The sequence below is a fragment of the Neorhizobium tunisiense genome, from assembly GCF_039631515.1.
GTDB lineage: Bacteria > Pseudomonadota > Alphaproteobacteria > Rhizobiales > Rhizobiaceae > Neorhizobium.
The window spans coordinates 230,686-286,148 of the sequence record NZ_JBDIUU010000007.1; the positions used below are offsets into that span (position 1 = coordinate 230,686).

Annotated in this window: 58 protein-coding genes and 2 pseudogenes (2 of these 60 only partly in view); 35 read left to right on the top strand and 25 right to left on the bottom strand. The window is 59.7% G+C overall.

Annotated features, from left to right (window positions below; genetic code table 11):
- Together ABCW43_RS20860 and ABCW43_RS20865 are read right to left on the bottom strand one after the other, a co-directional pair.
- Positions 1-358 carry the 5' portion of a glutathione S-transferase family protein gene (locus ABCW43_RS20860; RefSeq protein ID WP_345927964.1) on the bottom strand. Its footprint begins 692 nt before the window's first position, so the window shows 358 of its 1,050 coding nt (coding positions 1-358); it begins with the start codon at positions 356-358; its stop codon lies beyond the left edge, outside the window.
- Between the two features lie 5 nt (positions 359-363).
- A complete protein-coding gene (locus ABCW43_RS20865) occupies positions 364-1,671 on the bottom strand; it encodes an MFS transporter (RefSeq protein WP_345927966.1) in 1,308 nt (435 codons plus the stop codon).
- 182 nt (positions 1,672-1,853) lie between these two features.
- Between ABCW43_RS20865 and ABCW43_RS20870 the strand changes: the two genes are divergently transcribed.
- A complete protein-coding gene (locus tag ABCW43_RS20870) occupies positions 1,854-2,432 on the top strand; it encodes a helix-turn-helix domain-containing protein (RefSeq protein WP_345927968.1) in 579 nt (192 codons plus the stop codon).
- Between the two features lie 40 nt (positions 2,433-2,472).
- Here the strand turns inward: ABCW43_RS20870 and ABCW43_RS20875 are convergent, their stop codons facing one another.
- The 5 genes from ABCW43_RS20875 to ABCW43_RS20895 form a co-directional block, all read right to left on the bottom strand.
- Positions 2,473-2,835, bottom strand: a complete 363-nt coding sequence (locus ABCW43_RS20875; protein ID WP_345927970.1) for a hypothetical protein — start codon at positions 2,833-2,835, stop codon at positions 2,473-2,475.
- The gene (locus tag ABCW43_RS20880; protein WP_345927972.1) at positions 2,832-3,158 is read right to left on the bottom strand and encodes a hypothetical protein; all 327 of its coding nucleotides are present in this window, start codon (positions 3,156-3,158) and stop codon (positions 2,832-2,834) included. The genes ABCW43_RS20875 and ABCW43_RS20880 overlap by 4 nt, the downstream gene beginning before the upstream one ends.
- Entirely contained in the window at positions 3,155-3,850 is a 696-nt protein-coding gene (locus ABCW43_RS20885; RefSeq protein ID WP_345927974.1) for an alpha/beta fold hydrolase, read from the bottom strand. The genes ABCW43_RS20880 and ABCW43_RS20885 overlap by 4 nt, the downstream gene beginning before the upstream one ends.
- A gap of 3 nt (positions 3,851-3,853) precedes the next feature.
- Entirely contained in the window at positions 3,854-4,849 is a 996-nt protein-coding gene (locus tag ABCW43_RS20890) for a carbon-nitrogen hydrolase family protein (protein WP_345927976.1), read from the bottom strand.
- Positions 4,850-4,921: 72 nt separating this feature from the next.
- The gene (locus ABCW43_RS20895) at positions 4,922-5,560 is read right to left on the bottom strand and encodes a TetR/AcrR family transcriptional regulator C-terminal domain-containing protein (RefSeq protein WP_345927978.1); all 639 of its coding nucleotides are present in this window, start codon (positions 5,558-5,560) and stop codon (positions 4,922-4,924) included.
- Between the two features lie 74 nt (positions 5,561-5,634).
- Between ABCW43_RS20895 and ABCW43_RS20900 the strand changes: the two genes are divergently transcribed.
- Together ABCW43_RS20900 and ABCW43_RS20905 are read left to right on the top strand one after the other, a co-directional pair.
- Entirely contained in the window at positions 5,635-7,074 is a 1,440-nt protein-coding gene (locus ABCW43_RS20900; RefSeq protein ID WP_345927980.1) for an FAD-dependent oxidoreductase, read from the top strand.
- A gap of 11 nt (positions 7,075-7,085) precedes the next feature.
- The gene (locus ABCW43_RS20905) at positions 7,086-7,490 is read left to right on the top strand and encodes a RidA family protein (RefSeq protein ID WP_345927981.1); all 405 of its coding nucleotides are present in this window, start codon (positions 7,086-7,088) and stop codon (positions 7,488-7,490) included.
- Between the two features lie 328 nt (positions 7,491-7,818).
- On the opposite strand, the gene ABCW43_RS20910 is transcribed toward ABCW43_RS20905, so the two are convergent.
- Genes ABCW43_RS20910 through ABCW43_RS20925 form a run of 4 tightly spaced genes read right to left on the bottom strand, consistent with a single transcriptional unit; the run spans position 7,819 to position 12,269 of the window.
- A complete protein-coding gene (locus ABCW43_RS20910; RefSeq protein ID WP_345927984.1) occupies positions 7,819-8,667 on the bottom strand; it encodes a fumarylacetoacetate hydrolase family protein in 849 nt (282 codons plus the stop codon).
- Between the two features lie 40 nt (positions 8,668-8,707).
- Positions 8,708-10,282: a bifunctional 3-(3-hydroxy-phenyl)propionate/3-hydroxycinnamic acid hydroxylase gene (locus tag ABCW43_RS20915; RefSeq protein WP_345927986.1), complete on the bottom strand. Its 1,575-nt coding sequence runs from the start codon at positions 10,280-10,282 to the stop codon at positions 8,708-8,710.
- Positions 10,283-10,315: 33 nt separating this feature from the next.
- Positions 10,316-11,209 (bottom strand): VOC family protein, encoded by an 894-nt coding sequence (locus tag ABCW43_RS20920; protein WP_345927988.1) that lies wholly within the window; start codon positions 11,207-11,209, stop codon positions 10,316-10,318.
- Positions 11,210-11,213: 4 nt separating this feature from the next.
- Complete coding sequence (locus ABCW43_RS20925; RefSeq protein ID WP_345927990.1) at positions 11,214-12,269, bottom strand: amidohydrolase family protein; 1,056 nt, start codon at positions 12,267-12,269, stop codon at positions 11,214-11,216.
- A 117-nt stretch (positions 12,270-12,386) separates the two neighbouring features.
- Here ABCW43_RS20925 and ABCW43_RS20930 point away from each other — a divergent pair, with 117 nt between their 5' ends.
- The 7 genes from ABCW43_RS20930 (at position 12,387) to ABCW43_RS20960 (ending at position 20,125) form a co-directional block, all read left to right on the top strand.
- Positions 12,387-13,091, top strand: coding sequence for a GntR family transcriptional regulator (locus ABCW43_RS20930; protein ID WP_345927992.1), 705 nt, complete (start codon positions 12,387-12,389; stop codon positions 13,089-13,091).
- 122 nt (positions 13,092-13,213) lie between these two features.
- Positions 13,214-14,101 (top strand): LysR family transcriptional regulator, encoded by an 888-nt coding sequence (locus ABCW43_RS20935; RefSeq protein ID WP_345927994.1) that lies wholly within the window; start codon positions 13,214-13,216, stop codon positions 14,099-14,101.
- 185 nt (positions 14,102-14,286) lie between these two features.
- Positions 14,287-15,525, top strand: coding sequence for an ABC transporter substrate-binding protein (locus tag ABCW43_RS20940; protein ID WP_345927997.1), 1,239 nt, complete (start codon positions 14,287-14,289; stop codon positions 15,523-15,525).
- A gap of 283 nt (positions 15,526-15,808) precedes the next feature.
- Positions 15,809-16,480, top strand: coding sequence for a carbohydrate ABC transporter permease (locus ABCW43_RS20945; RefSeq protein WP_345927999.1), 672 nt, complete (start codon positions 15,809-15,811; stop codon positions 16,478-16,480).
- Positions 16,477-17,370 carry a carbohydrate ABC transporter permease gene (locus ABCW43_RS20950; protein ID WP_345928001.1) on the top strand — a complete coding sequence of 298 codons (894 nt, stop codon included), beginning with the start codon at positions 16,477-16,479 and terminating at the stop codon, positions 17,368-17,370. Before ABCW43_RS20945 ends, ABCW43_RS20950 begins: the two co-directional genes overlap by 4 nt.
- A gap of 2 nt (positions 17,371-17,372) precedes the next feature.
- Entirely contained in the window at positions 17,373-18,440 is a 1,068-nt protein-coding gene (locus ABCW43_RS20955) for an ABC transporter ATP-binding protein (RefSeq protein WP_345928003.1), read from the top strand.
- Positions 18,440-20,125: a glycoside hydrolase family 3 protein gene (locus tag ABCW43_RS20960; RefSeq protein ID WP_345928005.1), complete on the top strand. Its 1,686-nt coding sequence runs from the start codon at positions 18,440-18,442 to the stop codon at positions 20,123-20,125. The genes ABCW43_RS20955 and ABCW43_RS20960 overlap by 1 nt, the downstream gene beginning before the upstream one ends.
- Positions 20,126-20,401: 276 nt before the next feature.
- Here ABCW43_RS20960 and ABCW43_RS20965 read toward each other — a convergent pair whose 3' ends face one another.
- Positions 20,402-21,280: a LysR family transcriptional regulator gene (locus tag ABCW43_RS20965; RefSeq protein ID WP_345928007.1), complete on the bottom strand. Its 879-nt coding sequence runs from the start codon at positions 21,278-21,280 to the stop codon at positions 20,402-20,404.
- A gap of 102 nt (positions 21,281-21,382) precedes the next feature.
- Here ABCW43_RS20965 and ABCW43_RS20970 point away from each other — a divergent pair, with 102 nt between their 5' ends.
- From ABCW43_RS20970 to ABCW43_RS20980, 3 genes are all read left to right on the top strand, one after another.
- On the top strand, positions 21,383-22,162 hold the full coding sequence (locus ABCW43_RS20970; RefSeq protein ID WP_345928009.1) for a VOC family protein: 780 nt from the start codon (positions 21,383-21,385) through the stop codon (positions 22,160-22,162).
- A 52-nt stretch (positions 22,163-22,214) separates the two neighbouring features.
- Positions 22,215-22,991, top strand: coding sequence for a nuclear transport factor 2 family protein (locus ABCW43_RS20975; protein WP_345928011.1), 777 nt, complete (start codon positions 22,215-22,217; stop codon positions 22,989-22,991).
- A gap of 67 nt (positions 22,992-23,058) precedes the next feature.
- Entirely contained in the window at positions 23,059-23,361 is a 303-nt protein-coding gene (locus ABCW43_RS20980; RefSeq protein WP_345928013.1) for an antibiotic biosynthesis monooxygenase family protein, read from the top strand.
- 2 nt (positions 23,362-23,363) lie between these two features.
- Here ABCW43_RS20980 and ABCW43_RS20985 read toward each other — a convergent pair.
- The 3 genes and pseudogenes from ABCW43_RS20985 to ABCW43_RS20995 all read right to left on the bottom strand — a co-directional run.
- A pseudogene (locus ABCW43_RS20985) lies at positions 23,364-23,732 on the bottom strand (dioxygenase family protein); the annotation flags it as partial.
- Between the two features lie 53 nt (positions 23,733-23,785).
- Positions 23,786-24,868 (bottom strand): aldo/keto reductase, encoded by a 1,083-nt coding sequence (locus ABCW43_RS20990; protein WP_345928015.1) that lies wholly within the window; start codon positions 24,866-24,868, stop codon positions 23,786-23,788.
- Between the two features lie 24 nt (positions 24,869-24,892).
- On the bottom strand, positions 24,893-25,885 hold the full coding sequence (locus tag ABCW43_RS20995; RefSeq protein WP_345928193.1) for an MBL fold metallo-hydrolase: 993 nt from the start codon (positions 25,883-25,885) through the stop codon (positions 24,893-24,895).
- Positions 25,886-26,052: 167 nt separating this feature from the next.
- Between ABCW43_RS20995 and ABCW43_RS21000 the strand changes: the two genes are divergently transcribed.
- On the top strand, positions 26,053-26,973 hold the full coding sequence (locus ABCW43_RS21000) for a LysR family transcriptional regulator (protein ID WP_345928017.1): 921 nt from the start codon (positions 26,053-26,055) through the stop codon (positions 26,971-26,973).
- A gap of 40 nt (positions 26,974-27,013) precedes the next feature.
- Here ABCW43_RS21000 and ABCW43_RS21005 read toward each other — a convergent pair whose 3' ends face one another.
- A complete protein-coding gene (locus ABCW43_RS21005) occupies positions 27,014-27,427 on the bottom strand; it encodes a winged helix-turn-helix transcriptional regulator (RefSeq protein WP_345928195.1) in 414 nt (137 codons plus the stop codon).
- A 124-nt stretch (positions 27,428-27,551) separates the two neighbouring features.
- Here ABCW43_RS21005 and ABCW43_RS21010 point away from each other — a divergent pair, with 124 nt between their 5' ends.
- A complete protein-coding gene (locus tag ABCW43_RS21010) occupies positions 27,552-28,463 on the top strand; it encodes an NmrA/HSCARG family protein (RefSeq protein WP_345928019.1) in 912 nt (303 codons plus the stop codon).
- 229 nt (positions 28,464-28,692) lie between these two features.
- On the opposite strand, the gene ABCW43_RS21015 is transcribed toward ABCW43_RS21010, so the two are convergent.
- Together ABCW43_RS21015 and ABCW43_RS21020 are read right to left on the bottom strand one after the other, a co-directional pair.
- A complete protein-coding gene (locus ABCW43_RS21015) occupies positions 28,693-29,001 on the bottom strand; it encodes a lipocalin-like domain-containing protein (RefSeq protein ID WP_345928021.1) in 309 nt (102 codons plus the stop codon).
- Between the two features lie 235 nt (positions 29,002-29,236).
- Positions 29,237-30,070: an SDR family oxidoreductase gene (locus ABCW43_RS21020; RefSeq protein ID WP_345928197.1), complete on the bottom strand. Its 834-nt coding sequence runs from the start codon at positions 30,068-30,070 to the stop codon at positions 29,237-29,239.
- A gap of 93 nt (positions 30,071-30,163) precedes the next feature.
- Here ABCW43_RS21020 and ABCW43_RS21025 point away from each other — a divergent pair, with 93 nt between their 5' ends.
- Positions 30,164-31,063: a LysR family transcriptional regulator gene (locus ABCW43_RS21025; RefSeq protein WP_345928023.1), complete on the top strand. Its 900-nt coding sequence runs from the start codon at positions 30,164-30,166 to the stop codon at positions 31,061-31,063.
- Positions 31,064-31,166: 103 nt separating this feature from the next.
- Here ABCW43_RS21025 and ABCW43_RS21030 read toward each other — a convergent pair whose 3' ends face one another.
- Positions 31,167-31,496 carry an Atu4866 domain-containing protein gene (locus tag ABCW43_RS21030; protein WP_345928025.1) on the bottom strand — a complete coding sequence of 110 codons (330 nt, stop codon included), beginning with the start codon at positions 31,494-31,496 and terminating at the stop codon, positions 31,167-31,169.
- Between the two features lie 134 nt (positions 31,497-31,630).
- On the opposite strand from ABCW43_RS21030, the pseudogene ABCW43_RS21035 reads away from it, so the two are divergent.
- A pseudogene (locus ABCW43_RS21035) lies at positions 31,631-32,348 on the top strand (SOS response-associated peptidase family protein).
- Between the two features lie 253 nt (positions 32,349-32,601).
- Here the strand turns inward: ABCW43_RS21035 and ABCW43_RS21040 are convergent.
- Complete coding sequence (locus ABCW43_RS21040; RefSeq protein WP_345928027.1) at positions 32,602-32,928, bottom strand: hypothetical protein; 327 nt, start codon at positions 32,926-32,928, stop codon at positions 32,602-32,604.
- A gap of 430 nt (positions 32,929-33,358) precedes the next feature.
- Between ABCW43_RS21040 and ABCW43_RS21045 the strand changes: the two genes are divergently transcribed.
- Positions 33,359-33,442 (top strand): hypothetical protein, encoded by an 84-nt coding sequence (locus tag ABCW43_RS21045; RefSeq protein ID WP_345928198.1) that lies wholly within the window; start codon positions 33,359-33,361, stop codon positions 33,440-33,442.
- The gene (locus ABCW43_RS21050; protein ID WP_345928029.1) at positions 33,442-33,864 is read left to right on the top strand and encodes a plasmid pRiA4b ORF-3 family protein; all 423 of its coding nucleotides are present in this window, start codon (positions 33,442-33,444) and stop codon (positions 33,862-33,864) included. The genes ABCW43_RS21045 and ABCW43_RS21050 overlap by 1 nt, the downstream gene beginning before the upstream one ends.
- A 72-nt stretch (positions 33,865-33,936) precedes the next feature.
- Here the strand turns inward: ABCW43_RS21050 and ABCW43_RS21055 are convergent, their stop codons facing one another.
- Entirely contained in the window at positions 33,937-34,839 is a 903-nt protein-coding gene (locus ABCW43_RS21055; RefSeq protein WP_345928031.1) for a LysR family transcriptional regulator, read from the bottom strand.
- A gap of 331 nt (positions 34,840-35,170) precedes the next feature.
- On the opposite strand from ABCW43_RS21055, the gene ABCW43_RS21060 reads away from it, so the two are divergent.
- Positions 35,171-36,196, top strand: a complete 1,026-nt coding sequence (locus ABCW43_RS21060) for an aldo/keto reductase (protein ID WP_345928200.1) — start codon at positions 35,171-35,173, stop codon at positions 36,194-36,196.
- Between the two features lie 129 nt (positions 36,197-36,325).
- Entirely contained in the window at positions 36,326-36,532 is a 207-nt protein-coding gene (locus tag ABCW43_RS21065; RefSeq protein ID WP_345928033.1) for an SDR family oxidoreductase, read from the top strand.
- Between the two features lie 207 nt (positions 36,533-36,739).
- Here ABCW43_RS21065 and ABCW43_RS21070 read toward each other — a convergent pair whose 3' ends face one another.
- On the bottom strand, positions 36,740-36,934 hold the full coding sequence (locus ABCW43_RS21070) for a hypothetical protein (protein WP_345928206.1): 195 nt from the start codon (positions 36,932-36,934) through the stop codon (positions 36,740-36,742).
- 136 nt (positions 36,935-37,070) lie between these two features.
- Positions 37,071-37,412 (bottom strand): AAA family ATPase, encoded by a 342-nt coding sequence (locus ABCW43_RS21075; protein ID WP_345928035.1) that lies wholly within the window; start codon positions 37,410-37,412, stop codon positions 37,071-37,073.
- Positions 37,413-37,649: 237 nt separating this feature from the next.
- On the opposite strand from ABCW43_RS21075, the gene ABCW43_RS21080 reads away from it, so the two are divergent.
- From ABCW43_RS21080 to ABCW43_RS21100, 5 genes are all read left to right on the top strand, one after another.
- Positions 37,650-38,966: a flavin monoamine oxidase family protein gene (locus ABCW43_RS21080; protein ID WP_345928037.1), complete on the top strand. Its 1,317-nt coding sequence runs from the start codon at positions 37,650-37,652 to the stop codon at positions 38,964-38,966.
- Positions 38,967-39,112: 146 nt separating this feature from the next.
- Positions 39,113-39,829, top strand: a complete 717-nt coding sequence (locus ABCW43_RS21085) for a GntR family transcriptional regulator (RefSeq protein ID WP_345928039.1) — start codon at positions 39,113-39,115, stop codon at positions 39,827-39,829.
- A 39-nt stretch (positions 39,830-39,868) separates the two neighbouring features.
- Positions 39,869-41,119, top strand: coding sequence for an NAD(P)/FAD-dependent oxidoreductase (locus ABCW43_RS21090; protein WP_345928041.1), 1,251 nt, complete (start codon positions 39,869-39,871; stop codon positions 41,117-41,119).
- A 101-nt stretch (positions 41,120-41,220) separates the two neighbouring features.
- Positions 41,221-42,363: a M24 family metallopeptidase gene (locus ABCW43_RS21095; RefSeq protein WP_345928043.1), complete on the top strand. Its 1,143-nt coding sequence runs from the start codon at positions 41,221-41,223 to the stop codon at positions 42,361-42,363.
- A 55-nt stretch (positions 42,364-42,418) separates the two neighbouring features.
- Complete coding sequence (locus tag ABCW43_RS21100; protein ID WP_345928045.1) at positions 42,419-43,330, top strand: dihydrodipicolinate synthase family protein; 912 nt, start codon at positions 42,419-42,421, stop codon at positions 43,328-43,330.
- 165 nt (positions 43,331-43,495) lie between these two features.
- Here ABCW43_RS21100 and ABCW43_RS21105 read toward each other — a convergent pair whose 3' ends face one another.
- Positions 43,496-44,854: an MFS transporter gene (locus ABCW43_RS21105; RefSeq protein ID WP_345928047.1), complete on the bottom strand. Its 1,359-nt coding sequence runs from the start codon at positions 44,852-44,854 to the stop codon at positions 43,496-43,498.
- A gap of 331 nt (positions 44,855-45,185) precedes the next feature.
- On the opposite strand from ABCW43_RS21105, the gene cyoA reads away from it, so the two are divergent.
- The 6 genes from cyoA to ABCW43_RS21135 all read left to right on the top strand — a co-directional run bounded on the left by cyoA (position 45,186) and on the right by ABCW43_RS21135 (position 50,825).
- Positions 45,186-46,373 (top strand): ubiquinol oxidase subunit II, encoded by a 1,188-nt coding sequence (gene cyoA / locus ABCW43_RS21110; protein ID WP_345928049.1) that lies wholly within the window; start codon positions 45,186-45,188, stop codon positions 46,371-46,373.
- A gap of 20 nt (positions 46,374-46,393) precedes the next feature.
- Entirely contained in the window at positions 46,394-48,397 is a 2,004-nt protein-coding gene (cyoB, locus tag ABCW43_RS21115; protein ID WP_345928051.1) for a cytochrome o ubiquinol oxidase subunit I, read from the top strand.
- A 4-nt stretch (positions 48,398-48,401) separates the two neighbouring features.
- Positions 48,402-49,034, top strand: coding sequence for a cytochrome o ubiquinol oxidase subunit III (cyoC, locus tag ABCW43_RS21120; RefSeq protein ID WP_345928053.1), 633 nt, complete (start codon positions 48,402-48,404; stop codon positions 49,032-49,034).
- On the top strand, positions 49,031-49,447 hold the full coding sequence (gene cyoD / locus ABCW43_RS21125; RefSeq protein WP_345928055.1) for a cytochrome o ubiquinol oxidase subunit IV: 417 nt from the start codon (positions 49,031-49,033) through the stop codon (positions 49,445-49,447). Before cyoC ends, cyoD begins: the two co-directional genes overlap by 4 nt.
- 33 nt (positions 49,448-49,480) lie before the next feature.
- Positions 49,481-50,230, top strand: a complete 750-nt coding sequence (locus ABCW43_RS21130; RefSeq protein WP_445738984.1) for an SURF1 family protein — start codon at positions 49,481-49,483, stop codon at positions 50,228-50,230.
- Between the two features lie 139 nt (positions 50,231-50,369).
- Complete coding sequence (locus ABCW43_RS21135; RefSeq protein ID WP_345928056.1) at positions 50,370-50,825, top strand: hypothetical protein; 456 nt, start codon at positions 50,370-50,372, stop codon at positions 50,823-50,825.
- Positions 50,826-50,921: 96 nt separating this feature from the next.
- On the opposite strand, the gene katG is transcribed toward ABCW43_RS21135, so the two are convergent.
- A complete protein-coding gene (gene katG / locus ABCW43_RS21140) occupies positions 50,922-53,105 on the bottom strand; it encodes a catalase/peroxidase HPI (RefSeq protein ID WP_345928058.1) in 2,184 nt (727 codons plus the stop codon).
- A gap of 208 nt (positions 53,106-53,313) precedes the next feature.
- Here katG and ABCW43_RS21145 point away from each other — a divergent pair, with 208 nt between their 5' ends.
- The 3 genes from ABCW43_RS21145 to ABCW43_RS21155 form a co-directional block, all read left to right on the top strand.
- The gene (locus ABCW43_RS21145) at positions 53,314-54,231 is read left to right on the top strand and encodes a hydrogen peroxide-inducible genes activator (RefSeq protein ID WP_345928060.1); all 918 of its coding nucleotides are present in this window, start codon (positions 53,314-53,316) and stop codon (positions 54,229-54,231) included.
- Positions 54,232-54,509: 278 nt separating this feature from the next.
- Positions 54,510-54,926, top strand: coding sequence for a hypothetical protein (locus tag ABCW43_RS21150; protein ID WP_345928062.1), 417 nt, complete (start codon positions 54,510-54,512; stop codon positions 54,924-54,926).
- Positions 54,927-55,075: 149 nt separating this feature from the next.
- Positions 55,076-55,463: the 5' portion of a PH domain-containing protein gene (locus tag ABCW43_RS21155; RefSeq protein ID WP_345928064.1), read on the top strand. It continues 20 nt past the right edge of the window; only the first 388 of its 408 coding nucleotides appear in the window; it begins with the start codon at positions 55,076-55,078; the stop codon falls past the right edge of the window.

The window sequence follows — 55,463 nt, forward strand, 5'->3', positions numbered from 1 at the left end:
CGGTTTTTAAGCCAGTCAGGTGATAGAGACGTGCGGGCTGCAGGCTGGTGGCAATCTCCTTCCCCGCAAAAGCGAGCCACTCCGCTGCGTGGCCCAAGCCTTCCCGAGAAGCGGGAAGCCATTGCCGACCATATGTGCTGGCGAGATAAACGAGGATTGCCTGGCTGTCCCGCATGACCGTGTCACCGTCGACGAGAACGGGAACCTGCCTTAGGGGATTCCGGCTCTCGAACGACGGTGCCAGTTGTTCCGCTGCCAGAAGATCCACGTAACGTTTCTCGTAGTCCATGCCGAGCATGGAAAGGAACATACGAATCTTGTGGCAGTTTCCGGATCGGGGGAAATCGTAAAGCAGCATGAACTTCAATCCCCCTTCGCTGGGGCGGTCATGGCGATCGCACAAACGGTGGTCAACAGGGCCAGGGCAACGATGTAGACTCCAACGGCTGAAATGCTGCCGAAGGATCCGACCAGCAACGTTGCCACGACCGGTGCCAATCCGCCACCGAGAGCCGCAGCAATCTGGATGCCGAGCGACATACCGGTATAGCGAACTTCGGCGGAAAACTGTGCGCTGTACAATGCCGACTGCGGCCCAAACATGCTCGCATAATTGAGCGTTAGCGCCAGGACGATGGCAATGTTGAAGCTATAGAGTGAACCAGAGCCTATCAGCATGAACAGCGGCATAGCCATCACTGCCAGCAATATGCCGCCGGTGACGTAAACACGCCGTGCGCCAACGCGATCACCAAGCCAGCCGAAAAAAGGGATGGTCACGACCTGCAAAGCCGCGCCGAGCATGAGGGCGTTCAGTACATCCGCACGAGAAAAGCCAAGGGCCGTGTTCGCATAGGAGATCGAAAAGACGACGATCGTGAAATACAGGGTCACTTCCGCGAGCTTGCCGCCAATCGTCAAAAGAAGCGCCTTTCGGTGATGACGGAGAACCTCCACCAGCGGCATCACCTTGGCCGCCTTCGACTTTGACGCTTCGAATTCCGGAGTCTCATCGATCTGGGAGCGGATGAAGATGCCAATTATCACCAGTAGTGCACTGCCAAGAAACGGAAGACGCCAACCCCAGCTCATAAAACTTTCCTCCGGCAAGCGCGTCACCAGCGCAAAGGCCCCGGTGGACAACAGCAATCCAAGAGGGGAACCCATCTGGGGAAGACTGCCGAAGAGCCCTTTCTGCCGAGCAGGCGCATGTTCGACGGCCATGAGCATGGCCCCCGCCAGCTCGCCACCAAAGGAAATCCCCTGCGCCAGCCGCAGGGTGACCAGCAGAACCGGCGCCCAGATACCGATTTGCGCATAGGTTGGCAGCAGCCCGATCAGCACCGTCGCGATCCCCATCAGCAGCAGGCTGAGCGAAAGCATCGCCTTGCGCCCGACGCGATCGCCAAAATGACCAAAGATCATGCCTCCAAGCGGGCGCGCAAAGAAACCCGCTGCAAAGGCGCCAAATGCTGCCAATGTCGCCGTGGCCGGATTGTCGGATGGAAAGTAGAGGTGATTGAAGACCAGGGCGGCCGCGGTGCCATAGGCGAGGAAATCAAAACCCTCGATGATGGTCCCCGCCATTGTGGCGGCACCAACCTTGATGAGCTTGCCGTTTTTTGACACGGCGGTGCGATCTGCCGGCACGGCAGCAATTGTATCATTCATGACGTTCCCCTTATTTTTAGACAACTATGTTGTCTTATAGGGTACCGATAGCTCGGAGGCATGGTTTTCGCAAGTGCGAAAAAGGAATAGTTAACAGAACCCGATCATAAATTTCGGTAAGAGCCTGCAGCGGCCTGTGCTATGTGCGCTGCAGTTTTCTACAGGACAACAGGAACCGCCTGATGAACACACCCTCTCATTCCATTGCCAACGCGGCTTCGGACTTCGGCCCCCAGGCGCGGGCACTACGCCAGAGGCGCAATCTCACGCTCGACCGGGTGGCGGAACTGACGGGTCTGACCAAAGGACATCTTTCCCGCTTCGAAAGGGGCGAGAAGGCGCTTTCCGTTGCTGCGTTGCTGCGTCTTGCCGCAGTGCTCAACACGTCGGTGTCGTCCCTGCTCGGAGAACAGGTGGACGACGATACCTTCCGCCTTGTTCGCCGGGAAGAACGCAAGCTGCATCATACGGAGGTACGTGACGGCGGCTACGGTTTCGTGACGCTGAGCAGGCCGACGGAAAACACGGGCCTTGATGCGTTCATCCTGGAAATGCAAGCCAATGCCGAACGCATCAATGAGGCGCATCATGGCGGTGAGGAAAGCTTCTATGTGCTCGATGGGGAAGTCGAAATTCGCGTTGCGGACAAGGTGATGATCCTGGCCGAAGGCGACTATCTTCAATTTCCCGGACGACTGAAGCATGTCATCCGCGGACGCAAGGATCTCAACCGTATCTTCATCGTCATCGCTGGCAAATAGCAGGCGCCGGTTCCACACCGCGCCTGCTTGCCAGAGGCTTTCAGACCCCGTCTTTCACGGGGACTTTTGACCAGAGTGAGCGCATATCCCGCAATACCCACGTCAGGCAATCATCCGGGATGAGATAACCTCCAACCCCGTCGGTAAAGAGGATATCGTAGATGCGACGGCTGGCCGCGTCGATCGCCGCCTCACTGGTATCGCCATCGATTGGCTCGGGAAGCATGATCGTGATCGTGTCCCGCTCCTCGGCCACGACTTCCACCTTGTAGTCGCCCGAAGGCATAACGCCAAAATGCTCCTTCAATCCTGAAACCGGGTCCTCGATCAAGCGTTGCCTGAGGTCGCGATCGCGGCGAATTTCCCGGTAGTGCGCCGTGAAGATGTCGTGCTTCTCGTTCATGCGTTATTCCTTCGATAGCTCTGACGCATGCCAAGCAGTTCAAGCTTCAATGCCTGCGGCATGATCCAACAAAAGAGTTCCGCGCTCTGCCAGAGATCCATCTGGTTGATGATGTTCCCGGCGTCATCCGCATGTTCTGCAGATGGTGGAATGACGTAGTAGAGGGTATCGCGACGCTGCATGCGGATGTCGATATTCACATCGTCGGACACCTCCACCCCCATCGATTTCAGAGCGGATTTCGGGTCGGTCTCGATAGCCGCGCGGAATGCGGGATCGCGCCACGCCTTCTCGATCAAGGCGCGCTCAAGGGTTTGCTTCATGGTCTTTCCTCTGCGGCTGCAAGCAGGATGTCGGCAACCTGTTGCGGATGGGTCAGGATCGCCATGTGTCCGGCATCCAGTGTTTTGACTGTCATGCCAGCTTCGCCGGCACGTTTTGCCACGTCGTCGAAATAACATGGGCGAGCGGTGCAGTGAATAAAGGTGCCCGCAACTCCACCGGGCTCGCCCTGGGGCAGCGGTTCCTCATGCGTCTTGATCGGCATTGGCGTGAGCCTGCTGTCATCGACATCGCCAAGTTCAGGGAAGAAAGCTTTCGTCTCCACGGGACGAACCAGCCACGGCCGGTCCTCCAACCGGAGCGTCTGGAACGCGTCCCGCTGCCACGGCAGCAGATCCCATGCGCACTCACCGGACTTCGGGAAAAATGCATCGACATAAATGAGGTGTCGCAACTGTGCGGCTACGCCGGATGCCACGCCGGTGATCACCATGCCACCGTAGCTGTGACCGACCAGCACGACATCCTCCACGCGCTCCCACTCGATCAGGCGCGCCACGTCATCGATATGGGTTGATAACCCGGTCTCTTCGGTCGCCAGATGAAAACGGTCCGCCAGACCGGTAAGGCTGGGCGCAAGAACCCGGTGCCCCTTCGCCTCGAGGAGGTGGCGTATGGGCTCCCATTGCCAGCCGCCGGCCCAGGAGCCGTGAACAAGTACAAAAACGGCCATGGCTCAACCTTCCATCACATCGAAGCCAGCCAGTTCACCGGCTGGTTCGTCGAACGGCACGACTTTCCGTTGGGCAGTCCGGTTCAGCATGAGCCTTACGACATCGGGTCTCGAATAATGTCCGACCGGATCTGCGGCCGTCTTGGCGTAGATGATGGCCGCGGGATCGAGCTCTGCGTAAAGCAGTCCTTCCTCGGTCTCGCCGAGCGGCGTAGCAAGCTCGCTTCCATCGGGGCCGAAGATGCGAGCATGGCCACCACCCGCTTGCAAAAGGACGTTCTTCGTTGCGTCATCGCCGCACAGCACTTCGATCATGTCAGGCGAAACGGTGGCGCATGGTGCAAGCACGAAGCACTGCCCCTCGACTGCGTAGAGACGCGACGCTGCAATGTTGACCTCCGGGCCAAGCGCATTGGCAGCACCCCGATAGACACTGAAACTGGGCCATGCAGCCACATGGATTTCCTCATGCTGGGAGTAGAGGGCATATTTCGAGAGCGGCTGAAGATGCTCCCAGCAGCACAACGCGCCTATATTGCCAATCTCTGTCGCGTGGACCGCAAGTGACGAGCCATCGCTTTCGCCGAACAAGGTGCGCTCGACATGGGTTGGCTTGAGCTTGCGCCGTACGCCGACAGTCTCGCCTGTATCGTCGATGATCCATTGGCCCATGTAGAGGCTGCCGGCGTCGCGCTCGCTGTAACCCATCACAACGAAAATGCCTGCCTTGCCGGCAGCTTCGCTGATCCGCCGGGCCTGCTCGCCGCCGAGGACAAGCGAATTCTCGTGATACCGCTTGACGAAGCGCATGCCCCAGGCAGGTGAATCCAGCCACAGGAACCACGGATAACCCGGCAGCCAGGTCTCCGGAAAGGCGATGAGTCTGGCGCCATTCTCCGACGCCTCAGTGATCAGTTTGATTGCCTTTTCTATGCCCGCATCGAGATCCAGAAACACCGGCGCCGCCTGCACGCAGGCGACCTTGATTGTTGTCTTCATGAGAATGCTCCCCTTTTTTCATAAAGCGGGGCAATGAATACCAATAGACAACTCTGTTGTCCATTGGTAAATTCAAGCTCCTGAGAGCCCGTTCGTGGGCGTTTCACTGATCAGAGCTCGCAGCGCTCGTATCTGCAAATCGAGCCCAAAAGCAAAACGCTGATCGGCGTTTGCTCCGGCAATCTCACGCATTGCGATCGCGGCAAGCGGGAACTCAGCGGCAACTTGCGCCTCCTCACGGCCCGAGTTCGACTTATCGCCGCCCAGAGCCTGCTCCTCTATGACAAAGCCGATCACGAAATAGACGACAGTGAACGCACCCCAACTTGCGACGCGGTCGTCAGCTCCGGCTTGTTTGAGAGAGCCGATCAGCAACGAGCCGACGCGCAGCACATTATCGGACAAAGGATAGGTGCCCGCAAAAACGCGCGCAGCATCACGGCGCGACAGCAATGCGTTACGCACTTCGGAAGCCACACGCCCGAGCCTTGCATCCCATGCCTCACTTTCCGGATTGCTTGCGGCGACCGGCTCCATCAGCGCATCCGCCATCCCCTCGAGCAAGGCGTCCTTGTTGGCGAAATGCCAGTAGAGCGACGGCGCCTGGATGTTCAGGACGTCCGCCAGCTTACGCATCGTCAACCCCTCCATGCCGACCTCATCAAGCAGCCTCAGCGCCGTCGCGATGACCTCGGTTTTCACGATGCGCATGTCCGTCTCCAGCTTTACTGTTGACTCTCTAACACTGTTAGGCAACTCTAACAACGTTAGATTGGAGAACTCTCATGAAAACGAATTTCGATGTTGTTGTTGTCGGCGCCGGACCTGTTGGGCTGTGGCTGGCATGCGAACTGAAACTTGCCGGTGCGGATGTCGCTGTTCTCGAGCGGCGAACGGAGCGGACGGCGCAGTCGCGTGCGCTCACCATCCATGGACGTTCGTTGGAAGTATTTGCCCTGCGCGGTCTCGCCGATCGCCTCCTCAGCACCGGCAAGCCGATCCCGACCGGCCACTACGCGGTCCTCGATACGCGGCTGGATTTCTCAACCTTCGACACCCGCTTCCCTTACACGCTGTTTATTCCGCAGGCCGTGACCGAGGAGCGCCTGGAGGAGCGTGCTACCGAACTCGGCGTCACCATCGTGCGGGGCGTGGCAGCAACCAAAATTGTGGACGACGGAAACCGGGTGCACATCTCGACCGACGGCGGAGAGTTTTCTGGTTCCTATTTGGTGGGAGCGGATGGTGCTCGCAGCATCGTGCGGGAACAGGCTGGCATCTCATATGAGGGGGCAGAGGCCCACAACTCTCTAATGCTTGCAGACGTGGTTCTTGCCTCACCACCGGCAAAGCCGGTCGTGTCGGTCACCAATGGACATGGTTCGGTGATGATCGCGCCTCTCGGTGACGGCAGGCACCACCGCATCGTGCTCGTGGATCCCCAACGAACCCATGTGCCACGCACCGAACCGGTCACTCTGGAAGAAGTAGCGGGACCGACCGCGCGCATTATCGGCGAGGACTATCAGCCTCGCGACCCGATCTGGGTTTCGCGTTTCGCCGATGAGACGCGCCTAGCCGGAACCTATCGCAAGGGCCGCATCCTGCTCGCCGGCGATGCCGCCCATATTCACGCTCCCATGGGCGGACAGGGCATGAATGTCGGACTGCAGGACGCATTGAATCTCGGCTGGAAACTGGCCGCAGTCGTGAAGGGCGAAGCGCCCGACAAACTGCTTGATACCTATGACGAGGAACGGCGTCCAATAGGACAAATCCTCTACACCAATACCCTGGCGCAGGTCGGGCTCGTCACCCGGTTCGATCCGGCGACCCTTGCCATACGCGAAACGCTGAACGATCTCCTGAAAATTCCCGCGGTCAATCATCGTCTTGCCGGTGAGCTTTCCGGCTTTGACGTCGCCTATGGCACCGATGCGAAGGCGGCCGTTGCTGCCGGACGTTTCGCAGCAGGGGTACGCGTTCCCGATATAGAACTGGTCGGCAAGGACAGCGTTTCGATGTCGCTCTACAGCCTGCTGGTCGAAGGTCGATGGCTTCACCTTTCCTTCAAGCCAGGGGCATCGGTCTCCGGCCCGGAATGGTTGCGATCCAGCAGCGTCCAATCCCTGGCGGCAGATCCTTCGGACCATGCCGCCCTTCGCGGCGTTCGGGCATTGCTGGTCAGGCCCGACGGTTATGTCGCCGCTGTCGATCAGGAATAAGGAGAGCATCAATGGAAACTCTGAACCCCTCGTCCCTGACCGATGCCTTCTCGCACCTGATTGCACAAATCGCCATAACCCCGCCCGGCGCGCGTCTTGCCGCCATCTCGGGCCAGGTCGCCATCGACAGGTCAGGTCTACTCGTCGGTGGAAACGATCACGCGGCCCAGGCGAGGCAATGCTTCAGCAATGTCCTCGACGCCCTCGCGGCCATAAATGCGCATCCGGACGATATCTTGCAGATGAAGATCTACGTGGTCCGGCACAATCCGGATCTCGTTCCGGCGATCTTCGGGGCGGGCAGTGGCATATTCGGTGAAAAATGGCCAGTATGCGCGAGCACCTGGATCGGCGTCGAAGCGCTCGCCATACCCGAATGGCTCGTCGAGATTGAGGTTCTGGTCGCCCTTCCATAACAACGCAGTATGAGACGCTGCGCGTCCGGGACGCAGGACACCTGCGTCCCATTCCATGAAGGTCGTGCACATGATGCGACCATCACGCCTTGATGGCATACGAACCATCGACCCGCGTTCTTCCAAAGCAATTGTATCCAAACGCTTGTCAGGCCCTTGCGTTGCGTGACTTCGCCTTGAACATCGGAACCACCCGCCTCTAGCGATCCCAGTCGGGTACGCATCCTGTCCGTCAGGGCGCTTATATTATCGTCACTAAGCGCGCACTTTGGCAAAACAGGCCGTCCATCAGAAACCCTGCTGATCGGCTCCGAGGTGGCGGCGTGTGTCAACGTGCTTCGTCGACAATTGGGTTACTCAAAATGCCGAGACGGTCGATCTCCACCTCGACAACGTCGCCAGGCTTCATCCAGAGCGCTGGAGTACGCTTTGCACCGACGCCGCCTGGAGTGCCGCTGACGATAACGTCACCGGCTTCCAGTCGCGTGAAGGACGAGCAATATTCGATCTGCCGCGCGATATCGAAGATCATCTGTCCGAAGGTCGCATCCTGCACCACTTCGCCATTGAGGCGGGTCTGCAAGCGCAGGTCTGCCAGCGGGCCAAGCTCGTCAGGCGTCATCATCCATGGGCCAAAAGCGCCGGTATCCGGGAAGTTCTTGCCGGGCGTGAACTGATGCGTATGGTACTGGAAATCTCGGATGCTGCCATCGTTGTAGCAGGCATAACCCGCGACATGGCTCATAGCCTCTGCACGCGTAATGTAACGGCCCGGCTTGCCGATGATAACCGCAAGTTCACCCTCGAAATCGAGATTCGTAGAGACCTTGGGCCGTATTATAGGAGCAAGATGGCCAATCTGGCTGTTGGCATAACGCGCGAAGATCGTGGGATTTTCAACCTCGCTACGGCCTGTTTCTCTGCGATGCATTTCGTAGTTCAGGCCAACGCAGAGGATTTTGTCGGGATTGGGCACGACCGGCAACCACTCGACTTCGTTGATCGGCGTCGAGGCTGCCGAGGCGGCGGTCTCTTCCACGCCCGCGAAATTTGCGGTGATGGCTGCTTTGAGGTCGGAGTATCGGTTGGCCAGGGCTGCGCCTACGTCACGGAAGGTGTCACCCTCGACAACACCCCATGTGGTGCGACCAGCAATCTTGACGGTGGAAAGTCTCATAGTCCTACTCCTGAATGAGTGTGTGTTTCAAAAAAACGGCTTAGCCAAGGCGGGCACGCAGATCGGCAACCTGTTGGCGAAGCGCATCGAGATCCCTCGCGGCACCGAAAACATAGTGGTCTGGACGGACAAGCGTTGCGACGGCGTCGTGGCGATCGAACCAGGCGGAAAGCACGCCGTCCTTTTCGCAAAGCGCCGCCGGATCGGTGGTGCCTTCGCCCTCGGGCACAATCGCCGTGACGACGAGCCCATCGATTTCGCTGGCGAGCGCCGTCACGTCTGCCGATCGGATGCGCCGACCGTCAAGAACGAGCCGCCATGCAGGTCCGGTGAATTTATCCAGCAGCCGCGACGAGGCGCCGTCGACAATGGCAGGCTGAGGGAAAAGCATCCCCCGCGCCGGCGTCCCCTCCACAGCAATCAATCCATCCTCGATCGGTGGCACGATTTCCTGACGCGTGACGGTCAGTGGCTGCCCGCCGCCTTCTGCCAGGACACGAGCGTCACGGGCGGCTGCGGCATCCGGATCGCGCTCGCAGATCATCTGCCCGATGACTTTGATCTTGCCGGTGAGGGTCTGAACATGGCGCTTGCGCTCAACGGTATAACTATCGAGCAGAGCCTCGGACGACTGCCCCTTCAGAATGCGGTCAAGCCTCCAGACGAGATTGGAGACATCCCGCAACCCCTGGCACATGCCCTGGCCGATGAAGGGTGGCTGTTGATGGGCCGCATCACCGGCAATCAAGATGCGACCAAGCCGCCATTTATCGGAAACGAGCGCATGAAAGCGGTACGCGGCGGCGCGCCACAGATCGCCATCATCGGGCGAGAGCCATTTCGACAGCAAATGCCAGACATTTTCCGGCTTCTCCATTTCGCGCGGGTCTTCCCCCGGCAAAAGCATGATCTCCCAGCGGCGGTGGTTCTTCGGCCCCATGATGAAACTGGTGGGCCGAGCCGGATCGCAGAATTGCGCCGAGGTCTGCGGAAGGTTGTTGAGGGCGGCATCGTGAACTTGCACATCCACCACCAGCCAGGGCTCGTCGAAGATGAGGTCCTCAAGCTTCATTCCGGCCTTTTCCCGAACACGGCTCGAAGCACCGTCGCAGCCAATCACGTATTTGGCGGCGACATTGCGCACAGCACCGGAGGCGTCCTTTAATGTTACGATGGTCTCGTCCGCCTGTGGATCAAGCTCCATCATTTCCGTTCCAGGCTCGACCGTTACGCAATCGAAGCTCTCAGCATGCCGCCGCAGCACAGCCTCGACCGGCGGCTGGGTGAACACCATGCTCGGCGTGTAGCCCAGTGGATAGGGCTTCGACACCATGTCGATACGGCGAATGAGCTGACCCTGAGCACCAAAATGCTGCGATGCCGTGAAAGGCGCCACATAGGGCGAGACCTGTTCGGCAATACCCATGTTATCGAAATGCCGCATGATCTCATGGTCGATCGCTATGGCGCGCGGCTTGTCGTAGATACCGGTCAAGCGGTCAACGACCAATGTCGAATGGCCCCGTGCGCCAAGCATACCGGCAGCGACCGCGCCGGCGGGGCCGAACCCGACCACGAGCACATCATACCGGTTCGAAATATCTTTCCCGCTCATCACAAGAATGCCTCCGCGAAGTCAATGACGGCGTCAGACGCCGGAAAATCCGATGGTAATCTGGGCCTTTTTGCAGGCGTCGCTTTTGGGAGGTGCAATGCCCCAGTGATCGGTCCGGCCCGGTGGCCAGACCCATTCCTCCGGCCCACGGAAGCGATAAGTGTCATTCACCTGAAGTACTTCGCTGGTGTATTCGATCACGACGCCATGCGGGTCGACAAAGTAGGCGAAGACATTGTCGCCCGGTCCATGCCGACCAACACCCCAGCCGATCGGATAACCCTTATCGATCACCAGGCCGGAGCCGCGCATGACGGATTCCAGATCAGGCATCAGGAAGGCCACATGGTTCAGGCCGTTAACCGGAGCTTCCGCCAGCACGACAGCATGATGGTCGTCGTTGCAGCACAGAAATGCCATGAGCTTCGATCTGTCCGTCAGGCGAAAGCCCAGGACATTCCTATAGAAGTTCGACAGCGCTTCGATATCGGCACTGTTGATATTGACATGGGCCAGACGTTCCGGCCGGTTGGCGACAACAGACCCTAACTTCCGCTGGTCGCCATAGACGAATTCCAGCACCGATCCCTGTGGCTCGCGAATGACGAAGCGCTGCCCCCCGGAAGGTGCGTCGGCTGGGCCAGGCTCACGTAACACTATACAACCAGCACCAACCGTCCTAGTGTAAAGCAACTTCAGGTCTTCTGCCGCGCGAACACGAAAGGTGATCTTGCGCAGTTCTGCGCGATCACTCTGTTTGAGTTCCAGCACATGAAAATCATCGCCGGTCGCCGCCAGAAACACCTTGTCTCCAACTGTGGCGACCACATCCAGACCCCAGACACGGCTGTAGAAATCGACGGACGCCGAGAGATCGGGGGTGCCCAGTTCGACGCTACGCAGGGCAGAAACGGGAAATCCGGTCATGGCATCAAACCTCATCCAGTGCAAGGAAAGCCTGGGCATTCGCAAATGTCAGGCGTTCACGCAGGCTCTCATCTGCGAAAGCCTCCTCGATACGAGCAACGGGCTCTTTTTCACGAAAATTGAAGGGATAATCGGTGCCAAGCAGCACCCGTTCCTCTCCGAAGACGGCAACGAGATGGCGCAGCATATCCGCATCGAAGACAAGCGAATCCACGTAGAGGCGACGCGCCTGCAACGAAGGCGCTTCCGGCATGATATCCTGCACCGCCGGGAAAACAGAGTATCCCTGTTCCAAGCGCGGCAACAGCGAGGCGAAGGTACCGCCGCCATGGCTAAAGGCGATCCGTAGCCTGGGGAGTTTCTGCAGCAACCCGCCCGTAATCACGGACGCCGCCGCAAAGCCGACGTCGCTCGGATAACCGAGGATCTGCTGGAGCGGCGCCGGTCCGACCAGCCTGTCCATGCCGGCCGGGCGCACAGCGTGGACGAACACCGCCGCGCCAAGTTTTTCCGCTTCCGAAAAGAATGGATGGAAGCGCTCATCACCGATTGCGACACCATTGACGTTGCTGCCGATCTCAACACCACGAAAGCCGAGTTCACCGACGATGCGATGCAGTTCAGCGATCGCGAGGTCAATATCCTGCATCGGCACGCCACCTAGCCCGACGAAACGCCCCTCTCCTTCAGCAACAAGCGAGGCAATGACGTTGTTGACGTACCGCGCAAGGTCGCAGCCTGCCCTTGCTTCGATCCAGTAACCGAAAAGCTCCGGCATGGGAGACAATGCCTGCATCGCTATACCGCTGCGGTCCATCTCCTCAAGTCGCCTCTCGGCAACCCAGCAAGCATCGCTGACCGAGCGATAAGGCTTCTCATCGATGATGACTGTCGCATGGCAATCGGTTGCGGGGGACATCGATGGCCAGCCACGGACTGGTCCTCCACCGGGAGGAAACGGAAACCGTGCCGGGACGAGATGGCAATGAACGTCGATCCCGACGCAGCTACAGCCGGTTCTGAAGCGACCTGTCCTCTCCACGCCTTGGCCCACACTCATCCTCCTGTGTTAGCATCCAAATAATATACAAAATTCGCGAGGTAAAGGCATAATTTATAAATTTTAAGACTGCAGGTGATTGTGTATATAAAGATCAATCAAATAGCGGATGCCAAAATGAACGTCGAAGTGCCGAATAAGGGGCAAGAGAGTCCTGCCACACTCGCCACGAGCATCTATGAACAGCTCAAGGCGGATATTCTTTCGGCAAGGCTCGAGCCGGGCAGAAAGTTGCAGCTGCGTTTTCTGATGGAACATTATGAGGCCGGGCAAACGCCGTTGCGCGAAGCTCTAAACCGCCTGACAACCGAGGATCTCGTCATCGGCAAGGAGCAACGCGGCTTCTTTGTCAAACCGATCAGCCTCGAAGAGTTGGGTGAGCTGACGAAAACGCGCTGTTGGGTCGAAGGCCTGGCGCTGCGCGAGTCGATCGCCAATGCCAACCCGGCTTGGGAAGAAGCCCTGCTTGTCGCCCATCACCGGCTGGATCGGGCGCCAAGGTCGCTGGACCCTGAACAGTTCGAAAGCAATCCTGAATGGGAGCAGCTGCACCGGGCTTTCCATAGGCTTCTGATTGGCGGCTGCGGATCGCGCCCGCTGCTTGGCTTCTGCGAGCAGCTGGCGGACCGGCTCAGCCGTTACCGGGCTCTGTCGAGCAGAAAGTCCTTCCGCGTGCGCAAGGTAAGCCAGGAGCACGCCGACATTACGAAGGCAGTGCTCGAACATGACGCAGAGGAAGCCGTGCGGTTGCTGCAGCAGCACTATGATCAGACAGCCGAATTCATAAGAACCGACCTGCAAGACGACACCGCTGGCGTATAGATTCCAGCGATCTGCCATCGACAAGATGATGGCACAGGACATCTCGAAGGTGCACAAATGACACGTTCTTTGACCAGCCGGAGAAAAGGCAGTTCGACGCGATGGATTTAGACCCGCGACTCTTGCGCTACATCCTTGCCATTGACCGTGCTGGTTCCTTCCAGAAGGCTGCGGAGGCGCTTGGTATTTCACAGCCGGCTCTCTCGGTGAGCATTGGCAGGCTTGAGGATGTAACCCGCATGCGTCTCGTGGATCGCGGGCGGCACGGCGCGATCTTGAACGAGGCGGGCAGGATACTGGCGCGCCATGCCGAAAGCATCGAGGCGGTTCTCTTGCTGGCTGCGCGGGAACTCGAGATCCGCCGTCAGGGCGTCGAGGGGCCATTACATATCGGCGGAACGCCACTCGCTGCCGGAAGTTTCGTCCCCCTGGTCATAGCCCGCCTCCTCAACGAAATCACCAATCCTGCAATCGAGGTCGTGGAAGGCACTGACGAAGAACTGCTTGAGCGATTGCAAAAATATCAGCTTGATCTGATGATCTCGAATGTTGGACACCGCCCTTCGCCTGAGGGAATCGAAGAAATTCCACTCTTTACCGCTCGCTCGGTCATATTCGTCCGGGCAGGCCACCCACTCGGTGAGCTGGATGAGGTTTCGCTGAAGGAACTGGAGCAGATGACCTGGATTATTCCGCCCAGAGGCGGCGCTTTTCGCAGGCAAATCGAGGCCCTCTTCACGACCAACGGGATTTCTTTTCCAGTAAACGTCGTGGAAGCCAGCCCTTTCAGCGTGCTCAAGGCAATCATTGAGCGTTCCGATGGGGTTAGTATTCTTTCCGATGAGTTCCTTCGCGACGAAATTCGCCGTGGCCTCCTCAAGGCCATCCCGCTGAAGGAACATGTCGCACCCCGTCAGTTCGCCTTGCAGAAGCTTGCCGGGCGCAGATTGAACAGCCTTGGACAGCGGTTCGTCGAAATTTCGGTAGAGCTGGCTGCAAAGGAGCTGTAATCGCGCCATATCCCCTAAACATGTCATCTGTTTCTCCGGGAAAGCCCGACTGTCGCGGCAATGTCTAAAAATTCTGCGATCTCGTCTACATAACCGCAGATTATACCAAACCCAGAATCCATTATTGGACGAATGTAAGTTTGCGATTCATTATCGTGGCGGGAAGATTACGAGGAGGAGCAGACGTGATTTCCAAATTACTTTTCGCGGCGACCACCGCCACGGCGCTTTGCTTTGGCGCGTCTACCAATGCGCAAGAAATCAAAGCCGAAGTCATCCATCAGTGGACCTCTGCAGCGGAGTCCGCAGGCGTGAAGGTTCTGGCCCAAAAATTCACCGAACTCGGCGGCACGTGGGTCGATAACGCCATTTCTGGCGGCCCGAACGCCCGCTCGACTGCGGTCAACCGGGTCGTAGGCGGTAATCCGCCGGCCGCAATGCTGTTCAACACGGGCGCGCAGTTTCGTGAACTGCAGGAAAACGGGTTGTTGCGCAGCTTGACGGAGACAGCCAAGGCCGCAGACTGGGAGAACAAGATGCCAGCGGCGCTGCTGAATTCAGGGGTTGTCGACGGCGATATCTGGGCACTGCCGATATCCGGCAACGGCGCCAATTGGTTCTGGTTCAACAAATCCATCCTCGACAAGATCGGGGTGGCAAAGCCGAAAACCTGGGACGAGGTTTTCTCGGCACTCGACAAGGCCAAGGCAGCCGGCCTCACGCCTTTTTCTCCTTCCGGCGAGCCGCGTTGGCAGCGTCTGATGTTCAACGCCGTCGTCTTAAGCGTCGCAGGCCGCGAAACCTATGATGCAATTATCTACAAGCGCGATGTTTCGGCAGTGCGCGGCGAAAAGTTCAAGGCCGCCGTTAAGGTCTTTGAAAAACTGAAGGATTATGCGGACGCAGGCTCGCCAGGACGCTCCTGGCCGGATTCGACCAATCTTGTGATCTCGGGCAAGGCCCTGATGACACAGGGCGGAACCTGGCTGAACGGCGCCTTCGCGGCAGCAGGAAAAACAGCTGGTGCCGACTATGAGTGCGCCATTATCAACCCCGATCAGGGCATGGTCATTTCGGGAGACGTATTCCTCTTCCCGGAACCGACGGACGATGCCGCAACCAAGGCGCAGGATCTTCTGATGAAGGCTTTTGCCGACGTTCCGACCCAGACTGCGTTTGCAGTTGCCAATGGCACGATCCCCATCCTCAAGGGCGCAGATACTTCCAAGCTTAACCCGTGCATTGCCGAGGCATCCCGCTTCTTCAACGACGCGAAGCTCTCCACTGGCAGCGACCAGATGTTGTTCACACCCGCGATCGTCGGCGCTCTCGAAGACGCCATTACCCGGTTTTCGAGCAAGGGCGGCGGTCTGACTGCCGAACAGTTCATCGAAGCCTACGCAAACGGGCTCGCCGCGGGCTAGCCCCAACTATCGGGGGATGTGCGATTCACCGCCTCCCCCGAACGGCAAAATATCCGGAGTTTCATTCGTGTTCGCAAGATCGCCTTCGAGCAGTCGCCTTCAGGCGGCTTTGACCCTATTCCCTGTCGCCTGTGTCGTGCTGTCCGTCTATGTCGGAGGAGTGCTGTGGGCAGCGGGCCTGTCTTTGACCCGATCGTCCATGCTGCCGAACTACAGGTTTGCGGGGTTCACCCAATATATAAACCTGTTCACAAATGCGCGGTGGCAGATGTCGCTCGCCAACATGGCGCTGTTTGCGGTGATCTTCATCCCGGTCACTCTATTGATTGCCTATACCATGGCCGCGATGATCAACCGCGGCGTGCGCGGTGAAAATGCGTTGCGAACGATTTATCTCTACCCATTCGCCATGTCGTTCATTGTTACCGGCCTCGTCTGGCGCTGGTTGCTTGATCCGACTTTCGGCGTTGCCGATGTCGCTCGCAAACTCGGCTTCGAGAGCGCATCCTTCGACTGGATCGTGAATGCAGACATGGCGATTTTCACGATCATAATCGCGGCGGTCTGGCACTCTGCCGGCCTCGTCATGGTCGTCCTCCTCGCGGGACTGCGAGGTGTGGATGACGATCTGTGGAAGGCAATCCGCATCGAAGGCATTCCTGCCTGGAAAGCCCATCTTTTTATTATTATTCCGAGCATCGGCGCGAGCATCGCCACGGCGCTGGTGCTGATGTCGCTCACTGTCGTGCGCCTCTTCGATGTCGTCGTCGCGATGACAGGAGGGGGACCAGGCATTGCTACGGATGTGCCGGCCAAATTCATCATCGACCACATGTTCGAACGACAGCAGGTGGGCCTCGCCTCTGCAGCCGCTACGACGCTGCTGCTTCTCGTCCTGGTCGTCGCCGTGCCCCTGCTCTTTCTCAAGAACCGCCGCAAGGGAGTTGCAAAATGACAATCGCAAACGGCCCGACTCCCGTCCGCAGCAGCAAATTCGCGGCTCCACTGTCCCGCGTTCTTGTCTATGTACTGCTGATCGTCATCGCGGTCGTCACGCTCACGCCCCTCTATGTCATGATCGTGACTGCTTTCAAATCGATGGAGGAAATCCGCACCGGTACACTCCTGTCGCTCCCGCACTCCTTTACCTTCGAGCACTGGTGGAAGGCATGGAGTTCGGCCTGCACGGGATTGCGGTGCGAAGGCCTGAAGGTCGGCTTCGTAAACTCTCTCCTTATCACCATCCCGAGTGTCGCCTTGGCTATTTCTGCAGGCGCGATTACTGGTTATGCTTTGAGCTTCTGGCGCGTGCGGTTTGCCAATGTGCTGTTCGCCGTCCTGTTGATCGGCGGTTTCTTCCCTTATCAGGTCCTGATCTATCCGCTGGTTCGGATTACTTCCACGATCGGTCTGTTTACTTCGCTCGCAGGTGTAATCGCCGTCCACGTGGTCTTTGCATTGCCGGTCGTCACTCTGCTCTTCCGGAATTATTTTGCGACGATCCCGATTGATCTTTTCAAGGCTGCCCGCGTCGATGGCGCCGGGTACTGGAGATTCTTCTTCTCGATACTGCTGCCGATGTCGGTACCGATGATTGCGGTCGCGGGCATCCTGCAGGTCACCTTCATCTGGAACGACTATATTGTCGGCCTCGTCTTCGGCGGCATCAACTATGCCCCGATGACCGTCCAGCTCAACAACATCGTCCACTCAACCTATGGGGAGCGGGAATATAACGTGGAGATGGCGGCAACGCTTCTCACATCGATCCTCCCCCTCATCGTCTACTTCACGTCGGGCCGCTGGTTTGTCCGCGGCGTAGCATCCGGCGCCGTGAAAGGGTAATCATGACAGGCGTACAGCTTCGAAACCTTGGCATCCGTTATGGACAGGTCGAGGTCCTCAAAGGAATTGACCTCGACATTCCGGCTTCGGAATTCATCGTATTGCTCGGTCCTTCCGGTTGCGGCAAGTCCACGCTCCTGAACGCGATAGCGGGCCTTCAGGATGTTGCCGAAGGGCAAATCCTCATCGGCGGACACGACATGACCAGTGTAGAACCGAAGAACCGCGGTATCGCGATGGTCTTCCAGTCCTACGCCCTCTATCCCCGTATGACAGTGCGCGGCAATCTGAGTTTCGGCCTGAAAGTTGCAAAGGTCGCAAAACCAGAGATCGAGAAGCGCGTCGCGCATGCCGCGAAAATGCTGCAGATCGAACCGCTGCTCGACCGTAAGCCGTCAGAACTCTCCGGCGGCCAGCGCCAGCGCGTCGCGATCGGTCGCGCGGTTGTGCGAGATGCCGGTGTCTTTCTGTTCGACGAACCGCTTTCCAACCTCGACGCCCAGCTGCGCTCGGATCTTCGCGTTGAAATCAAGCGCCTTCACCAGCGTCTCAAATCCACGATGATCTACGTGACCCACGACCAGATCGAAGCGATGACGCTCGCCGACCGTATCGTCGTCATGAAAGACCGCGTCATCCAGCAGCAGGGCACCCCGGACGAGATTTACAACCGGCCCGCCAATACATTCGTGGCCCGCTTCGTAGGTTCTCCGGCGATGAACTTTCTGAACGGAGTGATCAGGGGAAATGAAGCCGTCGTGGACGGGGAAGTCGTGCGCATAGCCTCCGCCGTGTCCTCACCACTTGCTGACGGCCGCAAGGTGATCATCGGCATCCGTCCTGAGGACATGGCTGTGCAAACCGACGCTACCCCTCAGGGCCTCGCCGTGGAAGTGGACGTCGTCGAACCCATGGGGCCGGAAAAGCTTGTCTGGTGCAAGCGTGGCGATATCGGCCTCTCCACCAAGGCTGCCTCGTCGTCCAGCGTCAAATCCGGTGACAAAATCCGGCTGGGGCTGACCGAAGATCGCCTTCACATATTTGATGTAGAAAATGGAACGCGCCTATAATGACCGAAGCAATTTTGAAGAAGCTTGCAGGCCATCCTTTCAATCTCGATGGCGAAGCCGTTGATTGGGTGAAATCCACATTTGACGGCCTCTCGCTCGAAGAAAAACTCGGCCAGATCGTACTGCCGCTCTGCCGCGACCTCTCAGAGGAAAGTCTTGCCATCTTGCTCGACCGCCGCGTTGGAGGCGTTCATCGCATGCCGTCGCGATCGGAGCCGGAGCTCCGTAGCAGCGCTGAGTTTCTCCAGTCGCGCACAGCCATTCCGCTCTTGATGACATGCGACATTGAATTTTCCGAAAAGAGCAGCGTCGCGGCAGGAACGCCCTATCCTAACCAGATGACCATTGCTGCAACGGGAGACGCCGAGCAGGCCCGCCGCATGGGCGTGGTTGCTGGGAGAGAGGGTGGCTATCTCGGCTTCAACATGTCCTGGACACCCGTCGCCGACCTCGCTGTGAATTTCCGTTCGAACGTCGTGAATACGAGATCATTCGGCTCCAATGTCGAAACCGTCACGGCAATGACCACCGCCTATCAGGAAGGCGCGCGCTCCGCCGGCTTCGCGACTTCGATCAAGCATTGGCCCGGCGATGGACTGGACGATCGGGACCAGCATTTTGCCACGACCCACAATACGATGTCGATGGAGCAGTGGCGCGCAAGTTTCGGTAAAATCTATGCCGATGCCATCGCCAAAGGCGTACAGGTTGTCATGGCAGGCCACATCACTCTTCCCGCCTACACTGCCGAGCTTGGATCTGCTGCGCATAGCCCAGCGCATATGCCGGCGACACTGAATTTCGACCTTACAACCACTCTCTTGAGGCAGGAGTTTGGCTTTAATGGCCTTGTCGTTTCCGATGCGACAGGCATGGTTGGTTTCAACGCGCGCGGCGCACGTCGTGAACTTGTACCGCTTTGCATCGCTGCCGGCTGCGATATCCTTCTCTTCCCGGACGACCTTGGAGAGGATATCCAGTATCTTAGGGAAGGCCTCGAAAATGGCGCGTTGACCCAGGAGCGCCTCGACGAAGCGGTCTTGCGCGTCTTGGCTCTCAAGGCTTCGATCAAGCTTCACAAGACAGGTGGTCACGCCCCGTCCGAGGTGGATCGTTCTCGGTTTCTCGGTACCGAGGAGCACGCTGCGTGGTCAAATTCGGCCGCAGAAGCGGCAATCACGCTGGTCAAGGATACGCAGACCCTGCTGCCGCTCGATCCTCGCCGGCATAAGCGCATCCTGTTGACGCAGCTTGACACCCGCATGAGCCCATCCGGTCCATTGCCTCAGCTTCACGTCGCCGACCTTCTGCGCGAAAGAGGCTTCGAAGTCACAATCCATCGCAAGGGTGAACCCATCGATCCGAGTGCTTACGACATAGGCATGTATCTTCTGGCGGAAGAAGGTGTTTCCGCAAAAGAAAACCTCGGACCGCGCTGGGAAGACCTGCATGGCCTGTTCCCCCATTCGATGGAACGTCTCTGGGACTATGTTCCAACGGTTTACGTCTCGCTCGGGACTCCCTTCCTGCTCTACCACATGCCGGAATGCAAAACCTTCGTAAACGGCTACGCTGCCATACTGCCTGTACAACAGGTATTGGTGAAAGCTCTGCTTGGGGAGATACCCTTTGCGGGTAAGAGTCCGGTTGATGTAACCTGCGGACTAGAGGAAGCTATAGTGTAAAACGGTTAGAAGAGCCAGGCCACCGCAAGCATCTGATCATTCCAAGCCATTGCCAGGTCACCAGAAAGCGCGACCTGGTCAATTCGAAGCGGAATTTGTCACCTGGGATCTCGGTGCTAATGTGCGGCACACTGCAATTGCGACGTTCCGCAACGATTGATCGGCAGGATTGGCGTCTACGTGTCGCCGCCGGACCGCTCGATGAGAACATTGAACAGACGTGCGATAGATCAGCCTGGGGCAGGAATATCGGTACGACGGTCCATACCTCGCATCCTATTTCACATGCTTTCTTAAGCAAGTGACGAAGGCATCGACCTTAGGCTTTCTGAACGCCGATGGCAGTTGCACAGTCTGGATTGCGATCGTTCTCGAGGGAAAGCCTGATAGCAGTTGAACCAGACTGCCTCGCTCGAGATCATCGCCCAGAAAAACGTGCGGGCAGATGAAGATGCCCTTGCCTGCGCGCGTGGGCATCAGGCAGGCGGGAGGGCTGTTGGCGATGAAGGGGCCGGTGACTGGAATGTGGACCTGCTGACCATCGATGAAGAAAGGCCAGCGATTGGGGTCGGGATTGTTTGCGTCGCGAATGCAGACATGAGCAGACAGTTCATCGGGATGCACCGGCGCGCCGTGTCGTTCGATATAGGAGGGGGCGGCAACGACCAGCAGCTTTGCCTCTCCGAGCTTGCGGGCAACGAGGCTCGAGTCCTTCAGAACGCCCATGCGGACAGCCAGGTCGAAGCCCTCCTCGGCAAGATCGACATAGTCATCGGACAGTCGCAGTTCGACGGTAACTTCCGGATGGGTTTCCATGAACGCGAGCGCGGCGGTGGCGACCACCGTTTCACCGAAGGTCAGCGGCGCTGCGACACGCAGCGTTCCTTTCAGGCCACGGGACGATTCAAGCGATGTATCAAGCAGATCGATTTCGTTCAGAACGCGCCGGCACCCCTCAAGATAGATCCGTCCATCCTGCGTTAGCGACATGGATCGTGTCGTTCGGTGAAGTAGGCTCATGCCCAATTGGGCCTCAAGCATCGCGATGTATTTGCTCGCCAGCTTCCCGGTCATGCCCAGGCGTTTGCTGGCGCCAGAAAACGATCCGGCCTCCACCACGGCAACAAAGGTCCGCATCCCATCGATCTTGTCCATTCCATTACCTCCACAGTGGCGAAACTGATGCACTATAATCGCCATTTTGGCGAATGAAGGCCAGTGGTAGTTTCCCATCACAAAACACGAAGGAGACCAGACATGAGTGAGACCGATACCCCGCTCTCGATCGGACGGGTTATTCTGACGGTGAACAACCTGGATGTCGTCTCGGGGTTTTACGAAAACGTCATCGGCCTGAGCTTGATGGATCGTGATGGCGAAACCGCCCTGCTGGGGACGGGAGAGACACCATTGATCGAGCTGCGTCATGATAGACTTGCGCGGCACCACCCAGGCGAGGCAGGATTGTTTCATACAGCCTTCCTTCTTCCTTCCCGCCGTGATCTTGGCCTTTGGACGCGACATATTCGGGAGTTCGGCGTGTCTCTGGACGGCGCATCGGATCATCTTGTCAGCGAGGCGCTTTATCTCCGTGACCCGGAAGGGAATGGGATCGAGGTCTATGTCGATCGGCCCCGGCCGGAGTGGGTCCGCCACGGTAACGATATCAAAATGGCCACAGAGCCACTGGACCTGTCAGACCTAACCAACGTCCAGGGCGCGTGGACGGGCGCGCCGGACGGCACAGTGATCGGCCATGTCCATCTGTGCGTGGGGGATATCGAGACAGCGGATCGCTTTATGACCGGCCCACTCGGCTTGACACGGACGTCCCGTTGGCCTTCGGCAGGCTGGTACGGCTCGGGGGGCTATCACCACCAGCTTGCTGCGAATGTCTGGTATTCGCGTGGCGCTGAACGACGTAGCCCCGGCTCACGGGGGCTGGCGGAAATCGAACTCCTCGTGCAGCCGGAAACCTTACCTCTTGGTCCAATGGAAGACCCGTGGGGCACGCAATTTACCATCGCACTGGCGTAATTCCGCGCGACCTGAATCCAACTGAATCAAAACCGAACCGAAAGGATTGATCATGACCTCGAAAGAAATCGTACTGAGTGCCGTCGTTGCGCTGTTCACCAACTTTGATCCGGAAGCGGCAAGCCAGCTTCTGAAACAGGACTACATCCAGCACAATCCCGCTGTGCCGACAGGCGCTGCGCCAATTCTCGGCTTTTTGCCCGTTCTCAAGGACAATGGTCTGACCGCAACGACCCATCGCGTGCTGTCGGAAGGCGATCTCGTGGTGCTGCATTCGACCTATGACAATGCGCAGGCTTTTGGCGGCCAGACCATGGTCGCATTCGACGTGTTCCGTGTCGAGGATGGCAAGGTTGCCGAACACTGGGACAACTTGCAGGCCGCTGTACCGGCATCAAAGACCGCCAGCGGCAATTCGATGACTGACGGCGCGACCGAAATCCTCGATCTCGACAAGACCGCCGAGAACCGCGCACTGGTCGAAGCCTTCGTCAACGACGTCCTGCTTGGCGCCGCACCGCAGAAGATTACCGACTATATCTCGACCACGACCTATACCCAGCACAATCCGATGGTCGGTAATGGGCTTGACGGTCTTGGCGCCGCACTGAAGGCCATGGCTGAGGCCGGGCAGGCCATGGCCTACACGAAGACGCACCTGATCGTGGCCGAAGGCAATTTTGTCTTCACCGCGTCGGAAGGCAAACTGGGCGATACGCCGACGGCCTTCTTCGACCTCTTCCGCGTCGAGGGTGGCAAGATCGTCGAGCATTGGGATACGATTTCTGCCATCCCGTCCGAAATGGCGCACGCAAACGGCAAATTCTGAGGATTGAGGGCAATGCGATCCATTCTCATTGCCCTTCCCATCCTTTTTCTCCATGACAGGTGTAGTGATGGCCCGGGACAAGGGTGTTGTTGAAATCGTAACGATGGACCTGAAAGACGGCGTATCGGCTGAGGCCTTCGCCGTCGTCGACAAGACCATCGAAGATCAGCATGTCCGCAAGCAACCCGGCTTCGTTTCGCGCGAGACCGGCGTCAGCGGAAACAAATGGCTTGTGATCGTGCATTGGGCGTCTGCCGATGCCGCGCAGGCTTCGATGGACACATTCGCCAATGCCCCGGCTGCAGCGCAGTTCATGGGCATGATCGACGCGTCTTCGATGATGATGACGCGCTTCGACGTCGTCCGTTAGCAGCGCCCTTGGGCATCGGTGAACTGGTGTCCGCGCAGACGGAAACCCACGCTGTCATAGTCGCCGTTTTCGTCCGCGTGCCAGATTTCGACGAGACTGCCGCCGAGCGGCCGGCAGCGATTGTCGAGCACGAAACCCGCGACGGTTATTCGCTCCCCTCCGGGCGCATCCGGATAGAGATCCCGATTGACCGGTGAGTTCGGCTTGAAGAAGGGACCGGCTTCCCGTGCGAGCGTCAGCTCGTCTTCATCGTCACATGCAGGGGTGAGCGGCAGTTCGGGAGCGGCCTGCGCAAACGCGTTCATTCTCGCTACGTCAATAAGAGGTAGCGTCAGAAAGGCAGTCAGAAGCGTACGTCTGGTGGAAGGCAAGGCTGGCCTCCAAGTGATTTGTTCTAGGATGATGGCGAATTGGTCCAGGCGGCCTACCGTAGGCGTTGCGCGGCATTCGCCTGCGCCTCACGAATCAAGCCGGAGTACATATTCTCCTTGCCGGGATACCATGGCATCGTGGCGATGGAGCCGAAGCCGGGAATCGTTTCCATATGTGCGACCATGCGGGCGCGCATGCGCTCGTCAGGTAGCGGTCCCATCATCGCCTGGACATTTTCGCTCATGTGGTCGGGGTTGGACGTGCCGCACAGCACGGTGCTGACCGCGGGATGCGCCATGACCCACTTCAGGAAGAACTGCGCCCAGCTGGTCGCCCCGAACTCCTGCGCAAAGCCGGGGAGCGGCTGCCCCTCGACCACCTTCATCAGGCGGGCCTTTTCGAGCGGCAGATTGATCAGGACGCCAACGCCCTTGTCGGCAGCGGCCGGGAGAAGACGGCGCTCGGCGTCGCGGTTGAAGATCGAATAGTTCGTCTGGATGAAGTCGACATCGTCGCGTTGGACGATCGCCAATAGCTGGTCCTGCGCCGCCGACTCGTGATGGGTCACGCCGACATGGCGTATGAGGCCTTCCTTCTTCCAGGCCTTCATCAGCGGAATGACGACGGGAGCATTGGTGATGCTATGGCATTGCATGAGATTGATCGTGTCACGCCATGTTCGCATGCGCGATTGCCGAAAGCTTTCGACCGCGTGGCTCTCGTCGCCGAGATATTCCCCTGTCGACCAGACCTTGTTGGCGAGGAACATCTCGTCTGAGCCTTCAAATTCTCCCATGAACTGGCCGACGCTGACTTCCGCCGAGCCGTAGAGCGGCGATGTGTCGACCACGCGACCGCCTGCGGCGACGTACCGTTCAAAGACTTGACGCAGAGCGTCGCGACGATCACTGGGCTTTAGGTCGAAGGTAAGGAAGGTGCCGAGACCCAGGGCTGTGACCCGTTCGCCAGTGCGAGGCAGAGTGCGAGTCAGCACATCCCGGTTTGATCCAGTGGCTGGCGACGACCCATTCGTTTCCTGGGTCTGGGCCGTAGCGTGGGTGGCAAGTGCCAGCCCTGTTGCCGCCGCACCCATCGTGCCGAGGAAGCCGCGTCTATTGATCTTTGACTGGTTCATGGATTTCTCCTGTTTCGTTAGCCGTCAGAACTGCCAGTTGTCGGGTACCCAGGCGTAGCCGCCATCGGTCTTCAGCATTCGGCCAAGACCGGGGAATGGATAGTGAAAGCCAAGGACGGGCATGCGCTCGGCAGCCGCCCTGTCGAAGATGCGGCGGCGGGAGGAAAGGGCCGTTTCCTTGTCGCGGTCAGGGCCCGGAAGCCAGGGCCTGTCGACGTTGACAACAGGGTGATAGGCAAGGTCTGCCGTCAGCAGCAATTGGTCGTTTCCGGAATGAACGAGGAAGGTCGCCATGCCCGGTGTGTGGCCGGATGCGACGATCGTCGTCAGGCCCGGCACGATCTCGGCGCCGGCTTCATAGAGTTCGACATCGTTCATGAACGGCTGAAGGCTGTTCTTGATGTTTGCCGCGAAGCGCAGACGGAATTCCTCGGGCACCGGCATGTAGGACAGATCAGGATCGGTGCGGACGAAGAAGTCCCAGTCCGCCTTCGGGACCAAGACAGTGGCACGGGGAAAGGCTTTGGCACCATCCGCGGTTCTCAGATTGCCGACATGGTCGGGGTGGGTGTGGGAAATCACGATCGCGTCGATATCAGCGGCCCCAAGACCGATCGCCGCGAGGTTATCGAAGATCCGGCCGCCATTCGGGCCCATGGTCTTGCCCGCGCCAGCCTCGATCAGGATTCGCCGGCCGCCGGTTTCGATCAGCAGCGTGTTGAGATTGAGGGCCATGTGGTCGGTCGGAAGGAATGCCTGCCGCAAGACCTCCTGAAGCTCGGCTTCGGACGCGTCGCTTGCATAGACCCGAGGCGGGCCACCAATCACACCGTCGCTCAAAACGGTTGCGCTGATATCGCCGACGCGGAAGCGGTAGTGGCCGGCATTGCCGCTTACCACGGACGCGACCTGGGCGTCGGCCTTGCCGGAACTGCCCAGACTCGGAATGAACATGCTTGATGCGCCTGCGACAGCGGACAGCATAATTGCGCGTCGATTGAGAGTGAAGGCATTCATCAGTCTTCCCTTCTTCATTGGGCGCGCTCCGCTTCGTCTTCCTCGATCAGACATGACCGGCAAAAGGAATTTGCCAGAACGCGAACTTAATCTGCACGATCATGACACGGGGCGATTGATCTGATAATCCGGGGTAAGTTTATCAGCTTGGTTAGAAAAACTTCTCAATGGATCCTATTCGTTTAGACAGCTTCGATGTATTCGTTGCTATCGTGCGCTGTGGCGGCTTCCGCGCAGCAGCACTCGAGCGGGGGATTTCCTCATCGGCGTTAAGCCAAACTATGAATGCTCTGGAAGAGGCTCTGGGTATTCGGCTCCTTAATCGAACAACGAGAAGCGTTTCTCCGACGGAGGCAGGACAGCGCCTTCTTGAGCGTCTGGCACCGGCGTTGAGCGACATCAGGCTCGCTATCGCAGAGGTCGACGAATTGCGTGACAGCCCGTCCGGGACTCTCAGGATCAACGCTCCCGCACCGGCCGTCGATCACTTTCTCTGCCCGCTCGTATTCGACTTTATGGAGGCCTATCGCGAGGTGAAGATCGAGATCATCAGCGATGCGGCCGTCATCGATATCGTGGAACAGGGTTTCGACGCCGGCGTCAGGTTCGGTAAGCAGCTGGCGCAGGACATGATTGCGCTGCCGCTTGGACCCGCGCTTCGTTATGCAATCGTAGCTTCACCGGATTACATCAACAGGTGCGGACAGCCGCAGACGCCGCACGAACTCGGTGGTCACGACTGTATAAGACGTCGTTTCCCCGGCGGCACGCTTGTCACATGGCGGTTTTCCGAAGGAAACGAAGAGATTGAGGTTATTCCGACGGGCCGCCTGACGGTCAGCTCTGCGCGCAACGAATTGCAAGCTGCACTGGCGGGCAGAGGCATCGCCCATGTCTTCGATGACTACGCCAAACCATATATCCAGAGCGGCCGGCTGGTGGAGCTTCTGTCCGACTGGAGCCCCACCTTGCCACACTGGTTCTTATACTACCCAAGCCGCCGCCTCCCGAGCGCCGCCATGCGTGCCTTCCTCGACTACATGCGGAGTTACGACTGGAAGGCGAAGGACGCCCTCGCCCCGTGGTGATTTGGCTAGCAGGTTGCGGAGAGGCAGATCGGAGCTTCTTCTAACTCCGGCGTTGTTCGGCCGCATCGAACTCTCTACGGGAGGCTTCGATGGATTGCCATGTGTCGCGGATCCAGTCGGTGAATCCGGCGAGCGGCTTGAGCATCGATTTTCCGCGGTCGGTCAATTCGTATTCCACCCGCGGCGGCAGTTCGGTGTAATAATGCCGCGCGACCAGTCCATCCCTCTCAAGATTGCGAAGAGTGAGCGTCAGCATACGCTGCGAGATATCGGGAATACCGCGTCGAAGGGCCCCGAACCGCATGGGCGCTTCGGGTGAAAGCGATAGCATCGAGACGACAAGAATCGTCCATTTGTCTCCCAGACGAGCCAGCACGCTGCCCGGGGCGCAAGGGGTCAGAACCGGCCCTCGGGGCGTTTCGATCACAGGTCGGCCGTTTATCTCGCGTGGCATTAAACCTCCGTCAGACATTTCCATTGGTTATCTTCGTGTGCCCGAGGACCAAAATTGTGCCGTCTTGCGCACATTTTCCAATTGTTCCACATGGTAACTGCATAAGTTACCAAGGAGAACTAACATGTCAAATACGCCGGAGTTTCTCGTGTTCGGAGCGACAGGCCAGCAAGGGGGAGCCGTGACACGGGCGCTGCGCGAAGCAGGCCGGGGAGTTCGCGCCTTCGTTCGTGACCCTTCTAGCGAAAGGGCAAAGTCGCTCGCCGCGGACGGCGTCAGCCTGGCGGTGGGTGACTTGTTCGATCGCGCATCTATCGATCACGCGATGACAGGAATCCGTGGCGTTTTCAGCGTGCAGACGAGCTCCCCGTCGGGATTGCTTACGGATGAACAGGAAGTTGAGCAGGGCAAGTCTGTCGCTGACAGCGCCGTGTCCAATGGCATTGCTCATCTTGTATACTCCTCGACCGGAGCTGCCGGGAAGGGCCACACCGGTATGGGTCATTTCGACAGCAAGTCTCGCATCGAGGACTACGTTCGCAGCTTGCCGATCGAAACGACGATCACCCGCCCCGCCAGCTTTATGGAGATGATGATGCTCCCGGGAATGGGTTTGAACACCGGCGTTTTCACCTACTTCATGCGGCCGGATCAGTCGATGCAGATGATAGCGCTCCATGACCTTGGTCGCATCAACGCGCAGATACTGTGCCAACCTGAAGTTTATGCCGGCCAAGTCATTGAGCTATCTGGACAGGACGTCACAGGAAAGGATCTGCAAGACGCCTTCTCGCATACCGCAGGACGTCCTATTCGCTACCAGCGGTTTTCCGAGGAATTGTTGAGCGAGAACGACTTTCTGAAACGGCTGACTGCTCTCGTAGACAACGGCGTGGTCGCGGGGATCGCAGACATCGCTGCCCTCGAACGCGAGTTCGGACCCATGCTGAGATTGGAACAGTGGCTTGCCGGTCCAGGAAAAACGTTGTTTGAAAACGCACTCAGCGCGGAACCATCAAGTATCGGACTGCGGTGACGTATGAAACAGCTGGAGGGGTCGATCCCTCCGGCTGCGAAAATTGCACGTGTCATGATTTGAGGGCTTGAAAGAACCAGTGCAGTTACGGCGGCCCCTGCCTTGGACATGGAACGACGATTGAAGAGCATGGTTATTTCCTCGGGTAGCTCAGCTTTGCTTTTGGTCATGTTCGAAGGGCGGACGGTCGCAAGATGGGGACCTTATGCAGAAGACCGCCTGCGGAGCCTCATTTGACGCGCTGCCATTCGATCCTGATTTCAGTGCCTTCCGGCCTGCGGAATTGCTCAGTCATGCGGTCGCCGTCAACGACCAGCCGCAGATCGTCACGTGTTCGCACACTGCCAACCCAGTTCGGAAATGTCGCCCCTTCGACACGGTTTCCGCTGAATTCTCCCTTCTCATCAACGGTGTAGGTTCCGAAAAAGCCGATACTGCGTGACATGGCCATGCGATTTTCATCATCCGTTCCCTCCCCGCGAGCATTGGAAGCAAACCGAGGAATGTCGGCGTCGGTAAGGACTTCAACGAAATGCATGTCGGGGTGAAGACGAGAAGACCGTTGGGTTTCTCTCCATAGGCAGAGATATTTTTTCCACCGGGATCAATCGTCGCCGACATCATCCGCCAAGTGCCTACGACCTGATTTTCCGCGGCAGTCTGCGCCAAGGCAAAAGACGAAATTCCGAGGGCAAAGGCCAATATAACCGGTCGAATGGACATGTTTTTTCCTTCCTGTTCATGAGGTCTTTTGTTTCCGCCGCTGCCAGGGTTCACGGATCCCGCCGGTCGGCGGAATGCGCCACTCCCCGTTGCGCCTCAAGGGCAGACAGGCGTGCGGAAAGCGCCTGTGAGATAGAGGAATAGGCCGTGCTACCCAGCGCCAGCCGCAATGGCGGCGTCTCGCTCTCGGCTGCTGATAGAATTGCGGCTACGGTGCGCGCGGCATCTCCCTTGATCTCGAAGCTGCCCTCAGTGATCGCTCGTCGGACGGCGCCGGCGGGGGTTTCATCGTAAACATCCATCGGTGTCGCGCGGACGAGATTGGCTCCGAAATTCGTGCCGGTCGGTCCAGGTTCGGCGATGATAAAGTCGATACCGAAAGGCGCCACTTCCTGTGCCACGGCCTCGACAAAGCCCTCGATGCCCCACTTGGTTGCATGATAGAGGCTGAAGCCTGGATAGGCGATCTGCCCTCCTTCGGACGAGATCTGGACGATCCGTCCCCCGCCTTGCATTCGAAGAAGGGGCAGTGCGGCACGGATCAGATGAAAGGATCCGGCAAGGTTGGTGGCGATCTGCCGATCGATCTCTTCATTCGTGAGCTCTTCCGCAGCACCGAACAGGCCATAGCCCGCGTTGCTGACGATCACGTCTATCCGGCCGTGCCGTTGGAATGCGTCTTTAACGGCCGAGGCGATGCTGCCCGGCTCGACGAGATCGAGGTGAACGATATCAAGACGATCGCGGTATTCCTGCGCAAGTTTCGTCAGTGCGCCGGCACGGCGGATCGTTGCGACCACATTGTTTCCCTGGTCGAGCAGCTGCTGCGTCATCTCGAGACCGAGCCCCGAGGAAGCCCCGGTGATGAACCATGTCTTTGGCATATGAACTCCTGTTTGTTCATCTCCAATGTAGACCAATAGGATTGGTGATATAATATCTTCAATTTGAGATGACCTGGTGAGGAAAAATAACGAATGATACGTCCCAGTCTGAACGATCTTGCCGCCTTCGCCGCGGTGGCCAATCACCAGAGCTTCCGCAGAGCGGCCGACGTCATGGGCGTTTCGCGTTCGGCTCTCAGCCACGCAATCATCGGACTGGAGGCAAAACTGGACGTGCGGCTCTTCAACCGGACGACACGGAGCGTGTCGCTGACCCAGGCCGGCGCTCGCCTGCTCGCGCGGCTCGACCCGGTTCTTCAGGATCTCGATCAGGCACTCGATACCCTCTCGGAGGAACGCGGCACCCCAAGCGGTTCTCTGCGAATCAATGCCAACAAGAGCGGTGCTCGCATCCTGCTCACCGACGTCGTGCCGCACTTTCTCGATCTCTATCCCGATGTCGAGCTTGATCTGGTGTCGGAAGGCCGGCTCGTCGATATCGTGGAGCAGGGTTTCGATGCCGGAATACGCCTGCTGGAAGCTGTTCCGAAAGACATGATCGCAGTGAAGTTCGGCGGCGACGTGCGTTTCATCGCAGTGGCAGCGCCGTCATACCTCGACGGTAAAGCAAGACCGCATACGCCTGACGACCTTTATATGCATCGCTGCATCCGCCAACGTCTGCCAAGCGGAAAGCGCTATCGCTGGGAGTTTTCCAAACGTGACGCCGAAGTCGTGATTGACGTGCCGGGCAATCTCACCCTCGATGACAATGACCTTCTCGTGCAGGCAGCGGCGGACGGGCGCGGTATCGCCTATGTGCCCGAACACTTCGCACGGCCGTTTCTGACATCCGGCCAGCTGGTGACGGTGCTTAATGACTGGTGCCCCGCGACACCGGGCCTGGCGCTCTATTACCCGAGCAGCCGGCACGTGCCGTCCCCATTACGCGCCTTCATCGACCTCCTGCGAGAGGTGGAAGGGACACGATGACGGGGCGATGGTGAATGGCTTGCGACCCTGTCAGATGGATGAGGAAGACCTGCGGCACCCATCACTTTTAGCCGTTTCGCATCGCCGATGCTCGCCTGGTATGTCAGGGCGTCGCTGGCTTGCGACGCAAGATCATGCCGCCATGGTGCAATGTGTTGGCATCGACGAAATCGCCGTCGGCAGTGAAGCCCGTGTCGTCCCAGTACTCGATATGCGTCCCATCGACTTCGTAGCGGCCCTCATAGGCTCGCTCACGCTGACCGCGGGCCTCGACATAACGTCCGCTCGGCAGAAGTTCATGGCGAACACGGTTGTCGTCGGTGACCCATATGCCAACGTAGGGATGGTTCGGCTGCAAGTTGGTCTCCTGTGCTTCTGCGGGTTGGATCGAAAGGGTGGCCGCTGTGATGAGTGCGGCAAATGGCTGTCGCATGGTCGGGCTCCGTTAAGCGTACTGTTCTCGGTATGGAGGCGATCGCGCATGTGCGCGGTGTCGGTTCGGCAGACACTCAGTTCTGCCGAAGCCGCAGCGTCGGTCATTCGATCTCGGCGGAGCAGATATCCAGCATGTGCAACCTTTATCGCATGGAAGAGAAGGACTGGGTCGCAAAATGGGCCCAGGACGCCGAAAGCCTGATCAACCTGATGCCGGCCTACCAGATGAACCCCGATCAGATGGGGACTGCCCTCCCCGCGCTTCGCGCTCGAGAAGGCGTCCAAAGCCAAGGCCGAGAAACTTGCAGCCAGGGGCAAGCCATTCGATCTGGAAGAACTGATCCGCATGGAGGCCGACCGCGGCACGACCAACGTGCGCAAGCTCAATTTTCCGCATTGGAAGCGGTGGTTCGGTGTCGAAAACAGATGCCTCGTCCCGGTCACCAGTTTCGCCGAGCCGGATCCGGCGAGCCAGGAGCAGGGCGGCAACGTGCCGAACGCCTGGTTTGCCCGTGACACAACCAAACCGCTGATGTTCTTTGCCGGCATCCATGTGCCGCAGTGGCAGAGTGTCCGAAAGGTCAGGGACGGCCTGACGACCGACGATCTCTATGGGTTTTTGACCACGGATCCCAACGACCTGGTGAAGCCAATCCATGGAAAGGCGATGCCGGTGCTGTTGCTGACGAGGGAAGAGACGGACACCTGGATGCGGGCGCCATGGGAAGAGGCCAAGGAACTGGTCCGCCCATTACCGAATGACGCGCTGATAGTCTCGTCACGCGAACCGTACGGATCCACGATCGTTTCGAAATCCGGAGAGCTGGCGGAACAGGGCAGTCTGCTTTGACGCCTGAATTCCGGGCTTGTATCGAAAACGAAAAAGCCTGCCGCGGGAGGAGGTGCGGCAGGCTTTTTCAAAGAATTGAACAACAGCTGGGAGGAGGAGTGGGGCGCCTGAAACACGAAGCTCTGCGGGAGGAGGTGCATTGCTTCGATGACTTCAAGATACCAGAGGCTGCCCCGATCGCGAGCGTTCAGATCGCAGGGCAGCCATGCGCATGCTTCAACGCAATATGAATCCTGTGCTTATTGTTCGGCCATTATCGTCGAGGCGCTGCTTTCTCCGTGCCGGGCTCGAAACCGAGAACGAATTCGATCACCTTGGCGGAGGACATTTCGCAGGGCTTCAGGATCGACCTCGATCCGGCCAATCGATAGAGGTTGAAGCTCACAATATCTGGTCCGCCAAGATCCTCGCCATAGAGCCAGGTCCGTTTGCCATCCTCCGACCGATTGACGGTCACGCCCCATGATCGATTACCAAAATATCCGTCAACACAGCAGTCTGGCAATTTCGCAAGCGCGTCTTCGAAAGTCGCCAGAACAGGGGGAGGTGTTTCTCTGCAGGAGGTCATGGTGCCAGGCATTCGTCGCAGATCCCGCAACCATCGTCATCCATGCTCGACGCCGGACGTAACTTTCGACAACACGGACAGGTCGTTGCATCCGACGCACACGATTCATCGCGGTCCGGCGGAAGAACTTCGATATAGAATTCCGACAGCGTATCGGTCGCACTTCGATCCATCGCGACGCTCCAGTTAGGGGTTTATATAGAGATGGTACGCGTCGAAGGCTGCACAAGCCGTCGGATCGCCGTCAGGACCATCCAACTCCAATAAAAGTGCCACGATCGAGCGGCCTTCTTGACGATCTTTTCCCAACCTTGTTCATTCGTGCAATGTTCAAAGCCGCAAACGCTGTGCAGATCAGAGTTTCCATCGACGAGATCCAGCCGGACGTCTGGCGCGTCTGGTCCTGCCGGTCCATTGGAACCTACAGCATCTGCATCTCGGAATTCAGGCCGCATTCAACTGGTGGAACTATCATCTCTATGAGTTCCGCATCGGTGGTCTGCGGTATGGCGACGTCGAGACCTGATGGAGGATGCGACCGATGAGGATCCTCGAGTCTTCGATCAGAGAGAGGTTCGCTTGTTGGACTTCGAGCAAGGTGCTGTCTTCAGCTACCACTATGATTTCGAGGATGGCTGGCGGCACACTGTCGCGGTTGAGGAGTTCCTGACGCTCGCTTCTACGCCCAAACAAGGAAGCTGCATCGCCGGCGAAAGGGCGCGACCTCCCGAAGACGTTGGTGGCGTATCCGGTTATGAGCGGTTCCTGGAGATCATCGCCGATCGGGAAGATCCCGAATATGCCGAAACTATTCTGTGGTGCGGTGGATACTTTGATTCGGAATGGTTCGACCTTTCGATCGTGGACAAAGATCTCCGCAATGCTCTGCGCTTCAACGTCAAACGGCGTCTATATCAACCCAAGCCGAAAGCCGTCCCGAAAAAATGAGTTGGGCGAGGGTTCCAGGTGGAACGCCTTGATGGGACGCAAACCTGAGACCATTGCCGTCAAGCGCCCATCCTATATGGTGGAAAAGCTGAAGCTTTTAACGTGCTCAATGAATGCCCGCAGCTTCGGATGAACCTGAGAACGCTGCGGATAGTAGAGATAAACCCCAGAGCTGGTTCCCATGTACCGGTCGAGGACGATTTCGAGCTTGCCGCTCTTCAGCTTGTCGCGAACCGCCTCTTCAGGGCTGTAGACCAACCCCATTCCGTCAACAGCCGCCTCGATGGCCAAGAGCACGTCATTCAGGATCAGCGGGCCTTTCACCTGGACCTCGAACTCTTTCCCGTTGCTCTCGAATTCCCAACGGTCATAAACGCGGCTGCCAGCTCCGGCGCAAACGCACGGATGCGCCAAAAGGTCTTTGGGATGCTTGGGACGCCCATGCTGTGCAAAGTATGATGGCGCACCTGCAACAACCCAGCGGACCGGGCCGAAGAGCTTGAGCGCCACGACGTCTTTCGCAAGAATGTCCGACACCCGGATCCCCGCATCGAACCCGCGCTCGAAAATGTTGGTCGCAGCGTTTTCGAAGAAGATCTCCACCGTCACGTCGGGATATTGCTCCAAGAAGCTCGCGACGACGGGCCTGAGAAAATTCGGATAAACGGTCTGCGGAACATTTAAACGGAGGCGCCCTGCTGGCTTGTCGGCCGCGCTTCCCGCGTCAGTCATCGCAGACAGGATCGCGTCCAGCGCCGGTCCTGCCTGTTGAAGAAACTTCTCGCCCGCCTCCGTAAGGCTTGTCGCTCGCGTCGTTCTGGTGAGCAGGGTGACGCCCAGGCGCCTCTCCAACTGCCGGATCATCTTGCTGATTGCAGGTGGCGAGATCCTGAGCGCTTCGGCGGCCGCCGTGAAATTGCGCTTCTCGGCGACGAGCGCGAACGCCACGAGCCCATCGAGCTGGTCCTTGTCCATTATGAACCCCTGGTTAATGTCGCATCAACCGGAATGCCATTTTTTGAAAGTGTGGGCCACTGTAATCTCCACCCAGTCAGCAAGTCCAGTGGCACAGGCCACTGTGTTTCGCAGGCTTGTTCCAACCGATTGGAGGCGCAGCATCATGACAAATCATAGAGACGATGAGATCGAAAGCGGCGGCCCCGAGATGCCGGGCCGTCGTAAACTATTCGCCGCGGGGCTGGGCATCGCTGCAGCATCACTGCTGCCCCTTTCCGCCTCGAGAGCTCAGACGGCAACACCGGGAACTGCGACCACGGGTTCAAGCACGAGCAGTGCGCAACGGCGCATGCTCGGTTCGCTGGAGGTTTCGGCTCTCGGGATGGGCTGCCAGAACTTCGCCGGGATGTATGGTCCTCCGACCAACAGGCAGGAGGCGGTCCGAATTATCCGGGCAGCGCAAGACCGCGGCGTAACCTTCTTCGACGTCGCTGAAGTCTATGGACCCTTCCTAGGCGAGGAGATCGTTGGTGAAGCGCTTTCGCCGATCCGCGACCGAGTAATTATCGCAACCAAGTTCGGATTCGAAATTACGCCCGACGGCCAAGACCGGGGGGTCAACAGCCGCCCGGACAATATCAAGCGGGTGACCGAGCAACAGCTTCGCCGGCTGAAGACCGACTACATCGATCTTCAGTACCAGCATCGCGTCGATCCCACCGTGCCCATCGAGGACGTGGCCGGGGCGGTGCAGGAGTTGATCCGCGAAGGCAAAGTTCGCCATTTCGGTCTCTCCGCTGCAGGCGAAGCGACCATTCGTCGGGCGCACAAAGTGCAGCCGGTTACGGCGGTGCAGAACGAATACTCCGTCTGGACCCGTGATCCGGAGTTGGAAGTCCTTGCGACCTGCGAGGAACTGGGCATCGGGTTCGTCCCGTGGAGCTCGCTCGGCATGGGCTATCTGACCGGAACCGTTACGCCGTTAATGGTGCATGGTCCTGCCGATCTGAGGGCAAACCTGCCGCGTTTCACCACCGAGGCCCGCCGCGCCAACTGGCCAGTGGTCGAATTGCTGCAGCGCGTAGGCGCCCGTCATCAAGCGACGTCCGGACAGGTAGCGCTGGCATGGCTGCTCGGCCGCAAGCCATGGATCGTGCCAATCCCAGGCCCCACGACGCAGGACCAGATGGATCAGAACATGGACGCGCTGCAGGTCCAATTGAACGCCGACGACATGAAGCAAATCGAGGATGGCTTTGCCCAGATCAAGGTGCAGGGCGCGCGGTTGAGCGAGCCCATGCTCGCGATGATCGATACCGGCGCCAAGCTTGGTACGAGCTCCAAGGGCGGAAGCGGCATGTCGCCGGTTCGGTAGAGAGGCCTCGGGAGCCGGTGGGCTGAATCTACCCGGTTTCCCACCGGCGGCGGCTGTACCGGGGGCCGCGACCTATGTGGTCAGCCAAATCTAGACCCGGCCCCCGGATCGATACAGCCCGACATCCGCGTGATGGTTATCGAGCCTGGTGCGGTGGCGACAGAGCTGTCCGACCACATCACCCACGATGAGAGCAAGAAGGCCGCTCAGGACCACCGCGATAACGTGGCGATGCCGGCGCGGGATATTGCCGAGGTGATCGCCTTCGCGCTCAGCCGGCCAAAGCGGATCACCCTCAATGAGATTCTCGTGCGTCCGACCGTTCAGGCGATGTGAGGGCACGTTAGCAGACTTCTGACCCGTCGGCCGAACAAGCAGCAACAGACGGGCTGCCAAAAAAGGAATACAAGATGAGTAACGTATGGTTTATCACCGGCGCAGGACGTGGCCTGGGTCTGGACATCGCCAAGGCGGCACTGGCAGCGGGTCACTCGATGTCCGGTTTGATATCGGCAAGCTTGCCGAAGCCAAGGTTCCTACCAGTCATGCTACAGCCCTCACGTTGGCGACGAGATCGACGAGTTCCTCAGCGAGCCGCAGGGCATTGTCCCTAGCAGCCGGCAGCCCGTTCACCTCGGATGGATCGAGCTCGGCCAGGTCGAGTTGGTGATAGAAGAGCGCCTTGTAGGCCGACCGTTCATACAGGTGACTGCGGAACGTTGGCACATCCCCCGCCATGAGCTGGCTGGTGATCTGCTTCTCGAGTTTGGTGGCGATCGCCGGGGACGTCCTCGTGAAGAGGATCCGGTACGGGATCGTTTTCTCGAACGCCTGCTCCTCCTCTTGAATGAGACGGATGGCTCGCGCTGCTAGCTCAGAGTCGGTCGGGCTGGCCTGAATGGGGATGACGACCAGGCGCCCTGGCGAGCGCTCGAGACATCAGCCGGCTGGCGGTGCCTTCGAGATCGACGAACACGAACTGGTATTTCCTGCGATACTCGTCAAGCTTGGCGGTGATGATGCTTTCGTTGATCGCGCCATCAACGATGACGGGGTTCTTCGAGGCTCCTCGCCTCCAGCCCCCGATCGGCCGGTTGGGGTCGCAGTCCAGAATGACGACGCTAGCGCCCTGCTGGGCCAGGGTGGTTGCGAGAACGAGTGTCGTCGTCGACTTCCCGGCCCCGCCCTTAGGGTTCGCAACGGTGATGACAGGCATGGTTCCGCCTCTGGTTCGTGATGCTGGAGCAGCATGATGTGCCGAGATACTTGCTTAACCTAAACATGCGTCCGCGTTAATGCGCGTCAATCATGACGCATTATCGGCGGTTTCAATCAGTTCGAGCGAGAAGGATTACGGATAACCACTCCGCCGCTCTCAGGCATAGGTTCCCGAGAGGCACGGATTCCGATCGCCCGCCTACAGCTTCGTAGACGTCCCGAAGCGCTTGCGGTAATGGCAAAGGCAGGAAGACAGTCGGAGAAAAGAATGCCTGAGCGGGATGCCATCGTCGTCGGCGCGGGGTTTACGGGCCTGAGCGCCGCGCTGGAGCTTGTCGGTGCGGGGCTCGACGTGCTGCTGCTCGAAGCGCGCGATCGGGTCGGCGGCAAGGTCGAGTCCGAGACGCTGTCGGACGGTACCCGCGTCGATACCGGCGGGCAGTTCTTCTGCCGGGACATGGCAGAGTTGATGGCGCTCATCCGCGAAAACGGCAAAGTGCCGGCCATGACCCACTACGACGGCGAGATGATCTACCGGCCGCCGGTTCCACCGCAGCAGGGTTTCGCACGCTGGCAGGGGGTCGATGCGCTGCGCGACCGGATGATCGCAACCGATCCGGACGACCCGGATCTCGCGAAACTGACGGTGGCCGACTGGGTGGCCCGGCAGGACGACGTGGCGGCCGACGTGAGGAAAAGTTTCCTGCGGCTGATCAAGGGCCTCTGGTGCCGCGCGCCGGAGGAAATCGCCTTCACCTGGCTTGCATCGAACGACCGGCGCATCACCAATACCTATTCGGAAATGGAAATGTTCCTGCCCGGCACGCTGCATGCACTGGCCGACCAGCTCGCGGCTAAGCTTGGCGACCGGCTGCGCCTTGGCGCCGCCGTGACGGGGATCGAGCATTCCGATACCGGCGTCACAGTCATCACCGGCAATGAACGGTTCCCGGCGAAACGCCTCGTCCTGGCGCTGCCGCCGGTGATGATCCGCCGGTTACCGTTTTTGCCAGCTCTTCCCGAACGGCTCCAGAAGGCGCTTTCCGCCTGGGCGCCCGGCCTTTCGATCAAGCTGCAGGCCAGCTACGACAAGCCCTTCTGGCGCGAGCGGGGGCTTTCCGGTGCCGTTATGTGGCACGAACCCCAGGGCCTTTATGCCTGCGACGCCAGCCATGACGACTATGCAGGCCTGATCATCTTCGTCGGCGGTCCGGAAGCGCAACAATGGCACGGGCGTCCGCGCGAGGAACTCACGGCCTTCATCCGCGAACAGCTCATCGCCGCCTTCGGCCCCGAAGGCGGCAATCCGCGCGACATCCATGTCCGCGACTGGGTCGATGATCCTTGGAGCGGCGGCGCCTATAGCGACGTCATCGTCGATCTCGACGCCCGTTATGCGGAAGAGATCATCAACGAAGGCGTGCCGCCGGTCCATTTCGCGTCGTCGGAACTGGCGCCGTCCTATCCGGGCTATGTCGAGGGCGCGATCGTGGCGGGCAAGGTGGCGGCGGCGCGCATCATCGCAGAAATCTCCTCAAAACCGGCAGAATGACCAAAAAGACGCAAGGCGAAGCCGCTGACAAAGCCGGGCCGCTGCCCGGCATGATCCGATAAAGTTGTCATGGCGGGCTATTTCCTGTCGACAATACGTGTGCAATTGTTCTCCAGCATTGGCTTGCAACGCAGACATGGGCAACGATGGCGAAGAACGAACCAGCAGAAACCGATATTCCCCGCACCCGCGGCTCCGGGACGCAGAGCGTCTACACGATCCTGCGCCGGGAAATCCTCGCCATGACCTTGGCCCCTGGCAGCCCGCTCGACGAGGTCCGGCTGTCGGAGCGCTTCGGCATGTCTCGCACCCCGATTCGCGAAGCATTGTTGCGGCTTTCCGCAGATGGCCTCGTCACGACCCTGCCGAACCGCAACACGATCGTCGCCACGATCGATTTCGCTTCGCTGCCTCCTTATTTCGATGCGCTGACGCTGATGTACCGCGTCACCACCCGCGGCGCCGCCATGCGTGCGACGCCGCAGGCTATGGGCGAGATCCGCAAGCGACAGGCGGAATTCGCCGCAGCGGTTGCAGCCCACGACGCCTTCGCGATGATCGAGGCGAACCGGGAATTCCATGTGGCGATCGCCGAACTTGCCGGCAATTCCTATTACACCACCTTCTTCGCCCGGCTGCTCGACGAGGGGCGCCGCATCCTGCGCCTCTATTATCGTACCTTCGATGATCGGCTGCCGCGCCAGTATGTCGACGAACACGAGGAGATGATCGCCGCGATCGAAGCGCGCGACGTCGAGCGCTCCGACAGACTCGCCATCAAGCATGCGGAACAGATCGTCCGGCAGATCCAGGACTATATCGCCCGCGATCTCGGCCAGCCGATCGATCTTGCCGTTTCCTGACCCACCCGCCTTCCGCATTCGTTTCACAGGACAGAAATCATGAATTCCACTTCGGTCGACGCCGTTGTCATCGGCTCGGGCATTATCGGCACGATGTCGGCGCAGTACCTGCTGGAAGACGGCCGTTCGGTGCTGATGATCGAGCGCGGCGAGGTTGCCCGAGGTGCGAGCAGCGGCAATGCCGGCATTCTCGCCTTTCCGGAAATCATCCCGATCGCCGCACCCGGCATGATGTGGAAGGCGCCGAAATGGCTGCTCGATCCGCTCGGGCCGCTGAGCCTGCCGCCTTCCTACGCGCTCAACATGGTGCCCTGGCTGTGGCGTCTCTGGCGGGCGAGCGCCCGGCCGGCCTATGAGCGCACGGTCGGCGTGCATGCCAGGATGATGCCCATGGCGCGCAGCGAAATGCTGCAAACCGTCGAACGCGCCGGCCTTCGGGCAATGGTGAAGCAGACCGGCACGCTCGACCTTTATGACAGCGAGGCGAGCCTCAGTACCGCATCTGACGACTGGCAGGCGAAGCGCAAGGCCGGGTTCGAATTCCAGAGGGTTGGCCGCGGCGAGATCGACTCCCTGCAGCCGGGCCTTGCGCCGCAGTTCCGGCACGGCGTCTTCACACCCTCCGGCTTGCAGGTCTCCGATCCGCTGGAATTCACCCAGGCTCTCTTCAGTAACACCATGTCCCGCGGCGCATCGCTCAGGATCGGTGAGGTCATCCGCATCGAGCCGATGACCGATGGCGCCCGGGTTATCCTGGCGGATGGCGCTCTCTTCGAGGCAAAGACCGTCGTACTTGCCGGCGGCGCCTGGTCAAAGAAGATCGTCACCGGCCTCGGCGACCACGCCCCGCTCGAAACCGAGCGCGGTTACAACACGACGCTGCCGCTGGGCGCCTTCCCGCTTCACCGCCAGCTCTATTTCAACGACCACGGCTTCGTCGTCACACCGCTCTCCTCCGGTATCCGCGTCGGGGGCGCGGTCGAACTCGGCGGGCTGACGCTCGCGCCGAACTACAAACGCTCGGAGGCGATGCTGAAAAAGGCAAAAAGCTTCCTGCCCGACCTGAAGACCGGGGGCGGCCGCCAGTGGATGGGTTTTCGTCCCTCCATGCCGGACTGCCTGCCCGTGATCAGTGCATCGACCGCCACGCCGGCGATCATCTATGCCTTCGGCCACGGGCATCTCGGCCTCACCCAATCGGCCGCGACCGGCCGGCTGGTGGCTGATATCGCCGCGCGCCGCAAGCCTGCCCTCGACATCGAACCCTACAGCATCAGCCGGTTTCGCTGACAGGATGCCACAGAACGTGGCCGCGGATTTGCATCGAATAACTCTGTCGACAAACTGACTACAAAGCGATATAACCGCGGTGAACCCGAAAGGAACCGGACATGGCCTGGTCGCACCCCGTCCCGAAGATCACCGACGACGAGCGGCGGCAGCGCCTTGCCCGGCTGCAGGCGTCGCTGAGCAAAAAGGGGCTGGGCGGCATTCTCCTGGGCGCCAGCGAAAGCCTGCGCTATTTCACCGGCCTCGTCTGGCACCAGAGCGAGCGCCCGCTCGGCGCACTGGTGACGCCGAATTCGGTCACCTACATCGTGCCGGGTTTCGAAAAGAGCCGGGTCGAGAGCCTGCCCCATCTGCCGGGCGAAATCGCCCCCTGGCAGGAGGATGAAGCGAGTGCCGCGCTGGTCGCCTCGCTTCTGCCTGCCAATGTAAAGCTTGCGCTCGATGACGCGCTGCCGCTGTTCGTCTATCACCAGCTCGCCATCGTCTTCGGCGCCGAGCGGCTTGTCGATGGCGGCCGGCTGATCCGCGATCTCAGGCTCCGTAAATCGAAGGCCGAGATCGACCTCATCCAGCATGCGATGAACCTGACGCTGGAAGTGCATCGCCGCGCCCATGCCTTCATCAAGCCGGGCGTGCTTGCCTCAGACGTGGTCCGCCATATCGACGAACAGCATCGCGCACTCGGCGCCATAGGCGGATCGAGTTTCTGCATCGTCTCCTTCGGGGTCGCGACCTCGCTTCCCCACGGCGCCGACGGCGAACAGACCTATGCCCCCGGCGACGTGGTGCTGGTCGATACCGGCTGCCGGCTCGACGGTTATCATTCCGATCTCACCCGCACCTATGTGCTGGAGGAGCCGACCAGGGAATTCGCGGCCGCCTGGGCGATCGAGCGCGAGGCGGAACAGGCCGTCTTCGAGGCCGCCCGCCTCGGCGCCACCTGCGGCAGCCTCGACGATGCGGCCCGCAAGGTGCTTGCCAGGCATGGGCTCGGTCCGGGCTACGTCCTTCCCGGTCTGCCGCATCGCGCCGGCCACGGGCTCGGCCTCGAAATCCACGAGGAGCCCTATATCGTTCGCGGCAACGCGACCGTGCTCGAACCGGGCATGTGTTTCTCCAACGAACCGATGATCGTTTTCCCGGATTGTTTCGGGATCCGCCTCGAAGACCATATCCACATGACCGAAACCGGGCCGCAATGGTTCACTCAACCGAGCAAAGGCCCGGTCGAACCCTTCGCGTGACAGATATCAGCGCGACCGCGCATAGTATGACCCATCAACCAGAGGAGTGCTTTCTATGACCACAGGCTGGAGCGGCGTTTTCCCCGCAGTGACGACACAATTCAACGAAGACTTCTCGATCGATCTGAAAGCGACGCAAGGCGTCCAGGACGCGCTCGTCAATGACGGCGTCAACGGCCTTATCGTCATGGGCACCTGCGGCGAGAACAACTCGCTCGACCCGGAAGAAAAGCGCACCATCCTCAAGGCCGCCGTCGAAATGGTGAACGGCCGCGTGCCGGTCGTGACCGGCGTCTCCGAATTCGACACCCGCCGCGCCGTCGCCTATGCCCGCGACGCCGAAAAGCTCGGCGCCGACGGCCTGATGCTGCTGCCGGCCATGGTCTATGTGCCGAAGCCGGAAGAACTGGTCGCCCATTTCAAGACAGTTGCCGCAGCCACCTCGCTGCCGATCATGCTCTACAACAACCCGCCGGCCTATCGCGTCAACATCGGCGCCGACGTGTTGCGCCAGCTCGAAGACGTGCCGAATATCAAGGCCGTCAAGGAAAGCGCGCCGGATCCGCGTCGCTTCACCGACCTGATCAACGCCTTCGGCGACCGTTTCGACATCTTCGCCGGCCTCGACGACGTGGCCCTCGAAGGCCTGATGCTCGGCGCCAAGGGCTGGGTTTCCGGTCTCACCAGCGCCTTCCCGCAGGAATCCGTCGCGCTCGTTGCCGCCGCCAATCGCGGCGACTGGATCGAAGCCCGCGCCATCTACCGCTGGTTCATGCCGTTGCTGCATCTCGATGCCGAGCACGACCTCGTCCAGTCGATCAAGCTCGCCGAGCAGATCATGGGCCGCGGTTCCGAGCGTGTCCGCATGCCGCGCATGCCGCTGACGGGTGCGCGCCGTGCGGAAGTGACGGCAATGGTGGAAAAGGCCGCAGCGACGCGGCCGACGCTTAGCAAGAAGGCTGCTTGAGGGCGCACTGCCCCCAATACTCCCTCATCCCTGTGCTTGTCACAGGGATCCAGCGCGCCCAAGTCCTTGGGCGCGAAAGACTCTTCAAGATCATGGATTCACTCACGGCGCGGACGCGCCGTGGCTGGATTCCTGTGACAAGCACAGGGATGAGGGTGGAGGGTATTATCGCTGCCCGCCAGGCTCGCCGCTCTGGTCCAACACCCGGCTGAGGCTGAGCGCAGCAATGGTGCAGATCGCACCGGAGATCAGATATCCGCCGATGAAGATGATGCCGAAACTGCTGGCGAGGCCGAGTGCCACCAGCGGCGCGAAGCCGGCACCGATCAGCCATGCGAGGTCGGAGGTGAGTGCCGCACCGGTATAACGGTAATATTGTCCGAAACGCGACGAGACGGCGCCTGAGGCCTGGCCGAAGGAAAGACCGAGGATCCCGAAGCCGATGATGATGAAGGCATCCTGCCCCTTGCCGCCGGCATTGAGCAGGAAGGGCGCCGAGAACGAGAAGATCGCGATGATCACCGCGCCGATCATCAGCTGGCTGCGGCGGCCGATGCGGTCGGCGATGAGGCCGGACAGGATGATGCCGATTATGCCAACGACGGCGCCGAGCACCTGCACGAACAGGAATTCCGCCGCCGACTGCCCGCCATAGAGCGTCACCCAGCTCAACGGGAAGATCGTCACCAGATGGAACATGGCGAAACTGGCAAGCGGCACGAAGGCGCCGAGCACGACGTCATGCGCATGCTTGCTCAGCATTTCGAAGATCGGCCGGGCCTGCAGCTCGTTGGCTTCGAGCGCCGAGCCGAATTCCTTGCTGGCAACGATGCGCAGGCGCGCGAACAGGGCCACGACGTTGATCGCAAACGCCACGAAGAACGGATAACGCCAACCCCAGGAAATGAAATCGGCTTCCGAGAGATTGGCGACGAAATAACCGAACAGGATGCTCGCCAGCGCAAAGCCGATCGGTGCGCCAAGCTGCGGGATCATCGCATACCAGCCGCGCCGGTTGGGCGGCGCATTGAGGTTCAAGAGCGAAGCGAGCCCGTCCCAGGCGCCACCGAGCGCAAAACCCTGTCCCATGCGGAACAGCGCCAGCAACGCCACCGCCCAGTAGCCGATCGCATCGTAACCCGGCAGGAAGGCGATCGAGGCCGTCGATCCGCCGAGCAGGAAGAGCGCGATCGTCAGCTTGGTGCCGCGCCCATAATTACGGTCTATCCACATGAACACGAACGACCCGACCGGCCGCGCCATGAAAGCGAGCGGGAAGATCGCGAACGACATCAGGGTTGCGGCAACCGGGGTCGGCGCAAACGGGAAGATCAGCTTTGGAAAGACGAGAACGGAGCCCAGCCCGTAAACGAAGAAGTCGAAGAATTCCGACATGCGGCCGATGATCACACCGAGCGCGATGCTGCCCGGCGAGATCGGCTTGTCGTCATGAATGCGACGGGCGTCCCTTTCGAGGCCGGACGATGTCGGGCCTGTTGACGCGGGATTGACGACCGTGGTCATGAATTCCTCCTGGCGATGGTTCGCCTCGCCCCCGAAATGTTGATCAACATGCTGCCGAGATCAAGGAACAAGGCTAAAAAAACCTGACAATTGCGGCGAGCCGCACCGTCTTCTCAATCACACCCTCTGGTCAGTCCGGTAGGTTGTCCTAGATTTCCGGTTGGCGGAGGCAAATGCCGAGTGTGCCGGTGGTGCCGCAAAACGGCGCCAAAGGCCATGCGGTTTTTTGCTGCACTGCGACAGATTGCTGCACTGCGACGAACCACCTCATTTCAGCCTGTACCGGAACAAGCCTATTCCGAACTGGACAAAACGCAAATTTGAGCTTGAGATGACCCCTCAGTTGAAAATCGTAGCCCGGTTGTTCGCTCTCCTGGTCCTTGTAGGCCTTTCCGGATGCAATCTGGTCGTTATGTCGCCCGCCGGCGATATCGCCAAACAGCAGGCCAACCTGATCATCGTCGCCACGGTGCTGATGCTGATCATCATCGTACCGGTGATCTTCCTTACGCTGTTTTTCGCCTGGCGCTATCGCGGCTCCAACACCAGCGCGCCCTATGATCCCGAATGGCACCATTCGACGGGGCTCGAAGTCATCATCTGGTCCGCACCGCTCGCCATCATCATCGCGCTCGGTGCCGTCACCTGGATCAGCACCCACAAGCTCGACCCCTACCGGCCGCTCGAACGGCTGGACGCCCAGCGTGCGGTCCCGGCGGAGACAAAGCCGCTCACGGTCGAGGTCGTGGCACTCGACTGGAAATGGCTGTTCTTCTACCCGGACTACGGCATTGCCACCGTCAACGAGATGGCGGCCCCGGTGGACGTGCCGATCAACTTCAGGATCACCGCCTCGTCGGTGATGAATTCCTTCTATGTGCCGGCACTGGCTGGAATGATCTATGCAATGCCCGGCATGGAGACGAAGCTGCACGCCGTCATCAACAAGCCCGGCGAATATGAAGGCCTCTCCTCGAACTACAGCGGCGACGGCTTTTCTCACATGCGCTTCAAGTTCCACGGCGTCGATCAGGCTGGTTTCGACCAGTGGGTCGCCCGCGTGAAGCAGAACGGCACGGCGCTCAACCGCGACGCCTATCTGAAGCTCGAGAAACCGAGCGTCAGGGAACCGGTGCGTTATTACACATCCGTCGAGGACGGGCTCTATCGCGCCGTGCTCAATATGTGCGCGACACCCGGCAAGATGTGCATGGACGAGATGATGCATATCGATATGGCGGGCGGTGCCGGCACCGAAAGCCACGATAACCGTGCCAGGCTGGAGCACGACAACCGCCATGCGGGCGAAGCGGTGCACGGCACGGCGGCCCCTGCCGCCACCTTCCCCGCCACCGGCAATCCGGCCCGCAGCCCGGAACCGGCGGAAGGCGTCAACAGTCAGCAGCCCCAGGGACAATCCGAAGGGCCGTCGATGAACCAAGGCGCGCACGGCGCGCCAGACATGCACGACGGCGCAGCACCGGCGCAGCTTAACAACGCCGCCCCGGCAAAGCCCTGAATGATATCCGGTAGAAACCCATGTTCGGCAACACCACGCTCACCCAATTCCTCTTCGGACGGCTTTCCCTGGAAGCCATTCCCTATCACGAACCGATCCTGGTAGTGACCTTCCTGGCGGTCGCAATCGGCGGCCTCGCCGTCCTGGGGCTGATCACCAAATACAAGCTCTGGGGCTATCTCTGGACCGAATGGTTCACGAGCGTCGATCACAAGAAGATCGGCATCATGTATATCGTGCTCGCCATCATCATGCTGCTGCGTGGTTTTGCCGATGCGATCATGATGCGCATCCAGCAGGCGATCGCCTTCAACGGAAGCGAGGGCTACCTCAACCCGCATCACTACGACCAGATCTTCACCGCCCATGGCGTGATCATGATCTTCTTCGTGGCGATGCCCTTCGTCACCGGTTTCATGAACTACGTGGTGCCGCTGCAGATCGGCGCGCGCGACGTCTCCTTCCCTTTCCTCAACAACTTCTCCTTCTGGATGACCACAGCCGGCGCCGTCATCATCATGATGTCGCTCTTCGTCGGCGAGTTCGCCCGCACCGGCTGGCTTGCCTATCCGCCGCTTTCGGGCGCGGACTACAGTCCGGGCGTCGGAGTGGACTACTACATTTGGGGCCTGCAGGTGGCGGGCGTCGGCACGACGCTATCGGGCATCAACCTGATCGCCACGATCGTGAAGATGCGCGCGCCGGGCATGACCTTCATGAAGATGCCGATCTTCACCTGGACCTCGCTCTGCACCAACGTTCTGATCGTCGCAACTTTCCCGATCCTGACCGCCACGCTCGCGCTGCTGTCGCTCGACCGCTATGTCGGAACGAACTTCTTCACCAACGACCTCGGCGGCAATCCGATGATGTACATCAACCTCATCTGGATCTGGGGACATCCGGAAGTCTACATCCTCGTCCTGCCGGCCTTCGGCATCTTTTCCGAAGTCGTCGCAACCTTCAGCGGCAAGCGCCTGTTCGGTTATGCCTCGATGGTCTACGCCACTTGCGTGATCATGATCCTCTCGTACATCGTCTGGCTCCACCACTTCTTCACGATGGGCGCAGGCGCGAGCGTGAACGCCTTCTTCGGCATCACGACGATGATCATTTCGATCCCCACAGGCGCCAAGATGTTCAACTGGCTCTTCACCATGTATCGCGGCCGTATCCGCTACGAGCTGCCGATGTACTGGACGATCGGCTTCATGGTGACCTTCGTCATCGGCGGCATGACCGGCGTCATGCTGGCCATCCCGCCGGCCGACTTCGTGCTGCACAACTCGCTCTTCCTGATCGCCCACTTCCACAACGTCATCATCGGCGGCGTGCTGTTCGGGCTCATGGCGGGCGTCGTCTACTGGTGGCCGAAGGCCTTCGGCTACAAGCTTGACAGGTTCTGGGGTCTCATCAGCTTCTGGTGCTGGCAGATCGGCTTCTTCGTCGCCTTCATGCCGCTCTACGTGCTCGGCCTGATGGGCGTCACCCGCCGCGTCAATCAGTTCGAGGATCCTTCCCTGCAGGTATGGTTCGTCATCGCCGCCATCGGCGCCGGGATCATTGCCTGCGGCATCGGAGCCTTCATCATCCAGCTCGTCGTTTCGTTCATGCGCCGCGAGCAGCTGCGCGAGACCTCCGGCGATCCGTGGGACGGGCGCACGCTGGAATGGTCGACCTCGTCGCCGCCACCGGACTACAACTTCGCCTTCACGCCCGTCGTGCATGATCATGACAGCTGGTACGACATGAAACTTCGCGGCTACGAACGCCCGCTCGGCGGCTTCAAGCCGATCCACATGCCGAAGAACACCGGCACCGGGATTATCCTGGCCGGCATCAGCATCGTCTTCGCCTTCGCGATGATCTGGTACATCTGGTGGCTGGCGGCCCTCTCCTTCATCGCGATGGTCGCCACGGCGATCGGCCATACCTTCAACTACAACCGGGATTTCCACATTCCCGCCGAAACCGTGACCGCAACAGAGGACGCGCGCTCGAAGCTGCTCGCGGAACGGACCTGAGATCATGAGCCAGACGCAAGCGCAAACCCACGGCACGGACAACGGCAAGCCGCAATTCTACGTCACCGAAGATCATCATCCGGAAGGCAGCACCATGCTCGGCTTCTGGCTCTACCTGATGAGCGACTGCCTGATCTTCGCGGTGCTTTTCGCCACCCACGGCGTGCTGGGCCGCAACTATGCGGCGGGTCCCTCGCCCGCCGACCTGTTCGACCTGCCGATCGTCGCCGTCAACACGGCAATGCTGCTTTTTTCGTCGATCACCTACGGCTTCGCCATGCTGCAGATGGAACGGGGTGCCAAGACCGAGACGCTGTTCTGGCTCGGTGTAACGGGTGTGTTCGGCGCGGCTTTCCTCGGCCTCGAGCTTTACGAGTTCAGCCACCTGATCCACGAGGGCGCCGGGCCGACCCGTTCGGCCTTCCTTTCCTCCTTCTTCACGCTGGTCGGCACCCACGGCCTGCACGTTACCTTCGGCATCATCTGGCTGATCACGCTGATGGTGCAGGTCGGCAAGCACGGCCTGATCCCCGAGAACAAGCGCCGCCTGATGTGCCTCTCGATGTTCTGGCATTTCCTCGACGTCGTCTGGATCGGCGTCTTCTCCTTCGTTTATCTCATGGGAGTCCTCGGATGAGTTCGAACGGCCAAACCCCGCACGCTCCGGCTCACGAAAGCGCCTCCCAGGCCCATCATGGCCACAGCAACGGCCACCAGGCGGGCCATGGCACGCTGAGAAGCTACCTGATCGGCTTCAGCCTATCGGTGATCCTGACGGCCATTCCGTTCTGGTTGGTGATGAGCGGCGCCATCGACAGCAAGCTGTTCACCGCCTTCCTCGTCATGGGGCTGGGTGTGATCCAGATCGTCGTGCATATGGTCTATTTCCTGCACATGAACCCGCGCTCGGAAGGCGGATGGACGATGATGGCGCTGCTATTTACCCTGGTTCTGGTCGGCATCACGCTTGCCGGGTCGCTCTGGGTCATGCACCATCTCAACACCAACATGATGCCGATGTCGCCGGAGATGATGAAGAACATGCCGTGACCCTTCGGGGGCAAGCTGGGAAGGGATAGACGCGTGGCTCTCGACCATCCTTTAACCGGAGAAACAGCGGATGCGGAGCCGGCACGCTCCCGGCTCGTCTTCGCGGGTGCGATGCTTTTCCTGGCGCTGACCTTTGTCGGGCTCGGCACCTGGCAGGTGCAGCGGCTCTTCTGGAAACTCGATCTGATCGCCCGCGTCGATGCCCGGGTCACCGCGACCCCGGCATCCGCCCCTTCATCGCCGGCCTGGCCTGCGATCAACGCCGAAAACGACGAATATCGCCGCGTCACCACCACCGGCTTCTTTCATCATGGCGAGGAAACGCTGGTTCAGGCCGTCACCGATCTCGGTCCCGGCTTCTGGGTTCTGACGCCGCTGGAACAGAAGGACGGAACCACCGTCCTCATCAACCGTGGCTTCGTCCCCGCCGACCGCCGCGATCCGGCAGCACGCGCGGACGGTGAGATCGAAGGCCCGGTGAAGATCACCGGGCTCATCCGCATCAGCGAGCCCGATGGCGCCTTCCTGCGCTCCAACGATCCCGCCAGCGGCCGCTGGTACTCCCGCGACGTGGCCGCGATCGCTGCAACAAAAGGCCTCGAAAAGTTGGCACCCTATTTCATCGATGCCGACGCCACGCCGATCCCAGGCGGCCTGCCGGTCGGCGGCTTGACGGTGATCCGGTTCCGCAACAGCCACCTCGTCTATGCCGTCACCTGGTACCTGCTGGCGGTGATGAGCGCCGGCGGAGCCTACGCGATCCAGCGAAAACGGCTGACCTGAACTCAGGCGCCGAAACTTGGGCGTGGATTTCCGTTGAATAGCAGGCCGGCAACCTGTTCATCGCGCGCCGAATTTCCCATAGTCGGGGAAACGGCATTCGCCAGCGCCGCGGGCGGCCGGCTTTAGAGCGGATCGATATATGCGCCAGTTTTTCAACTCGAAATACAAGATCATCCTGGCGGCGGCGCTGTTCATCCTGACATCGATCTTCATGTCGATTTCCGCGACCGGGCATGTCAGCGGCAATTACATCGCCATCGTCCTGATCGCGTTCCTGTTCACGATCCTGTCGCTCTATTCGACCGCCCGATCGCAACATGCGGAATACCTGATCATCGGCAGCCTGCTTCTATCGCTCTCGACATTGGTCGGGATCACCGAGGTGCTGACCAAGAAGATCTCCAACATGCAATACGGAATTTATTTCTTCGCCTTCCTCGGCTGCGTCGGGCTGCTTTCGCTCGGCCTGATCGCGCGATATCTCACAAGCGAGGGATGGAGCGTCAGTTCCGAAAAAACACGCGAAGCGCTGTCAGTCTGCGCTACGATCCTCGGTTTCGTGCTGGCGATCGCCTCGGCGTTTGTGCCGACCTGAAGGTTCGGCGCCCCATAACCCCAATAACCAATGAGATCAGCGACGGAAAAAGACGCCCGGACGTAGCTGAGCTACGCCCGGGCGAGCGTTCATCGATCAGACGAGATCGAAACGGTCGGCGTTCATGACCTTGGTCCAGGCCGCCACGAAGTCCTTGACGAACTTCGCCTTGGAGTCGGACTGGGCATAGACTTCCGCGATGGCGCGAAGCTGCGAATGCGAGCCGAAGATCAGGTCGACGCGGGTGCCAGTCCACTTGGGCGCCTTGGTCTTGCGGTCATGACCTTCGTAAACACCATCCTTGCCGGCGACAGGCGACCATTCGGTGCCCATGTCGAGCAGGTTGACGAAGAAATCGTTCGTCAACGTTTCCGGCTGGGACGTGAAGACGCCGTGTTCGGGCTGGCCGGCCTTCAGCACGCGCAGGCCGCCGAGGAGAACCGTCATTTCCGGTGCCGTCAGCGTCAGCAGCTGAGCGCGGTCCACCAGGGCTTCTTCAGCCTTCATGAACTGCGTCTTGCCGCTGTTGACATAGTTGCGGAAGGCATCGGCACGGGGTTCCAGCGGCGCGAAGGAAGCCGCGTCCGTCTGTTCCTGCGAAGCGTCCATACGGCCCGGCGTGAACGGTACGGCAATGTCCTCTCCTGCTGCCTTGGCAGCCTTTTCGATGCCGGCGGCACCCGCAAGCACGATCAGGTCGGCCAGGGAGATCTTCTTGCTGCCGGTATGGGTAGCGGAGAAATCCTTCTGGATGCCTTCGAGAACGGCGAGCACCTTGGCGAGCTGCGCCGGCTGGTTGGCCTCCCAGTCCTTCTGCGGCGCAAGCCGGATGCGCGCACCATTTGCGCCGCCGCGCTTGTCGGAACCGCGGAAGGTCGAAGCCGAGGCCCAGGCGGTCGAGACCAGTTCCTGTACCGTGAGGCCGGATGCCAGAATCCTGGACTTCAGATCGGCGACATCGTGGTCATCGACCAGATCATGATCGACCGGCGGGATCACATCCTGCCAGATCAGGTCTTCGGCCGGAACTTCCGGACCGAGGTAGCGAACCTTCGGCCCCATGTCGCGGTGGGTCAGCTTGAACCAGGCGCGGGCGAAGGCATCGGCGAATTCGGCCGGGTTTTCCAGGAACCGGCGCGAGATCTTCTCGTAGGCCGGGTCGAAACGCAGCGCCAGATCGCTGGTCAGCATGGTCGGAAGCTGCTTTTTCGACGGGTCGAAAGCATCCGGAATGGAAGCTTCGGCACTCTTCGCCACCCACTGCTTGGCGCCGGCCGGGCTCGTGGTCAGCTCCCATTCGAAGCCGAACAGGTTCTCGAAGAAATAGTTGCTCCACTGGGTCGGAGTCTGGGTCCAGGTCACTTCCAGGCCGCTACCGATGGCATCGCGACCCACGCCGGTGTTGAACTTGCTCGACCAGCCGAGGCCCTGGGATTCGAGCTCGCCGCCTTCCGGGTCGACACCGACGAATGACGGATCGCCAGCGCCATGGGTCTTGCCGAACGTGTGGCCGCCGGCGATCAGCGCCACGGTCTCTTCGTCGTTCATCGCCATGCGGGCGAAGGTTTCGCGGATGTCGCGCGCGGATGCCAGCGGATCCGGGGTGCCGTTCGGGCCTTCCGGGTTGACATAGATGAGGCCCATCTGCACGGCGCCGAGCGGTTCTGCGAGCTGGCGTTCGCCGCTGTAGCGCTCATCCCCGAGCCAGGTTCCTTCCGGACCCCAGTAGAGCTCTTCCGGCTCCCAGACGTCGGCGCGGCCGCCGGCGAAACCGAACGTCTTGAAGCCCATCGATTCGAGCGCGATGTTGCCGGTGAGGATCATCAGATCCGCCCAGGAGATCTTGTTGCCGTATTTCTGCTTGATCGGCCAGAGCAGGCGACGAGCCTTGTCGAGGTTGACGTTGTCCGGCCAGCTGTTGAGCGGCGCAAAACGCTGCTGCCCCTGACCAGCGCCGCCGCGGCCGTCGGTGATTCGGTACGTGCCGGCGCTGTGCCAGGCCATGCGGATGAACAGGCCGCCGTAGTGACCGAAGTCGGCCGGCCACCACTCCTGGCTATCGGTCATCAGGGCATGAAGGTCTTTCTTCAGGCCCTCGAGATCGAGCGTCTTGAACTCTTCGGCATAATTGAACGCCTCGCCCATAGGGTCGGAACGCACCGAGTGCCCATGAAGGATCTGGACGTTCAGCTGGTTAGGCCACCAGTCGCGGTTCGATCTGCCGCGAGGCGTGTGGGCGACCGGACATTTGCCGGCGTTTTCGCTAGATTTCGCATCCATGACTATCTCCTTGATTACTTTAATTGTCTGCCGTGCAAAAGAGGGCGATTTCTCCCGGACCGCCCGGTCCGGCCGCGCTGTTTTCGACTGTAGTCCCCGCCTGTTAGTCGGAGCAAGCCAATCGCGCGCCCTCCCTCGTATCTCTTCTTAGCTGAAGCACCTGATAAATTTAAGTTGGATTTACTGATCGCTGCGATAAGCTGGGGTTATGAAGAATCTTACTCTCAAGCAGCTCCGTTATTTCGAAGCCCTGGCACGGGATGGCCGCTTCCGCCGCGCGGCCGATGCCTGTGCGATCTCTCAACCGGCCTTGTCGATGCAGATCAAGGAACTCGAACAGGAAGTGGGCGGCGACCTCTTCGAGCGGAATGCGCGCGAGGTGAAACTGACCGCCTTCGGCCAGACCTTCGCGCTGCGGGTTCGCGGCATCCTGCGGGCGGTGGATGAACTGGCGGACCTCGCCCGTGCGTCGCGCGATCCGTTCCTGGCCCGCTTGCGCATCGGCATCATCCCGACGATCGCGCCCTACCTGCTGCCGGCGATCATCAACGACCTGAACAGAACTTTCGACGGGATCGAAATACAGGTGCGCGAGACACAGACCGCAAAGCTGGTCCAGGAGCTGGCACAGGGCGAACTGGATCTGGCAATCGTCGCCCTGCCCGTATCGGAACCGTTCCTGACCGAGCTCAAATTGTTCGACGAGGAGTTTGTCCTGGTCCGGCGGCGCGAGGACGATGGCAAGCCGGTACCCGAACGCGAGGCTCTGCGCGAAATGCGCCTGCTTCTGCTGGAGGAAGGCCACTGTTTTCGCGATCAGGCTCTGTCGTTCTGCAAAATAGGCACGACGCGCCTGCGGGAAGTCATGGAGGGCAGCTCCCTGTCGACACTCGTGCAAATGGTCAGCGCCGGTATCGGTATTACGCTGATCCCGGAAATGGCTGTCCCGGTGGAAACGCGCTCGGCGCAGGTTTCGATCTCCCGCTTCCAGGCGCCGCAGCCCTCACGCACCATCGGAATGATCTGGCGCAATTCGACGCCCTTGGTCAGTCAGCTCCTGCAGATTTCCGAGGTCGTGCGCGGTTCGGCCGACACCATGCGCAGACAGCACGCCATGCGACCTTGATACCGCGGTGAAACGCTCCTCGGACGAGCCCCGGAGGGTATGCGCAATCCGCGGGGAAGGCGTTAAATATTTGATCTTGATAGGGATCAAATCGGAATCGTGCCCAGAAGAGGTGACTGGAGAGTGGGCTTTCTCAATGGCCTATCGATCTGTGGGAATGCGTTCCAAAGCTCCGGACTTCTCACGGAATCTTCATCATCCGGAACCTTTTGCCACTCATCCAGATTGGAATGTTGATCCGCGCAAACGGCGGACGGTGACGCCATCGGGAGGATGAGTTGAACGCCAACATTTCGGCTGCGATACGCGCCGTGCCATCTGAAGCCAGAGAAGCCATCGTCAACGTTCGGGGCCTTCGGGGCCACTGGGCCTTTTTGGCAATCGGCCTGGCGATCGCCACCGCCGTCATCGCTTTCCTGAATTACGAATTCAGCGGGCTGCTCGCATCATTGGCGATCGGTGTAGGTGTGGTGTTATTCTGCGCCGTGACATTGATTGGCGGGATTGCAAGCTGGTTGTTTTTCACCGGCCTGTTATGGAGGAGGTCGGAGGCCCGCGCGCCACCACGGCGGATACGGCGACTGGCGGATGATGATATACCAAGGCGGTTCTGGTTCTCCGGTTTTTTTGCCACCTTGCTGTGGATTGTTCCGCTATATGCCTTGGCGCTGGGCTTTGTCTCAGCCTCCGAGTAACTACTGCACCAAGGCAGCGGATATCCGGTCTTCCCGGTCGGCAGGCACCCGCGCCCAGAGCGGGGCCTCCCCAACCCCTTGCTTTTCACTTGGCCGCCCTGGCTAAATTGGCTATTCGCCAACCTCAGTGCCTGGACGAGGACGATGCGTTGACCGGACCAAAGACATATACGATCCCTGCGGCATGGTTGACGCCATTGCCGGCCGACTACAAAATCCCATTCTGGCGGTGGATCCTGCTGCCGGCTTCTGCGTGGATGCTGCATCGGAATGGCGGTCAATGGGTCGGCGGCGAGTTCTCCATTCGATCAAGCGACGTTCATTTCGCGAGGAAAGGCTTGATCAAAACCGGCAAACCGGCGGAGTGGAGCATACCCTTTGCCCGGATCCACAGCATCGGTTCAAAGAAGGGCATCGCGTCAGAGATTATCGAGATTCATCACACAGATGGAAAGACGAAAATCATGAGCGTCAGAGCGGAAGAATTCATCGAACTTCTTCGCGCGTCGGTTTCGATGGGCAGGAGCGTCGCGAATC

Coding starts and splice junctions, on each gene's coding strand:
- ABCW43_RS20865 (WP_345927966.1), bottom strand. CDS start 1,671: ATGAATGATACAATTGCTGCCGTGCCGGCAGATCGCACCGCCGTGTCA.
- ABCW43_RS20870 (WP_345927968.1), top strand. CDS start 1,854: ATGAACACACCCTCTCATTCCATTGCCAACGCGGCTTCGGACTTCGGC.
- ABCW43_RS20875 (WP_345927970.1), bottom strand. CDS start 2,835: ATGAACGAGAAGCACGACATCTTCACGGCGCACTACCGGGAAATTCGC.
- ABCW43_RS20880 (WP_345927972.1), bottom strand. CDS start 3,158: ATGAAGCAAACCCTTGAGCGCGCCTTGATCGAGAAGGCGTGGCGCGAT.
- ABCW43_RS20885 (WP_345927974.1), bottom strand. CDS start 3,850: ATGGCCGTTTTTGTACTTGTTCACGGCTCCTGGGCCGGCGGCTGGCAA.
- ABCW43_RS20890 (WP_345927976.1), bottom strand. CDS start 4,849: ATGAAGACAACAATCAAGGTCGCCTGCGTGCAGGCGGCGCCGGTGTTT.
- ABCW43_RS20895 (WP_345927978.1), bottom strand. CDS start 5,560: ATGCGCATCGTGAAAACCGAGGTCATCGCGACGGCGCTGAGGCTGCTT.
- ABCW43_RS20900 (WP_345927980.1), top strand. CDS start 5,635: ATGAAAACGAATTTCGATGTTGTTGTTGTCGGCGCCGGACCTGTTGGG.
- ABCW43_RS20905 (WP_345927981.1), top strand. CDS start 7,086: ATGGAAACTCTGAACCCCTCGTCCCTGACCGATGCCTTCTCGCACCTG.
- ABCW43_RS20910 (WP_345927984.1), bottom strand. CDS start 8,667: ATGAGACTTTCCACCGTCAAGATTGCTGGTCGCACCACATGGGGTGTT.
- ABCW43_RS20915 (WP_345927986.1), bottom strand. CDS start 10,282: ATGAGCGGGAAAGATATTTCGAACCGGTATGATGTGCTCGTGGTCGGG.
- ABCW43_RS20920 (WP_345927988.1), bottom strand. CDS start 11,209: ATGACCGGATTTCCCGTTTCTGCCCTGCGTAGCGTCGAACTGGGCACC.
- ABCW43_RS20925 (WP_345927990.1), bottom strand. CDS start 12,269: ATGAGTGTGGGCCAAGGCGTGGAGAGGACAGGTCGCTTCAGAACCGGC.
- ABCW43_RS20930 (WP_345927992.1), top strand. CDS start 12,387: ATGAACGTCGAAGTGCCGAATAAGGGGCAAGAGAGTCCTGCCACACTC.
- ABCW43_RS20945 (WP_345927999.1), top strand. CDS start 15,809: ATGGCGCTGTTTGCGGTGATCTTCATCCCGGTCACTCTATTGATTGCC.
- ABCW43_RS20950 (WP_345928001.1), top strand. CDS start 16,477: ATGACAATCGCAAACGGCCCGACTCCCGTCCGCAGCAGCAAATTCGCG.
- ABCW43_RS20955 (WP_345928003.1), top strand. CDS start 17,373: ATGACAGGCGTACAGCTTCGAAACCTTGGCATCCGTTATGGACAGGTC.
- ABCW43_RS20960 (WP_345928005.1), top strand. CDS start 18,440: ATGACCGAAGCAATTTTGAAGAAGCTTGCAGGCCATCCTTTCAATCTC.
- ABCW43_RS20965 (WP_345928007.1), bottom strand. CDS start 21,280: ATGGACAAGATCGATGGGATGCGGACCTTTGTTGCCGTGGTGGAGGCC.
- ABCW43_RS20970 (WP_345928009.1), top strand. CDS start 21,383: ATGAGTGAGACCGATACCCCGCTCTCGATCGGACGGGTTATTCTGACG.
- ABCW43_RS20975 (WP_345928011.1), top strand. CDS start 22,215: ATGACCTCGAAAGAAATCGTACTGAGTGCCGTCGTTGCGCTGTTCACC.
- ABCW43_RS20980 (WP_345928013.1), top strand. CDS start 23,059: ATGGCCCGGGACAAGGGTGTTGTTGAAATCGTAACGATGGACCTGAAA.
- ABCW43_RS20990 (WP_345928015.1), bottom strand. CDS start 24,868: ATGAACCAGTCAAAGATCAATAGACGCGGCTTCCTCGGCACGATGGGT.
- ABCW43_RS20995 (WP_345928193.1), bottom strand. CDS start 25,885: ATGAATGCCTTCACTCTCAATCGACGCGCAATTATGCTGTCCGCTGTC.
- ABCW43_RS21000 (WP_345928017.1), top strand. CDS start 26,053: ATGGATCCTATTCGTTTAGACAGCTTCGATGTATTCGTTGCTATCGTG.
- ABCW43_RS21005 (WP_345928195.1), bottom strand. CDS start 27,427: ATGCCACGCGAGATAAACGGCCGACCTGTGATCGAAACGCCCCGAGGG.
- ABCW43_RS21010 (WP_345928019.1), top strand. CDS start 27,552: ATGTCAAATACGCCGGAGTTTCTCGTGTTCGGAGCGACAGGCCAGCAA.
- ABCW43_RS21015 (WP_345928021.1), bottom strand. CDS start 29,001: ATGCATTTCGTTGAAGTCCTTACCGACGCCGACATTCCTCGGTTTGCT.
- ABCW43_RS21020 (WP_345928197.1), bottom strand. CDS start 30,070: ATGCCAAAGACATGGTTCATCACCGGGGCTTCCTCGGGGCTCGGTCTC.
- ABCW43_RS21025 (WP_345928023.1), top strand. CDS start 30,164: ATGATACGTCCCAGTCTGAACGATCTTGCCGCCTTCGCCGCGGTGGCC.
- ABCW43_RS21030 (WP_345928025.1), bottom strand. CDS start 31,496: ATGCGACAGCCATTTGCCGCACTCATCACAGCGGCCACCCTTTCGATC.
- ABCW43_RS21040 (WP_345928027.1), bottom strand. CDS start 32,928: ATGCCTGGCACCATGACCTCCTGCAGAGAAACACCTCCCCCTGTTCTG.
- ABCW43_RS21050 (WP_345928029.1), top strand. CDS start 33,442: ATGGAGGATGCGACCGATGAGGATCCTCGAGTCTTCGATCAGAGAGAG.
- ABCW43_RS21055 (WP_345928031.1), bottom strand. CDS start 34,839: ATGGACAAGGACCAGCTCGATGGGCTCGTGGCGTTCGCGCTCGTCGCC.
- ABCW43_RS21060 (WP_345928200.1), top strand. CDS start 35,171: ATGCTCGGTTCGCTGGAGGTTTCGGCTCTCGGGATGGGCTGCCAGAAC.
- ABCW43_RS21070 (WP_345928206.1), bottom strand. CDS start 36,934: ATGGCGGGGGATGTGCCAACGTTCCGCAGTCACCTGTATGAACGGTCG.
- ABCW43_RS21075 (WP_345928035.1), bottom strand. CDS start 37,412: ATGCCTGTCATCACCGTTGCGAACCCTAAGGGCGGGGCCGGGAAGTCG.
- ABCW43_RS21080 (WP_345928037.1), top strand. CDS start 37,650: ATGGCAAAGGCAGGAAGACAGTCGGAGAAAAGAATGCCTGAGCGGGAT.
- ABCW43_RS21085 (WP_345928039.1), top strand. CDS start 39,113: ATGGCGAAGAACGAACCAGCAGAAACCGATATTCCCCGCACCCGCGGC.
- ABCW43_RS21090 (WP_345928041.1), top strand. CDS start 39,869: ATGAATTCCACTTCGGTCGACGCCGTTGTCATCGGCTCGGGCATTATC.
- ABCW43_RS21095 (WP_345928043.1), top strand. CDS start 41,221: ATGGCCTGGTCGCACCCCGTCCCGAAGATCACCGACGACGAGCGGCGG.
- ABCW43_RS21100 (WP_345928045.1), top strand. CDS start 42,419: ATGACCACAGGCTGGAGCGGCGTTTTCCCCGCAGTGACGACACAATTC.
- ABCW43_RS21105 (WP_345928047.1), bottom strand. CDS start 44,854: ATGACCACGGTCGTCAATCCCGCGTCAACAGGCCCGACATCGTCCGGC.
- cyoA (WP_345928049.1), top strand. CDS start 45,186: ATGACCCCTCAGTTGAAAATCGTAGCCCGGTTGTTCGCTCTCCTGGTC.
- cyoB (WP_345928051.1), top strand. CDS start 46,394: ATGTTCGGCAACACCACGCTCACCCAATTCCTCTTCGGACGGCTTTCC.
- cyoC (WP_345928053.1), top strand. CDS start 48,402: ATGAGCCAGACGCAAGCGCAAACCCACGGCACGGACAACGGCAAGCCG.
- cyoD (WP_345928055.1), top strand. CDS start 49,031: ATGAGTTCGAACGGCCAAACCCCGCACGCTCCGGCTCACGAAAGCGCC.
- ABCW43_RS21135 (WP_345928056.1), top strand. CDS start 50,370: ATGCGCCAGTTTTTCAACTCGAAATACAAGATCATCCTGGCGGCGGCG.
- katG (WP_345928058.1), bottom strand. CDS start 53,105: ATGGATGCGAAATCTAGCGAAAACGCCGGCAAATGTCCGGTCGCCCAC.
- ABCW43_RS21145 (WP_345928060.1), top strand. CDS start 53,314: ATGAAGAATCTTACTCTCAAGCAGCTCCGTTATTTCGAAGCCCTGGCA.